The sequence below is a fragment of the Cellulosimicrobium sp. NPDC055967 genome, assembly GCF_042269845.1.
In the GTDB taxonomy this organism is placed as follows: domain Bacteria; phylum Actinomycetota; class Actinomycetes; order Actinomycetales; family Cellulomonadaceae; genus Cellulosimicrobium.
The window spans coordinates 45354-88025 of record NZ_JBHJYJ010000016.1; the positions used below are offsets into that span (position 1 = coordinate 45354).

41 protein-coding genes, 1 tRNA gene and 1 pseudogene are annotated in these 42672 nt (G+C 74.9%); 16 read left to right on the forward strand and 27 right to left on the reverse strand.

All coding sequences use genetic code 11. The features are described 5' to 3' along the window. Positions 1-133 precede the first annotated feature (133 nt). Positions 134-2311, reverse strand: a complete 2178-nt coding sequence (locus ACFC2L_RS17245) for a glycosyl hydrolase family 18 protein (RefSeq protein ID WP_375825602.1) — start codon at positions 2309-2311, stop codon at positions 134-136. On the opposite strand from ACFC2L_RS17245, the gene ACFC2L_RS17250 reads away from it, so the two are divergent. Continuing rightward, on the forward strand, positions 2310-2582 hold the full coding sequence (locus tag ACFC2L_RS17250) for a glycine zipper domain-containing protein (RefSeq protein ID WP_375825603.1): 273 nt from the start codon (positions 2310-2312) through the stop codon (positions 2580-2582). The two genes, ACFC2L_RS17245 and ACFC2L_RS17250, sit on opposite strands and share 2 nt — an antisense overlap. Here the strand turns inward: ACFC2L_RS17250 and ACFC2L_RS17255 are convergent. From ACFC2L_RS17255 to ACFC2L_RS17265, 3 genes and pseudogenes are all read right to left on the reverse strand, one after another. After that, positions 2534-2821 (reverse strand): annotated as a pseudogene (locus tag ACFC2L_RS17255) (carbohydrate-binding protein); the annotation flags it as partial. The gene ACFC2L_RS17250 and the pseudogene ACFC2L_RS17255 overlap by 49 nt on opposite strands. Positions 2822-3122: 301 nt before the next feature. Continuing rightward, positions 3123-5030 (reverse strand): glycosyl hydrolase family 18 protein, encoded by a 1908-nt coding sequence (locus ACFC2L_RS17260; RefSeq protein ID WP_375825565.1) that lies wholly within the window; start codon positions 5028-5030, stop codon positions 3123-3125. A 259-nt stretch (positions 5031-5289) separates the two neighbouring features. Continuing rightward, a complete protein-coding gene (locus ACFC2L_RS17265) occupies positions 5290-8364 on the reverse strand; it encodes a LuxR C-terminal-related transcriptional regulator (RefSeq protein WP_375825566.1) in 3075 nt (1024 codons plus the stop codon). Between the two features lie 494 nt (positions 8365-8858). Between ACFC2L_RS17265 and ACFC2L_RS17270 the strand changes: the two genes are divergently transcribed. Continuing rightward, a complete protein-coding gene (locus tag ACFC2L_RS17270; protein ID WP_375825567.1) occupies positions 8859-9059 on the forward strand; it encodes a hypothetical protein in 201 nt (66 codons plus the stop codon). After that, a complete protein-coding gene (locus ACFC2L_RS17275; protein ID WP_375825568.1) occupies positions 9059-10090 on the forward strand; it encodes a CorA family divalent cation transporter in 1032 nt (343 codons plus the stop codon). The genes ACFC2L_RS17270 and ACFC2L_RS17275 overlap by 1 nt, the downstream gene beginning before the upstream one ends. Before the next feature lie 153 nt (positions 10091-10243). Here the strand turns inward: ACFC2L_RS17275 and dtd are convergent, their stop codons facing one another. The 8 genes from dtd to ACFC2L_RS17315 form a co-directional block, all read right to left on the reverse strand. After that, entirely contained in the window at positions 10244-10684 is a 441-nt protein-coding gene (gene dtd, locus ACFC2L_RS17280) for a D-aminoacyl-tRNA deacylase (RefSeq protein ID WP_375825569.1), read from the reverse strand. Further along, entirely contained in the window at positions 10681-11697 is a 1017-nt protein-coding gene (locus ACFC2L_RS17285; RefSeq protein ID WP_375825570.1) for an asparaginase, read from the reverse strand. Before ACFC2L_RS17285 ends, dtd begins: the two co-directional genes overlap by 4 nt. A 7-nt stretch (positions 11698-11704) precedes the next feature. Beyond that, complete coding sequence (locus ACFC2L_RS17290; protein ID WP_318783088.1) at positions 11705-12037, reverse strand: DUF2516 family protein; 333 nt, start codon at positions 12035-12037, stop codon at positions 11705-11707. 10 nt (positions 12038-12047) lie between these two features. Continuing rightward, on the reverse strand, positions 12048-12485 hold the full coding sequence (locus ACFC2L_RS17295) for a type II toxin-antitoxin system VapC family toxin (protein WP_375825571.1): 438 nt from the start codon (positions 12483-12485) through the stop codon (positions 12048-12050). Positions 12486-12492: 7 nt separating this feature from the next. Beyond that, positions 12493-12813: a type II toxin-antitoxin system Phd/YefM family antitoxin gene (locus ACFC2L_RS17300; RefSeq protein ID WP_375825572.1), complete on the reverse strand. Its 321-nt coding sequence runs from the start codon at positions 12811-12813 to the stop codon at positions 12493-12495. Between the two features lie 79 nt (positions 12814-12892). After that, a complete protein-coding gene (locus tag ACFC2L_RS17305; RefSeq protein WP_375825573.1) occupies positions 12893-14053 on the reverse strand; it encodes an aromatic acid exporter family protein in 1161 nt (386 codons plus the stop codon). Next, positions 14050-15192, reverse strand: coding sequence for a YgfZ/GcvT domain-containing protein (locus ACFC2L_RS17310; RefSeq protein ID WP_375825574.1), 1143 nt, complete (start codon positions 15190-15192; stop codon positions 14050-14052). Before ACFC2L_RS17310 ends, ACFC2L_RS17305 begins: the two co-directional genes overlap by 4 nt. Before the next feature lie 62 nt (positions 15193-15254). After that, positions 15255-15851, reverse strand: a complete 597-nt coding sequence (locus ACFC2L_RS17315; RefSeq protein WP_375825575.1) for an FABP family protein — start codon at positions 15849-15851, stop codon at positions 15255-15257. A 260-nt stretch (positions 15852-16111) separates the two neighbouring features. Here ACFC2L_RS17315 and ACFC2L_RS17320 point away from each other — a divergent pair, with 260 nt between their 5' ends. Then, positions 16112-16507, forward strand: a complete 396-nt coding sequence (locus ACFC2L_RS17320; protein ID WP_375825577.1) for a DsrE family protein — start codon at positions 16112-16114, stop codon at positions 16505-16507. A 76-nt stretch (positions 16508-16583) separates the two neighbouring features. On the opposite strand, the gene ACFC2L_RS17325 is transcribed toward ACFC2L_RS17320, so the two are convergent. The 3 genes from ACFC2L_RS17325 to ACFC2L_RS17335 are packed head-to-tail and all read right to left on the reverse strand — an operon-like array spanning position 16584 to position 18315. Then, complete coding sequence (locus ACFC2L_RS17325) at positions 16584-17063, reverse strand: DUF4395 domain-containing protein (RefSeq protein WP_375825578.1); 480 nt, start codon at positions 17061-17063, stop codon at positions 16584-16586. Between the two features lie 38 nt (positions 17064-17101). Continuing rightward, positions 17102-17584, reverse strand: coding sequence for a thioredoxin family protein (locus tag ACFC2L_RS17330; RefSeq protein ID WP_375825580.1), 483 nt, complete (start codon positions 17582-17584; stop codon positions 17102-17104). Further along, a complete protein-coding gene (locus ACFC2L_RS17335; RefSeq protein WP_047232246.1) occupies positions 17581-18315 on the reverse strand; it encodes a hypothetical protein in 735 nt (244 codons plus the stop codon). Before ACFC2L_RS17335 ends, ACFC2L_RS17330 begins: the two co-directional genes overlap by 4 nt. A 281-nt stretch (positions 18316-18596) precedes the next feature. Here ACFC2L_RS17335 and ACFC2L_RS17340 point away from each other — a divergent pair, with 281 nt between their 5' ends. Beyond that, positions 18597-19367, forward strand: coding sequence for a winged-helix domain-containing protein (locus ACFC2L_RS17340; protein ID WP_375825581.1), 771 nt, complete (start codon positions 18597-18599; stop codon positions 19365-19367). Beyond that, the gene (locus ACFC2L_RS17345; RefSeq protein ID WP_375825582.1) at positions 19364-20296 is read left to right on the forward strand and encodes an alpha/beta fold hydrolase; all 933 of its coding nucleotides are present in this window, start codon (positions 19364-19366) and stop codon (positions 20294-20296) included. The genes ACFC2L_RS17340 and ACFC2L_RS17345 overlap by 4 nt, the downstream gene beginning before the upstream one ends. Positions 20297-20314: 18 nt before the next feature. Here ACFC2L_RS17345 and nth read toward each other — a convergent pair whose 3' ends face one another. Continuing rightward, on the reverse strand, positions 20315-21040 hold the full coding sequence (nth, locus tag ACFC2L_RS17350; RefSeq protein ID WP_375825583.1) for an endonuclease III: 726 nt from the start codon (positions 21038-21040) through the stop codon (positions 20315-20317). A gap of 97 nt (positions 21041-21137) precedes the next feature. On the opposite strand from nth, the gene ACFC2L_RS17355 reads away from it, so the two are divergent. Beyond that, positions 21138-21815 carry a Crp/Fnr family transcriptional regulator gene (locus tag ACFC2L_RS17355; RefSeq protein ID WP_047232250.1) on the forward strand — a complete coding sequence of 226 codons (678 nt, stop codon included), beginning with the start codon at positions 21138-21140 and terminating at the stop codon, positions 21813-21815. A gap of 84 nt (positions 21816-21899) precedes the next feature. Here the strand turns inward: ACFC2L_RS17355 and ACFC2L_RS17360 are convergent, their stop codons facing one another. Continuing rightward, positions 21900-22388: a RidA family protein gene (locus ACFC2L_RS17360; protein ID WP_375825584.1), complete on the reverse strand. Its 489-nt coding sequence runs from the start codon at positions 22386-22388 to the stop codon at positions 21900-21902. Next, a complete protein-coding gene (locus tag ACFC2L_RS17365) occupies positions 22388-22552 on the reverse strand; it encodes a hypothetical protein (protein ID WP_021481786.1) in 165 nt (54 codons plus the stop codon). Before ACFC2L_RS17365 ends, ACFC2L_RS17360 begins: the two co-directional genes overlap by 1 nt. A 128-nt stretch (positions 22553-22680) precedes the next feature. On the opposite strand from ACFC2L_RS17365, the gene ACFC2L_RS17370 reads away from it, so the two are divergent. The 3 genes from ACFC2L_RS17370 (at position 22681) to ACFC2L_RS17380 (ending at position 26233) form a co-directional block, all read left to right on the forward strand. After that, positions 22681-25038, forward strand: a complete 2358-nt coding sequence (locus tag ACFC2L_RS17370) for a transglycosylase domain-containing protein (protein WP_375825585.1) — start codon at positions 22681-22683, stop codon at positions 25036-25038. Further along, positions 25002-26000 (forward strand): metallophosphoesterase, encoded by a 999-nt coding sequence (locus ACFC2L_RS17375; RefSeq protein ID WP_375825586.1) that lies wholly within the window; start codon positions 25002-25004, stop codon positions 25998-26000. Before ACFC2L_RS17370 ends, ACFC2L_RS17375 begins: the two co-directional genes overlap by 37 nt. Positions 26001-26156: 156 nt before the next feature. Continuing rightward, a tRNA-Pro gene (locus tag ACFC2L_RS17380) sits at positions 26157-26233 on the forward strand. Between the two features lie 91 nt (positions 26234-26324). On the opposite strand, the gene ACFC2L_RS17385 is transcribed toward ACFC2L_RS17380, so the two are convergent. After that, a complete protein-coding gene (locus ACFC2L_RS17385; protein ID WP_375825587.1) occupies positions 26325-27170 on the reverse strand; it encodes a hypothetical protein in 846 nt (281 codons plus the stop codon). Between the two features lie 223 nt (positions 27171-27393). Here ACFC2L_RS17385 and ACFC2L_RS17390 point away from each other — a divergent pair, with 223 nt between their 5' ends. Continuing rightward, complete coding sequence (locus tag ACFC2L_RS17390; protein ID WP_375825588.1) at positions 27394-28629, forward strand: NAD(P)/FAD-dependent oxidoreductase; 1236 nt, start codon at positions 27394-27396, stop codon at positions 28627-28629. Between the two features lie 90 nt (positions 28630-28719). Here ACFC2L_RS17390 and ACFC2L_RS17395 read toward each other — a convergent pair whose 3' ends face one another. The 4 genes from ACFC2L_RS17395 to ACFC2L_RS17410 form a co-directional block, all read right to left on the reverse strand. Next, positions 28720-29853 (reverse strand): bifunctional 2-methylcitrate synthase/citrate synthase, encoded by a 1134-nt coding sequence (locus ACFC2L_RS17395; RefSeq protein ID WP_375825589.1) that lies wholly within the window; start codon positions 29851-29853, stop codon positions 28720-28722. Positions 29854-29933: 80 nt separating this feature from the next. After that, on the reverse strand, positions 29934-30851 hold the full coding sequence (prpB, locus tag ACFC2L_RS17400) for a methylisocitrate lyase (protein ID WP_375825591.1): 918 nt from the start codon (positions 30849-30851) through the stop codon (positions 29934-29936). Continuing rightward, positions 30851-32518 carry an MmgE/PrpD family protein gene (locus ACFC2L_RS17405; protein ID WP_375825592.1) on the reverse strand — a complete coding sequence of 556 codons (1668 nt, stop codon included), beginning with the start codon at positions 32516-32518 and terminating at the stop codon, positions 30851-30853. The genes prpB and ACFC2L_RS17405 overlap by 1 nt, the downstream gene beginning before the upstream one ends. 29 nt (positions 32519-32547) lie before the next feature. Further along, positions 32548-33276, reverse strand: coding sequence for a GntR family transcriptional regulator (locus ACFC2L_RS17410; protein WP_375825593.1), 729 nt, complete (start codon positions 33274-33276; stop codon positions 32548-32550). Between the two features lie 116 nt (positions 33277-33392). Between ACFC2L_RS17410 and ACFC2L_RS17415 the strand changes: the two genes are divergently transcribed. Next, on the forward strand, positions 33393-34148 hold the full coding sequence (locus ACFC2L_RS17415; protein WP_375825594.1) for an SDR family oxidoreductase: 756 nt from the start codon (positions 33393-33395) through the stop codon (positions 34146-34148). Further along, entirely contained in the window at positions 34145-35089 is a 945-nt protein-coding gene (gene sigJ, locus ACFC2L_RS17420; protein ID WP_375825595.1) for an RNA polymerase sigma factor SigJ, read from the forward strand. Before ACFC2L_RS17415 ends, sigJ begins: the two co-directional genes overlap by 4 nt. A 4-nt stretch (positions 35090-35093) precedes the next feature. Here the strand turns inward: sigJ and ACFC2L_RS17425 are convergent, their stop codons facing one another. After that, positions 35094-35834, reverse strand: coding sequence for a DUF2625 family protein (locus ACFC2L_RS17425; protein ID WP_375825596.1), 741 nt, complete (start codon positions 35832-35834; stop codon positions 35094-35096). Positions 35835-36059: 225 nt separating this feature from the next. On the opposite strand from ACFC2L_RS17425, the gene ACFC2L_RS17430 reads away from it, so the two are divergent. Beyond that, complete coding sequence (locus tag ACFC2L_RS17430) at positions 36060-37541, forward strand: DUF4232 domain-containing protein (RefSeq protein WP_375825597.1); 1482 nt, start codon at positions 36060-36062, stop codon at positions 37539-37541. A 43-nt stretch (positions 37542-37584) separates the two neighbouring features. On the opposite strand, the gene ACFC2L_RS17435 is transcribed toward ACFC2L_RS17430, so the two are convergent. After that, complete coding sequence (locus ACFC2L_RS17435) at positions 37585-38688, reverse strand: 3-deoxy-7-phosphoheptulonate synthase (RefSeq protein WP_375825605.1); 1104 nt, start codon at positions 38686-38688, stop codon at positions 37585-37587. A gap of 410 nt (positions 38689-39098) precedes the next feature. Here ACFC2L_RS17435 and ACFC2L_RS17440 point away from each other — a divergent pair, with 410 nt between their 5' ends. Beyond that, positions 39099-39596 carry an NUDIX domain-containing protein gene (locus tag ACFC2L_RS17440; RefSeq protein ID WP_375825598.1) on the forward strand — a complete coding sequence of 166 codons (498 nt, stop codon included), beginning with the start codon at positions 39099-39101 and terminating at the stop codon, positions 39594-39596. Here ACFC2L_RS17440 and ACFC2L_RS17445 read toward each other — a convergent pair. Together ACFC2L_RS17445 and ACFC2L_RS17450 are read right to left on the reverse strand one after the other, a co-directional pair. Further along, complete coding sequence (locus tag ACFC2L_RS17445; RefSeq protein WP_375825599.1) at positions 39570-41135, reverse strand: SpoIIE family protein phosphatase; 1566 nt, start codon at positions 41133-41135, stop codon at positions 39570-39572. The genes ACFC2L_RS17440 and ACFC2L_RS17445 overlap by 27 nt on opposite strands. After that, on the reverse strand, positions 41135-41935 hold the full coding sequence (locus ACFC2L_RS17450; RefSeq protein WP_375825600.1) for an alpha/beta fold hydrolase: 801 nt from the start codon (positions 41933-41935) through the stop codon (positions 41135-41137). The genes ACFC2L_RS17445 and ACFC2L_RS17450 overlap by 1 nt, the downstream gene beginning before the upstream one ends. Positions 41936-42049: 114 nt before the next feature. Between ACFC2L_RS17450 and ACFC2L_RS17455 the strand changes: the two genes are divergently transcribed. Continuing rightward, positions 42050-42508, forward strand: a complete 459-nt coding sequence (locus ACFC2L_RS17455) for an Rrf2 family transcriptional regulator (protein ID WP_047232267.1) — start codon at positions 42050-42052, stop codon at positions 42506-42508. Positions 42509-42672: the final 164 nt, after the last annotated feature.

Here is a 42672-nt window from a genome sequence, read left to right on the forward strand (position 1 = left end):
CTGTTTCCCCCCACCCCCCTCGCCCCCCGGGGCCCGGCGGCTCGCCCCCCCCCCGGGGGCCCCCGGTGCGCCGGCACCCCCCCACCCCCCCCCCCCGCCCGGGCGGGACGTCGTCAGGGACGCCGGCGGTGCGTCAGCACGCGCCGCCGTCGGCCCAGGGACCCCACGCCGAGGCGCCGGGGGTGTCGTTCTGGGTCCAGTAGCGCGCCGTCCACTCGTGGCCGCCGTGGCTCACGACCGCGCCGCCGCTGTACGCCGTGCCCGCGACCCAGACCGCCGCGGTGCACTCGCCCGTGCCCGTGCCCGTGCCGGGGCCGCCCGGGCCCTCGCCGCCCCCGGAGCCCGGGAGGTCGACGACGGTCACGCCGCGCGGGTGGTCGTACGTCGTGGCGTAGTCCACGCCGTCGACCGTGACGATCACGTTGGAGAACTGGGCGGCCGGCATCGACCACTTGAGCTGGTTCGTGATCGAGCCGCCCGCCGGGATGCCCCCGGTCGGGACCGTGAACTGCACGGTGTGGAAGTCGCCGTCGAGGCCGCCGACGTTGTCGCCGGTGTGCCCCTTCGCGGTGACCGTGGTCTTGAAGCCGCTCCAGTCGCTCATCTCGCCCGGGTCCGTCGTGCCGTACTGGAACGAGATCGTCGCGCCGGCCGGGATGTCCTTCGCACCGTTGTTGGTGAAGACGACCTTGGGCGAGATCGGGTAGTTGTTGTCGCCGAGCGCGAACTCCGTGTACCGGATGTCGACGTCGAGCGCCTGCGTCGGCATCGGCCGGTCGGCGTTCGCCTTCGACGCGCCGTACGGCGTCGTGGCCGAGAGCTTGCTGTGCATGAGGTCGACGAGCGTGGTGCCGATCTCGTACTGGCCCTTCGCCTGGTCGTAGCCGAAGTCGCCCGCGAGCTCCCAGATCATCAGCCCGCCGAGGCCGGTGTCCGCGACGTAGTCGGCCTTGGCCGCGATCGCCTCGGTCGAGTCTCCCGAGAGGAACGTCTTGGTCTGCGCGTTCCACCACCACTCGTTCTTGGTGACCGGGTCGAAGTGACGCTCGTACGTGCCCTGGATCGTGTCCGTGACGCCGTACGCGGAGACGTAGTCGCCCGTCACGCCCTTCTCGAGGTTCAGCACGTGCCACATCGGGTTGACGCCGGCCGGGACCGCGTTGCCCTGCGGGTCGCTGTCGTACCAGAGGTTGTCGATGCCCTCCGCGCCGTAGCCGCACTTGTTGTTGGTGCCCGCCGGGCAGAGGAACCCGGCCGGCGCCTTCGCGGTGCCGCCCATGCCGTACGTGCCGCCCTGGACGCCCTGGAAGCCGCGCGTGTAGAACGGCACGCCCAGGTTGATGCGCCCGGCCTGCATCGCGCCGCGGAAGTAGTGCGAGGCCCAGTCGCCGTTGAGGTAGCCGATGCCCTTGTACGCGCTGTACACGCCGCCGGCCGCGAGCTCGGGGTCCTTGCCGTCGTCGAACAGGGCGCCGTTGCCGCCCACGTACTCGTTCCAGGCGCCGTGCAGGTCGTACGTCATCATGTTCACGTAGTCGGTGTACTGCGTGACCTGGTAGACCTCCATGCCGCGCAGCAGCCACCCCGACGACGGCGTCGCGGTCGTGAGCATGTAGTACTCGCCGTCCTGCGCGCCCGCCGCGTCGAGCTTCTCGCGCAGGGTCTTCATGAGGTTCACGTAGCCCTGGAAGAGCTGCCCGCGGCGCTTGTCGGAGATCTGGAAGTCGTCCGGGTTGCCGGCCTGGTTGTTGGACGTCGGGTACTCGTAGTCGATGTCGATGCCGTCGAACCCGTACTGGCGGACGAAGTCGACGACCGAGTCCGCGAACGTGTCGATGCGCGCCTGCGACTCCGTCATCGTGTAGAAGCCGCCGGACGCGACGCGGTTGCCGCTCGCGTCGAAGTAGCCGCCCGTCTCTGCCCAGCCGCCCACGGCCGGGATGACCTTGACGCCCGGGTGGGCCTTCTTGTACTTCGCCAGCAGGTTGAAGTGGCCCGTGTAGTCGAGCGTCGGGTCCATCTCCGCGCCCGCGACGCCCGGCCACGTCATGTCCGTCGCCGCGTTGCCCGCCGCGCCGGCGTTCACCGAGACCTTGTCGTTCCCGTCGATGTGCGCGAACGCGTAGTTGATGTGGGAGAGCTTGTCCCACGGGATGTCGCTCGCGAGGTAGCGCGGCTGGCCGTTCGTGCCGGTCCGCCAGCTCGAGAAGTAGCCGATGACGCGGCGGTCGAGGCCGTTCGGCAGCTTCTCGCGGCCGCTCTCGTCGTACACGTCGCAGTAGGGCGTCCTGACGCCCGGCGTCTGCGCCATGCCGTCAGGACGGCACTTCTCGTCCGGGTTCGCGGCGGGGCCCGTCGTCGGGTCCGTCGTGGGGTCGGTCGTCGGGTCCGTCGTGGGGTCGGTCGTCGGGTCCGTCGTGGGGTCGGTCGTGGGGTCGGTCGTCGGATCCGTGGTGGGGTCCGTCGTCGGGTCCGTCGTCGGCTCCTCGGTCGGGGTGTCGCCGCACGCACCGAGCGACTCCCACGGGCCGTACTGCTCCGCGCCCGGGACGTCGTTCTGCGTCCACCACTTCGCCCGGTAGTTCTGGCCGTCGTGCGAGACGGTCGCGCCGCCCACGTAGGCCGGGGTCGCGGACCACGGGTCCGCGCACACCGTGGTCGTGGCGGCGGCGACGGGGGTCGTGGCCTGCGCGGCCGCGGCACCGGCGAGGCCGGTGGCCAGCACGGCGAGCGTCGTGACGGCCGCGACGACCGTGTGGACCTGCGCCGGGTGACCGGGAGCGCGTGGGGCGCGCGCCCGAGGGGTCAGGGACAACTGCATGGGGGTACCTCGATCTGCTGGGTTGCTGCGCACGACGCCGGACGGCGTCGCGTCGGGCACGGCCGCCTGGGGAGGGCGACCGCCGGGTGGTGTTGAGGGGGCCGGTCGGGGCCCGTCACGACGACGGTCGACGACGGGTGGTCGGTGACGCGACGAGGGGAGGGTGCACGGGGCGGGTGCACAGGACTCGTCACCGCGACCCGCCGTCGACCACGTCGTGGACGGGCCCCGGCCGGTGGCGCCGGTCGCTCGTGGCTACCGGCGCCGTCAGGGGCCGGCGAGGGCCGGCGAGGGCCGAGCGTCAGCAGGCGCCCAGCGACTCCCACGGGCCGTACTGCTCCGCGCCTGGGACGTTGTTCTGCGTCCACCACTTCGCGCGGTAGCTCTGGCCCTGGTAGGAGACCGTCGCGCCACCGGTGTAGACCGCGCTCGACGACCAGGCGGGCGCCGTGCACGTGCCCGGGTCGGTCGGGTCAGTGGGGTCCGTCGGGTCCGTGGGGTCCGTCGGGTCGGTCGGATCCGTCGCGCCGCACGTGCCGGTCGCCTCCCACGGGCCGCCCGCGCTCGGGCGGTCACCCTGGGTCCACCACTTCGCGCGGTAGTTCTTCCCCTCGAACGACACCGTCGCACCGCCCGTGTACACCGCGCTCGCCGACCAGGCGGCCAGGCAGTCCGTGGGGTCGGTCGGGTCGGTCGGGTCCGTGGGATCCGTGGGGTCGGTCGGGTCCGTGGGATCCGTCGGGTCGGTCGGACCGTCCGTGCCGTCGACGGGACCGGCCGGGAGCGAACGGACCTTGTCCGTGAAGCCGCCGAGCAGCGTGCCGTCGTGGTTGCCGGAGAGGTCCCACCACATGCCGCCACCGAGGTTCAGGCGGTCGATGTACTCCGCCTTGGCGGCGACGGACTGCGCGTTGTCGTAGCCCCACCACTGGTCGCCGTCGTAGCGCCAGGCCGAGACCGTCGCCGGGTCGTAGTAGTCCTGGCCCCGCGTGCGGAGCTTGTCGTAGTCCTCGTTGCCCGCCTCCCAGGTGCCGGGGGCCGCTCCCGTCGCCGCCGACCACGGGGCCGAGGACGTGACGCCCTTCCAGCCGCGGCCGTACATGGCCATGCCGAGGCCGAGCTGGCTCGGGTCGACGCCGCCGCGCAGGTACTCCTGCACCGCCTTGTCGGCGCTGAACTGACGGTTGGCCGCCCGCGGGTCGGCAGGGTCGTCGTACAGGTTGGCCTGAGGACCGGCGAGCGCGGGGTCCCACGCGCCGTGCAGGTCGTAGCCCTGGACGTTCCCGTAGTCGAGGTACTCGAAGATCGCCGGGTCGTTCCAGCCGCCCGCCGCGATGTCGTCCGGGTTGGCCGGGAGGAACGCCGAGAGCAGGTAGTGCTTGCCCGTCTGCGCGCCGTACGCGTCGAGCTGCTTGCGGAACTCGGCGAGCAGCAGCTTGAAGTTCGCGCGGTCGTTGACGGTGTCGACGTAGTTGCCCACCTCGCCGTTGTTCGAGCCGGGCCACTCCCAGTCGATGTCGATGCCGTCGAACACGCCGGCGGCTGCGCCGGCCCCGCCGCGCCCGTCGATCACGGGGAGGTTGCCCTTGATGTAGATGTCGATGCACGACGACACGAACTTCTCGCGCGACGCCTGCGTCGCAGCCGCCTTCGAGAAGTTCTTGGACCAGGTCCAGCCACCGATGGAGATGAGGGCGCGGAGCTGGGGGTTCTTCGCCTTGAGCTGCTTGAGCTGGTTGAACGAGCCGGCGAGCGGCTGGTCCCACGTGTCGGCGACGCCGGCCACGGAGTTCGCCGCGGTGTAGCCCATGCCGAAGTCGGCCCACGCGTCACCGGCGCCGTCGGAGCCGTTAGGACCCGTGCCCTGCGCCTTGTTCGCGATGAAGCACGTGAGGTTCTGGTAGTGGATGTTGCCGAACGAGTAGTTGATGTGCGTGAGGTCCTGGGCGGCGCCGGAGTCCTGGACCTTCTTGAGCTGGAAGTTGCGGCCGTACACGCCCCACTGCGTGAAGTAGCCGACGTTCCGGTAGCCGTTCACGTCGCTGTCGCCCGGGTGGGAGACGGCGGCGGGTGCGACCTCGGCGGCCTGGGCCGGCGCGACTCCCGCGAGGAGTCCGCCGACGAGCGCCGCAGCGGTCGCGAGCGCCGCGACGCGTGCGCCGCGACGGCGCCCCGGTCGGGGTGGTCTGGTGAAGAGGGACACGTCCATGGGTCCTGCCTCGCTGCTGGTGCGGTGGGCCACGTCGCCGTACTCCGGAGTCGTCGTCGCCCTCGGGTCCTCTCGACCGTAATGACGCGGGCACCGTGGCGTTATCCGCGCTTCCCACATTGTTCATGGTGCGAACTTACCCGTCACGTAAGAGTTACCCCGTAGGACAGAGGCACCCAGAACCGGACGGAACGGGGCGAAACGACGCTGCTCTGACGCCCGCGCTACGTAGCGTCCTGCCAGGGGTCGTGGATTCCCCTCAGCGCCCCACGCGGTGCGCGAGCACGGTGAGCTCGACGCGCGAGCGCACCCCGAGCTTGCGGAACACGCGACCGAGGTGCACCTCCACGGTGCGCACCGAGAGGTAGAGCTGGTCCGCGGCCTCCCGGTTGGACGCGCCCTGGACGACGAGCAGCGCGACGTCGAGCTCACGCTCGGTGAGCTCGTCCGACCACCGGCCCCGGAGCTCGGCGAGCGCCTCGTCCGAGACGTCGCTCTCGCGCACCGCGAGCCGGCACGCGTCCGGCGGCACGGGGCGGGGCGCGGGCGTCGGCTCGGCCCCCGGCCGCTGCCCGCCGAGCACCCCGGGCAGCGGCGCGTGCAGTCCGGCGGCGCGTGCCGCCGCCGCCCAGGTCCCGGCGGGCGCTCCGCCCACCACGGTCCCGCTCGCCGCGCCGACCGCCCCCGCGGGTACCGGCGCCCCGGGCCCGTCGTCCGTCACCGGTCCGCCGAGGAGCCGGACGACGTCGGCGTGCTCGTCGCGCGCGATCGTCGTCCAGGCGTCCGCCCCCGCGTCGTCGAACAGCTCGATGGCGGACAGGAAGAGGCCGTGCGCACGCTGCAGCTCCCCGGCCCGCACGAGGGCGCGCGCGGCGCAGAGGTCGGTCCGCGCGTGCTCGTAGGGCGAGGCCGTGGTCCGGTTCACCCGCGTCGCCCGCTCGAGCGGCACGGTGAGGTCCTCGGGCGCGGCGAGGGACACGTCGGCCCGCACGAGCGTCGCCGACCGCAGCGACGGCGGCAGCTCCTTCGCGTCCACCTTCCGCCGGGCCAGCGCACGCTGCGCCGCGTCGTGGCGTCCGGCGACGACCCAGGCCTCGACGTCGTCCAGCCCGGGCAGCGGGAGCATGCGTGCGCTGTCGGGGCGCTCCCGCTCCGCCGCGAGCTCCAGGAGCGTGGCGGCCTGGGTCACGTGGTGCGCGAACGCCGCGCCCATCGCCCGGTCCACGAGGAGCCCGAGCCGGACCGGGCGGGACGTCGGGCTCGCGCACGTCTCCTCGAGCGCCGTCGCCACCGGGCCCACGACGCCCCGCGTCATCATGTCGAGACGGCGCGCCGCCGCCACGCCGAGACCGGCGAACGGCAGCCCGAGCGGGAGCCGGAACGCCGCCTCGGCGAGCTCGTCCGCGGCCCGGGTCAGCGTGCCGCGCCACAGGTGCACGAGCGACTGCGCCAGCCGGACGTGCGCCTCCGCGAGCGGCGTGAGGGCGGCGTCCGGCCCGTCGAACCACCGGCCGCCGTCGCGGACCGGGGCGAGGGACGCGACGACGCTCGCGAGCGTCTGCGCCGCGTCGTCCAGCCGGTCGTCCGCCGCGAGCGCGAGCGCACGGCTGACCTGCAGCGACGCCTCGTGGTCGGGTCCGAGGTCGACGTCGGGGACCACCCCCCGCTCGCCCACGCCGAACACGGCCGCCCACGACCGTGCGAGCGCGAGCCCGGCGGCCGTCGCGTCGTCGTCGCACCACGATGCGAGATAGGTCGCCGTGTCGAGGAGCTGGGACGTGCTCACGCCGTCGCCCCGCTCGGCGTGCAGCCGCGCCGCGTTGAGCACGCCCGACACGACCCCCGCCACGTCGTCCGGCGCGAGGTCGTCGGGCTGACCGCCCCGCAGGTAGGGCGAGAGGACGTCGTCGGGCACCTGGCCCTCGGCGAGCGTCAGCGCGGCGACGAGCGGTCCGAGCGTCCGCGCCCGCAGCGCGTCGTCGCCGCTGCGGGACGCCTTGCGCAACCAGTCCGCCGCGTCCTGCACGTGGCCGGACCGCAGCGCGGCGACGCCTGCGATCGCGAACGCCTCGGCGCGGTGCTCGGTCGCGGCCTGGCTCGCGGCCTCGCGAGCCACCTCGTGCGCCCAGACGACGTCCCCGCGGTCCAGGTGCCGACGCGCGATCCGCAGCAGCCCCGGGACGAGCTCCGGGTCGCCGACGAGCGTCGCGAGCGCCGAGTGCCACACCGCGACGTCCTCCTCGCCCGCGCGGCGGTGCGCCTCGGCGAGCGCGACGTGCGCCGTCGTGCGCTCGGCGAGCCGCGCGTCCGCGTGGACCAGGGACCGCATGCGCGGGTCGACGAACGCGAAGCGCCCACCCACGAGCGCGAGGTGCTCGGCGAGCGGACCGTCGAGGACCTCGTCCATCGCGAGGCCGGTCGCCGACAGCAGCAGCTCGGTCCGGTCCACGACGGCCACGGCCGCGACGAGGAGCGCGTGCCGCTCCCCCTCGCTGAGGGCGGCGAGCCGGTCCGCGAAGAGCGAGCGCACGGCGGGGACGGCCGGGAGCGGGTCCGGGAGGATCGACCCCCCGGAGAGCTGTTCCGGCGTGAGCAGCGCCGCCGTCTGGGTGAGCGCCGCGGCGTTGCCGCCGAGGAGCGCCGCGAGGCGCGCCGCGACGTGCGGCGCGACGGCGAGCCGCCGCTCGACGAGCAGCAGGTGCAGGGCGTCGGCGGGCGCGAGCGGCGGGACGGCGCGGAGCTCGAACGGCCCGGAGGACGGGTCGAGCTCCCCGGCGGTCGCCGTCCCGAGGAGCACGACCGGCGCGTGGCGCTGCGCGACGAGGCTCGCGAGGACCGACCTGCTGAGGTCGTCCTGGAGGTGCAGGTCGTCGGCCACGAGCACGACGGTGGCGCCGTCGAACGACTCCACGAGGAGCTCGGCGAGCGCGACCGCCGCGACCTCGGGGAGGTACCCGAAGCCCGGGTCGACGGGCTCGAGGACGCGCGTGAGGCGCTCCGGCACGACGCCGCCCGCGAGCTGCGAGACCTGCGACACCAGCGACACGACCGCGGAGCCCGGCGCGGGGGCACCCGCGGGCGGGCGACACCGCAGGGTGAGCGTCGGGCGCGCGAAGGTGGACGTCGCGACGGCCTCGCACACGAGCTCGAGCGTCGCGCTCGCCCCCATGCCGCGCTCGGCCGTCCACACGAGGCCGCCCTTGCCCTCGCTCACCGCCGCGAGCGCGCGGTCGACCTCCTGCGCGCGGGAGGAGAGCCGCTCGAGCCGTCGTGCGGACCGCGTGTCCGCGCGACGGTGCGGCTCGGGAACCAGGTAGTCGTGCTGTTCTGACATGTCGGGACCCTCCGTCCGGGGGCTTCTTCGCCCGTCGACCGGATGAAATGTTAACAACCCTCCGTAAACAAGGGATCACCACATCGTTTCCCGGCCGTCACACGACCGCCACCTGGGCCGACGGCGCTTGCCGTGCGTGGGCGGGAGGGCTAGCCTGGCCTCGATCCCCGTCGTGGCCACGGTTCTCGTGCGCCCCGACCCGGGTGCGGCGCCCACGGCGCCGCCGCCACGAGAGCGAGGTGAGCCCCATGCCGGACGGCAGCAGTCATAGAACCGTGCACTGCGCGCTCACCCTCCGTGGCCCGCAGCCCGTCGCCTGAGTCGGCGTACCTCGAGGACTCCCGCGGCCGGCCGTCGTCCCGTGCGGGAGGTCGCCAGTGCGCACCGCGCGCGCCGTCGTGCGCGCCGCCGGACCACCCGCCGACCCACCAGCGCCCGCCACCCACCCCGTGGCGCTCGCCCGTGGTCGTCGGCCCGCCGAGAGGACGACCACCATGACCCAGCGCTCGCCTGCCACCGAGTCCCGGACCCGCCCCGCACGTCAGACCCTGCGGGACGCGCGCGCCGTTCTGCCCCGTCGACACCGCGCCCGCCGACCGAACCTGGAACGCCAGTCGATCTCCTTCACCGTCGGCCTGTACGTGTTCATCTGCGTCGCCCTGCTGCTCGCGCACGTCACCGCCGGAGGTGTCTGATGACGACGACGCTGCCCGAGCCCACGGGCCTCGCCCTCACGGCCGGCGCCGACCGCGCCCTTCCCGCGCCCGCACGCGGCGGGCTGGACCTGCACGCCCGTGCGCACGGCACCGGTGCCCCCCGGTTCGACCCCCGCGTCCTGCGCTCCCGCTGGGTCCAGGTCGGCGTGGGCGACCCCGACGCGACGGCCCGCGCCGCCGAGCACGGCGTCGACTTCGCCGCCGCGGGCGGTCGGGTCTGGGAGACGGACGCCCACGTCTACCTCCCGGTGACCGCCACGCGGCGCGACGGCGACCGCGTCGTCTACGAGCGGATCGTGCTCGCGCTCTCCCCCGACGTCGTCGTGACCGCCCAGCCGCAGCGCCACTACGGCGTGTTCGACAAGGCGATCGCGCGCATGCGGCGCACCCCGTGGCTCACCGGATCCTCCTACGGGGTCGCGTACGCGCTGCTCTACGCGCTCAACGAGGCGGCGGACCGCGTCGTGTCGTACGCGAGCGACCTGCTCGAGGACATGTCCGACGAGATCGACGAGGCGACGCGCGGCGTCGACTCCCGCGGTCGGGAGATCGGGGTGAGCGACATGCAGGACACCATCACCCGCATGAACCGTGCCGAGGAGATCGTCTCGCGCGCCCAGGAGTCCCAGCTCTCGCTCGCGCGCGCCGCGCGGCACCTGCGCAGCGAGATCGCCGACTCCGACCCCGTGCTCGCCGGGCTCGTGGAGACCCTGGTCGCCGACGTCGACGGGGTGAAGCAGCACGCGAGCTTCGAGCACGACAAGGTGCGCTACCTCCAGCAGGCGATCATGACCTCGCTCGACGTCAAGCAGGCCCAGATCGTCAAGGTCTTCACGATCATCACGGCCGTGTTCCTGCCGCCGACGCTCATCGCGTCGTTCTACGGCATGAACTTCACGCACATGCCCGAGCTCGACCGCCCCTACGGCTTCACGCTCACCGTCCTGCTCACCCTGGTGGCAGCCGTCATCCCGCTCGCCTACATCAAGCGCCGCGGCTGGCTCCGCTGACCCCACCAGCGCGCGCCCGCGTCTGGCCGGCGAGCCCGGCCCGCGGCGCGGGCTCGGGCCTCAAGCCTGCGGGGTCGGGCCCGCGGTGGGGGCGGCCTCGGTGCTCGGGGCTGCGGCGACAGGGGCGGGTCGCCGGGGCTCGCCCGGGGGTCATCAGGCCTCGAGGATCAGGGTGACCGGGCCGTCGTTGACGAGCTCCACGGCCATGTGCGCGCCGAACCGCCCGGTCGCGACGTCGATCCCGCGCTCGCGCAACCGCGACACGACCGCGTCGACCAGAGGCTCGGCGACCGGCCCGGGCGCAGCGCCGTTCCACGACGGTCGGCGGCCCTTCTTCGTGTCGGCGTAGAGCGTGAACTGGCTGACGACGAGCACGGGTGCGCCCTCGTCCTGCACCGACCGCTCGCCCGCGAGGATCCGGAGCTCCGCGATCTTGCGCGCGATGGTCTCGACCTGCGCGTCGCCGTCGTCGTGCGTCACGCCGACGAGCGCGAGCAGCCCCGGACGGTCGATCGCCCCGACGACCTCCGACGACCCGTCCTCGGCCACCACGCTCACGCTCGCGCGCGAGACGCGCTGCACGACGGCCCTCACGAGCGTCGCTCCGCGTCGAGCACGGGCCGCACCGTCCCCACCGGCCGGCCCGCGCCGAGCACGGGCACGTCGCCGAGCGCGGTCAGCGCCGCGTCGTCGGCCCCTGCCACCCCGGGCGCGCCGAGGCGGCGGAGCGCGGCGGCGAGGACCGCGGGCCGTGGGCGGGAGCCGCCGTCGAGCACCTTGAAGGCGAGGGCGCTGCCGTCGGGCAGGCCGGCGCCGTAGACGCCGTCCGCACCGTCCTTGGCGACCAGGCCGGGCACGGCGCGCATCGCGAGCGTCGCGTCCCGGCCCGTCCCGCCGACCATCTCCGGGAACGCCGCCATCGCGCGCGCGACCTGCGCCTCCGGGGAGCGCGGGTCGCGCTCCGGGGCGGCCGCGAGCCGCCCGAACGCGCGCGCGAGGCCGCGCACGGTCGTCGAGAAGAGCGGCGCGCCGCACCCGTCGACGGTCACGTGCTCGACCGGCACGCCGGTCGCCTGGGCGACGGTCTCGCGGACGGCGACCTGCAGCGGGTGGTCGACGTCCAGGTAGGTGGCGGTGTCCCAGCCGGCGGCGACGCACGTCGCGAGCATCGCCGCGTGCTTGCCGGAGCAGTTCTGCGTGATCGACGACGGCCCGTGGCCCTCGATCTGCCACGCGAACGCGGCGGGCGGGTGGAGCGGCATGTCGGGCGTGTTCTGCAGCGCCGACTCGTCGAGCCCGACGCCGTCGAGGATCTCCCGGACCCCGGCGAGGTGCTCCGGCTCCCCGTTGTGGCTTGCGGCGGCGAGCGCCAGGAGGCGCGGCGGGAGGACGAGCCCGTGCCGCAGCATCGCCACGGCCTGGAAGGGCTTGACGCTCGACCGCGGCCAGATCACGGCGTCGGCGTCGCCACGTTCCAGGACCGGCTCGCCGTCGGCGCCCAGCAGGACGAGGTGCCCGGCGTGGACCGACTCCGCGAGGTCCCCCCGGACGACCTCGGCGAGCGGGACGGCGGCGCGCTCGATCCCGCCCCGGGCCTGCGTGGTCACCGGCGCGTCACCAGCCGCCGGGGCGGCCGGACGACCCGTTGCCGCGGCCGTTGCCGTACGGCAGGAGCCGGGGACGCACGTCCACGAGGTAGACGATCGCCGCGACCACGCCGATGACCCCGAAGAAGCCCCCGACGCTCATCGGCGGCAGCGAGATGAATCCGAGGGCCGCCGCGACCCCGAGGATCGCGAGCCAGATCGGCTTGGTCAGCTTGCCCTCGGCCGTGAACGCGCTCGCGGGACGTCGGATCGCGTCGACGAGCGCGACGAGCTCGGTCACGAACACGACGAGCATGAGCACGAAGAAGACGATCCACTGCAGCGACCCGATGATTCCCACGGGCACGAGCCTACGGTCTGGCGAGCGGCCACGGCACCACCCGCAGCCCGACCGACCGCGCGGCGGTCACCACGTGCGGGTCCCAGGCCGCCACGATCGTGTCGTCGTGCGCGACGGCGAGGGCGCTCGCCACGTGCACCGCGTCGTTGCTGCGCAGCGCGCCGGCCGCGACGAGCGCCGACGCGCGGTCGGCGACCTCGCCGGAGACCTCGACCACGTGCAGCGCGGGGTACAGCGCGTCCCACGCGCCGAGGGCGCGCGCGTGGCCCGGGCCGTCGAGCACGCCGCCGCGGGCGCCCGCGGCGAGGGCCGCCCGCACCTCGACGTCGGCGAGGCGGCTCGTCACGACGACGTCCGCCCGGTTCCACAGGCGGCTCGCCAGCGCGGAGCCGGCCTCGGGGACGCAGAGCTTCACGAGGGCGCTCGCGTCGAAGTAGACCAGTGCCATCGGGGCCTCAGCGCCGGATCCGGCGCACGAGCGCGGCGACGCCGCCCCCGCGACCTCCGCGGGCGCCGTCGGCCGGTCGCGCCCCGTCCGCGCCCGCCGTCCGCGCGCCGGCGTCAGCGCCTGCGGGGACCGCGTGGACCGGGCGCTCCCCCGCCGGGGGGACCAGCACGCCGTCGCGCACGAGCTCCGTGACCAGGTCCGCCGTCGCGACGCCCGTCAGCCGGGCGACGGGGACGCCGCGCTCGGTGATGACGACCTCCTCGCCCTCCCTGGCCCGCTCGATCCACGACTTGAGCTCGGCACGCAGGGCGCTGACGGGGACCTCCATGCCCCGACCGTACCGGCCCGGGGCGCCGCTGTGCAGGGTGAAGATCGTCCCGTTCGCCCGGCAGGGCCGGATCGCCCGCTCAGAGCTCGGGGAGGGCGTCGCGCGCCTGCTGCGGCGTCGCCCCGGCCGCCTCCAGGAGGTCGACGATGGGCGATCGCACGAGCATCACGAGCGACTGCACCTGCCAGTCGCCGTCGCCGAGCGCGTGCGGGTCGGCGCTGTGCGCGACCTCGAGGAGGACCTCGCGCGCCACGGCCGGGTCGCGACCGGCGCCGACCGCCTCGGCGAGCACGTGCACCCCGGCGCCGAACCGGGCGACGAGGTCCGCGACCGCGTCGAGCTCCCGCTCGTCCGGCCCGCCCGCGACGGGCACGGCGCGCCGCGCCAGGACGCGCACGCTGCGCATCGCCCGGTCCACGAGGACGGCCTGGCGCTCGAGCCCGCCCAGCTCGTCCCGGTGCCGCAGCCCCGCCGCGGTGACGCGCGCGAGCTCGCGCGCCGACGACGCCGACGACTGCCAGTCCTCGAGCGCACCCTCGGAGGCGCGGCCCTTGACGAGCGCCGCCTCGAGGTCGGCGCGGTCGCGCCCGCGCAGCCCCCGCGCGAGGACGTCGAGGACGGCGGCGAGCTCCGTCGTCGCCTCGGCACCCAGCAGCCGGGGACGCCGGCGCGGGTCGCCCGGGGTGAGCGCCGCGACCGCGAGCGCGACGGCGCCGCCCACCAGCGCGTCCGTCCACCGTCCGAGCGGGCCGCCCGCCTGCGCGGCCGGGAGCCCGACGATGACGATCGCCTGCACCCCGGCCTGCGTCGTGAGCATCGCGCCGCGGTCGATGAAGCGCGCCGCGAGGGCCGAGACGGCGAGCACGACGGCGACCTGCCACCACCCCGACCCGATCGCGTGGACCACGAGGTCGCCGAGCCCGACGCCGATCGCGACCCCGACCGCGAGCTCGAGGACGCGGCGGAGCTGCCGGTCCTGGCTGAACCCGAGGCACACCCACGCGGAGACGGGGGCGAAGAAGGGGGCGACGTGGCCGAGCCCGTAGCGCGCGATGCCGAACGCGAGGCCCGCGGCGGCCGACGCCTGGAGGATGGGCCACAGCGCCACGCGGACGCGCGAGGCGCCCTGCCGGATCCGGGCACGCAGGAGGAGCCGGCGCCACGCGGTGCGGGCGACGTCGACCGCGCCGGGGCCGGCGGACGGGCCCGGCCCGCTCCCGGACGCCGGCCCCGCGGTCACAGCATGCTCGTCGGCGCGCCCTCGCCGCGGGGCGTGACTCCGCGGCCGACAGGGCCGCGCGGGGCGGGGCGGTCGACCGAGACCCCCTCGCCCGGCACCACGACCTCCTGCGCCGCGGAGACCGCGCCGCCGTCGCAGTCGACGAGGAGCTCCGCGTCCTCGGGGACGCTGCGCTTGAGGACGGCGAGCGCGATCGGGCCGAGCTCGTGGTGACGCGCGACCGACGTCACGGCGCCGACGGGCCGCCCGTCGAGCGTGACCTCGGCGCCGGGCGCCGGCAGCAGGTGCCCCGAGCCGTCGAGGTGCAGCATCACGACCCGGCGCGGCGGTCGCCCGAGGTTGTGCACGCGCGCGATCGTCTCCTGGCCCCGGTAGCAGCCCTTGTGCATGTGGACGGACGTGCGGAGCCAGTCGGTCTCGTGCGGGATCGACCGGTGGTCGACCTCGGTCGCGAGCCGCGGCCGCCACGCCTCGACCCGGGCCGCCTCGGTCGCCCACGTGCCGACGAGCCGCCACCCGGCCGCCTCGCGCGCGGCGACGGCGTCGGCCAGCTCGGCCCGCGGCACCAGCACGAGCCGCCACGGCCGCTCGCGGCCCGGGTGCTCGTCCTCGGGCGGGCCGTAGCGCGTGCCGCCGCCGGTGACGCGCGGCCACGGGTCGCGCCACGTGACCGGCTCGCCCTCCGCGCCCTCGGCGTCCACGGGCTCGCCGAGCGCCGCCCAGTCGTCGGTCGCGTCGGCGATCTCGACGCGGAGCATGAACTTCATGCGGTCGAGCCAGGCAGCGAGGTCCGTCGCGTGCGAGCGCTCGGTGACGAGCCAGGTCGTCTCGCCGTCGTCGACGACGGACGCCGCGTGCTCGACGTGCCCCTGCGGCGAGAGCACGAGCAGCTCCGTCGACGTGCGCGGGGCGAGGTCCGTCAGGTCCTGCGACGTGATCGAGTGCAGCCAGCTCAGCCGGTCGGGGCCCGTCACCGTCACGACGCCGAGGTGCGACTGGTCGACGACGGCGCCGCCCGTGCGCAGGGCGCGCTGCTCCCCGGTCGGGTCGCCGTAGTGCCACGCGACACCCTCGTCGGGGCCCGTCGCGGGCACCGCGCCGTGGCGGGACAGGAGCGGGCTGGTGTAGCCGGTGGTCACGGGTGGTCCTCCTTCGTCGGCGCGTCCGGGCCTGCGGGTGTGCTCGTCCGAGGCCCCGCCGGTCAGGTCGTCGGGCGCCGGGACAGCTTCGCGGACGCGTACGACTGCAACGGCTCACCGAAGGCAGCCAATTCCCACACCCACAGGAGCTGGCCCTCGACGAACCCGTACAGCCGCTTCGAGGCGGTGACCTCCGACGCCGTGGACGTGCGGGCGATCAGGTCGCTCGCCAGGTCCACGCGGCCGTTGCCGACCGCGCCGAGGTACACGGACACGCGGCCCGCCGGGTCGGCGAGCAGCACCTCGAGCGGGTGCCGGTCGTCCTCGAGCCCGTCGGGCCGGTCGGTGGACACGCGCCAGTAGCCCGTCTCGGTGGACCACACGGGCGCGTCCGACGCCGCCGCGTCCAGCGTCGCGGCGTCACGCTCGGGCCACGCGCTCTCGTCGGGGACGGTCTCCGGGACCTCGGTCTCGAGGAGGCGCAGCGTCGACTCGTAGCGCAGGTACGGGCCGCCGTCGTGGTCGAACACGACGTCGTGGACGAACGGCGTCTCCTCGATGCCCGGGTACTTGACGACCCCCTCGCCGCGCCAGCTCCCGACGAGCCAGGCGAGCGGGTAGACCTCGGGCGCGAGCCCCTCGGGGAACTCGAACGGCATCAGCGACCACCTCTCGGAGTCGGGCGGGGCGACGTGCGTGCGGCGGGGCGCGCCCCGCGCGGCAGCGTCAGCGCTGGCCCTTGTAGAGCTTGTAGACGACGTACCCCGCGAACCACGTGATGGTGACCGTCGCCGCGAGGAGGAGGCCGAGGAAGATCAGCTCGAGAGTGTGCGGGCTCATGCGGCCGATCCTACCGGCCGGGCGGGACGACCACGCCGCGGGCGGGGACCGGCTGCCCGGGAGGGCTACGCTCGGCCGCGTGACCGACACCGTGCCGCCCCCTGCGGCTCCCCGTCAGCGCTCGCTCGTCGTCAAGGCCACGTCGGGGCTCGACCGCCCCGAGGCCGCCAACCAGGCGTTCACCGTCGCCGCCGCGGCGGTCGCTGCGGGCGTCGAGGTGAGCGTGTGGCTCACGGGCGAGGCCGCGTGGCTCGGGCTGCCCGGGCGCGCCGCCGAGCTCGAGCTGGAGCACGCGGCCCCGTTGCCCGACCTGCTCGACGCCGTGCTCGCCGCCGGCACGCTCACCGTGTGCACGCAGTGCGCCGCGCGCCGCGGCATCACGGCCGACGACGTGCTCCCCGGCGTGCGGATCGCCGGCGCGGCGGTGTTCGTCGAGGAGGCGCTGCACGAGGGCGCACAGGCCCTCGTCTACTGACCCGCGGCCGACCGCACCGGTTCACCGGCGCGTCAGCCCGCGAGCGCGTCAGCGCGGGAGCGTCAGCGCGGGAGCGTCAGCGCGCGGGAGCCACCCGGCGCAGCAGCAGGTACAGCTCGCAGCCCAGGCACAGACCGAACGCGGCGTTGAGGACGGCCGCCACGAGCGCGAGCGCCGCCGCGGCCGGCACCGCGCCGTCGACGCCCAGCAGCCCCAGCACGACCCCCGCGCCGGTGATGACCAGGCCGACCGCCTGCGCGAACCGCGGCGGCCTCGGGTCCTCGCGCTCCGCCGTCGGGCCGATGCGCGGGAGCACGACCATCCGGTAGACCCAGGCCTGCCACGTGCCCTGCGCGCCCCGGACCGCGCCGAGCAGGAAGCTCGCCGCGACGACCGCGAGCAGCACGAGCGCGGCGGGCGACGTCCACAGGAGGATGACGACGGCGAGCAGCAGCGCCGTGATGCCGGCCCCCGCGCGCGGCCCGCGCGGGTCGATCCCGGCGGGCGCGGACCCGCGCTCGGTCGCGGCGTCGCCTCGGCCAGCCTGGTCGCTCATGCGGTCTCCTCCGGTGCGGCCGTCGGGGACGGCGTGGGTCAGGCGTCGTGCGCGGTCGCGGAGGCCGCTGCCGCGTCCGCGACGGCGAGCGCTGCGAGCGCCTGGGCGCGGTTCATCCCCCCGCTCGCGCGGGCGACCTCCCGACCCTCCGCGTCGAGCACGAGGACGGTCGGCGTGCGCAGTATGCCGAATGCTCGCACCAGGTCGAGGTGGTCGTCGACGTCCATCTCACGATGCGTCACGTCGTCGTGCGCCGCGCTGACCTCGCCGAGGACGCGCGCCGTCGCCCGGCACGGCGCGCACAGCTCCGCCGAGAACTGGACGAACGTGCCGCGGGCGCCCAGCACGACGCCGTGGGCGGGCCAGTCGACGGACGCGGCGCCGTCGTCGGCCGTGGACCCGGACGACGTCGCGCGCGGCGCCCGCACGACCCCCTGCCGCCGCTGCCACCACACGCCGAGCGCGAGCGTCGCGAGCAGGGTCGCGCCGAGGAGGACGACGGGGAGCGCCCCCGGCGTCATCCCACGATCACCCGGCCCACCACGAAGATCAGCGTCCCGCCGACCGCGACCGGGAGCGCCGTCGCGGAGAACGCGCCGAGGCGCCCCCGCAGCTCCGGGAGCTGGTCGAAGAGCGCGTGGAGCGACGCGACGAGCAGGCCCGCGACGACGCCGGACCAGACGCCGCTCAGCAGGTCGAGGTCGGGCATGACGTACCCGACGGCACCGCCCGCGGCGACCGCGAGGCCCAGGGTGAGCGCGGCGTTGGTCCAGCCGCCGAGCGGCAGCGCCGAGACCGCGGACGCGACGGCCAGCGCCACCGCGCACGTCACGACCAGGGACTCGCCCGCGTCGGTGCGGCCCGTCGCGATCCAGCCCGCGCACGACGTCGCGACGACGATCCCGCTCACGGTCCCGATGAGCGACTCGACCAGGCGCGGGCGCCCGTCGCGGCGCAGGAGCTCGGCGACGAACGCGAGCACCACGGCGAGCGCGAGCACCACGGGCAGGTGCCGCAGCGCGGGCTCGCCGTGCGTCGCGGCCGTCGCGCCCACGGCGCCGAGCCCGGCGATCGCGATGACGACGCGCGTCCCGCCGTGGACGGGGATGTCGAGCAGGCGCGGCCACCCGATCGCGACGATCAGGGCCAGGGCCCCCGACGCCGCGGCGAGCGGGAGCGGGCCGAAGAACGCGGCGACGGCGATGCCCGCGGCGAGGCACGCCGTGACGACGGCCCGGGTCGAGAGGTCCACGCGGTCAGCGCCCCGTTCGGGGGTCGCGGGAGGGCGTCGGGTCGTGCAGCACGCCTCAGAGTGTCGCAGAGTCTCCCGCCGGACCGCCTACCGGCCCGGCGCGCGCACGGCCGTGGGACGTTCGCCGTGTCCGCGCCCGGCACGCGATACGGTAACCATCCACGGACCGAGGACGTGGCCGATGACGTGGCGAGCCCCGCAGAGGTACGTCCCGGCCCGGTCGCCACGCGTCGACGCCCGGGGGCGCCGCCCGCGCCCCGCGACCCGGAAGGAGGTGCCGGATGGCGGACCTGCTCATCCTCACCCCCGCGACAGGCGGTTCCGTCGAGGTCCTGCCCGCGCTCGGCCTGCTCTCGCACCGCATCCGGGTCCTTCCCATGGAGCCGTCGGCGCTCGTCGACGCCCCGGACTCCGACGTCGTGCTGCTCGACGCGCGGCGCGACCTCGTCGCGGCCCGCACCACGTGCCGCCTCATGCACGCCACCGGGCTCACGGTCCCGCTCGTGCTCGTCCTCACCGAGGGCGGGCTGACCGTCGTCACGGCGGAGTGGGGCGCGGACGACCTCCTCCTGGAGGGCGCCGGCCCGGCGGAGGTCGAGGCCCGGCTGCGCCTCGTCATCGAGCGGTCCGCGCGCGGACCGGCCGAGGACGGCCCCCAGGAGATCGCCGCCGGCGAGCTCGCGATCGACGCGAGCGGCTACACCGCGCGGCTGCGCGGCCGCCCCATCGACCTCACGTACAAGGAGTTCGAGCTCCTCAAGTACCTCGTGCAGCACCCGGGCCGCGTGTTCACCCGCGCCCAGCTGCTCCAGGAGGTCTGGGGCTACGACTACTACGGCGGCACGCGGACCGTCGACGTCCACGTCCGGCGCCTGCGCGCCAAGCTCGGCCCCGAGCACGAGCAGCTCATCGGGACGGTGCGCAACGTCGGGTACCGGTTCGACCCGCCGAAGGACCGCCGCCCCGCCGAGGGCGTGGACGACGCGGGGGCAGGCACCGCCGGGTCGTCGGCCGACAGCGGGCCCGGGACCCCGGTAGGTTCGTCCGGGTGACGCCCGACCCCTCCGACTTCACGTCCGCGCTGCCCGACGGCCCCTGGCGCCATGAGCTCGTCCCGGCCAACGGCGCGCGCTTCCACGTCGCGCTCGCCGGTCCCGAGGACCGCGGGGTCCGGGACCCCGGGCCGCCGCTGGTCGTCCTGCTCCACTCCTTCCCGCAGTTCTGGTGGGCGTGGCGCCACCAGATCGAGCCGCTCGCCGCGGCGGGCTACCGCGTCGCCGCGATGGACGTGCGGGGCGTCGGCGCCTCCGACAAGCCGCCGATCGGCTACGACGCGCCGACCCGCACCCGCGACATCGCGGGGGTCGTCCGCTCGCTCGGTTCCGGGCGCGCCGTCGTCGTGGGTCACGGCACGGGCGGCAGCCTCGCCTGGGCGATGGCCGCGCTCCAGCCTGCCGTCACGGCCGGCGTCGCGGCCTTCTCCGCGCCGCACCCCGCGCGGCTGCACACGTCGGCCCGCCGCCTGCTCACGCCCGCCGCGCTGCGTCAGCTCGCGTTCTACCAGGTGCCCACGCTGCCCGAGCGGGCGCTCGTCCGTGGCGACCTCGTGGCCGAGGTGCTCGCGACCGGCGCGGCCACGCCCTTCGCGCCCGACGTCGTCGACACGTACCGCACCGTCATGCGCATCCCGTTCGCGGCGCACACGGCCATGGAGTCGCTGCGCTGGGCGGTGCGCTCGACGCCCCGCCCCGACGGCCGCCGCTTTCTGGCCGCGCTCCGCCGCCCGATCGACGTCCCCGCGCTGCAGGTCCACGCCGGGGAGGACGGCCTCGTGCGGCGCGACCTCGCCGACGCCGACGGCGCCGCGCTCGCCCGCGACTTCCGCTTCGAGGTCGTGGACGGCGCCGGCCACTACCTCCCCGAGGAGGCGCCCGACGCCGTGACGGACCTGCTGCTCGACTGGCTGCCGCGCGCGGTGTAGCCGCACAGGCCCGGGACCTCAGCTCGTCTTGACCAGCTTCGCCGCCTTGACCGGGTCGACCTCGCCGACGCCGAAGGACGGGCACCAGCGCGCGATCGTGCACGCGCCGCACGCGGGCTTGCGCGCGAAGCACACCCGACGGCCGTGGAAGATCAGCCGGTGCGAGAGCATCGTCCACTCCGACTTCTCGACCAGCCCGCCGACGACCTGCTCGACCTTGACCGGGTCCTCCTCGGTGGTCCAGCCGAGGCGGCGCACGAGCCGGCCGAAGTGGGTGTCGACCGTCAGCCCCGGCACGCCGAACGCGTTGCCCAGCACGACGTTCGCCGTCTTGCGGCCCACGCCCGGCAGGGTCACGAGGTCCTCCAGGCGTCCCGGCACCTCGCCGTCGTACCGCTCGACGAGCGCCTGGCCGATGCCGATGACCGACTGCGCCTTCGCCCGGAAGAACCCGGTGGGGCGCAGCAGCTCCTCGAGCTCCTCCCGGTCCGCACCCGCGTACGCGGCGGCGTCCGGGTAGCGCGCGAACAGTGCCGGGGTCGTGAGGTTCACGCGCTTGTCCGTCGTCTGCGCGGACAGGACGGTCGCGACGAGCAGCTCGAGCGGCGTCGTGAAGTCCAGCTCGCAGTGCGCGTCCGGATAGGTGACCGCGAGCTCGCGGTTGGTGCGGCGCGCGCGCCGGACGAGGGCGAGGTGCGACTCGGGCTTCGGCGCCCCCGTGCGGGCCGGCTCGGTGGTGGTCACGGACCCACCGTAGCCGCCGCCCCCGACACCCGAGTTGCAGCCGTAGGGCAGACTTGTCCTGGAACATTTCCGAGGACGAGACGATAGGACACCCCGCGTGGACGACGACGTTGTGCTCTCCGCCCCCCTGTTCGCGACGATGGACGCGGACGAGACGCGCACCCTCTTCGAGTCGATGCAGCAGATCGAGCTCTCCCGCGGCGACGTGCTGTTCCGCGAGGGCGAGCCGGGCGACCGCCTCTACGTGATCGCGAGCGGCAAGATCAAGCTGGGGCGCCGCTCCAACGACGGCCGCGAGAACCTCCTGTCGATCCTCGGCCCCGGCGAGATGTTCGGGGAGCTCTCCCTGTTCGACCCGGGCCCCCGCACCGCCACCGCGAGCTCCGTCGCCGACTCCGTCATCTACGAGCTCGGGCACGACCAGCTCGTCGAGTGGATCGAGAAGCACCCGAGCGTCGCCAAGCACCTGCTCAACGCCCTCGCGCGTCGCCTGCGCCGCACCAACGAGACGCTGGCCGACCTCGTGTTCTCCGACGTCCCGGGCCGCGTCGCCAAGGCGCTGCTCGACCTCTCGACCCGCTTCGGCGAGGAGACGGACGAGGGCGTCCGCGTCGCGCACGACCTCACGCAGGAGGAGCTCGCGCAGCTCGTCGGTGCGTCGCGCGAGACGGTGAACAAGGCGCTCGCCGACTTCGCGACGCGCGGCTGGGTGCGCCGCGAGGGCCGGGCCGTCGTCCTGCTCGACATGGACCGCCTGGAGCGCCGCGCGCGCTGACCGACCGCCACCGACGAGGACGGGGTCGGCGACCGGGTCCGTGAGGACCTGGCCGCCGGCCCCGTTCGCGTGCCGGCGGGGGCGCTACTCCGCGAGCTCCACGACGATCTCGACCTCGACCGGGGCGTCGAGCGGCAGGACCGCGACGCCGACGGCACTGCGGGCGTGGACGCCTGCCTCGCCGAAGACCTCCCCGAGCAGGGCGCTCGCCCCGTTGACGACGCCGGGCTGGCCCGTGAACGACGGGTCGCTCGCCACGAACCCGACGACCTTGACGACGCGGGCGACCTGGTCGAGGTTCCCGACGAGGTCGTGCACGGCGGCGAGCGCGTTGAGCGCGCACTGCCGGGCGAGGGCCGCGGCGTCGGCGGGCGGGACGAGCCCCTCGCCGTCGCCGACCTTGCCCGTCGCGGGCAGCGCGCCGTCCACGAACGGGAGCTGGCCCGACGTGTGGACGTACCGCCCCGAGCGCACCGCGGGCACGTAGGCGGCGACGGGCGCTGCCACCGGGGGCAGGGCGAGGCCGAGCTCCGTCAGGCGCGCGGCGATCGTCCCGGCGGGGAAGCCCGCCACTACTTCTCCCCGGTCGGGCGCTTCAGGTAGGCGACGAGGCCGTTGCCGTCGGGGCCGGTCACGACCTGGACGAGCTCCCAGCCGTCGGAGCCCCACTGGTCGAGGACGGCCTTGGTGTTGTGGATGATGAGGGGGATGGTCGCGTACTCCCACGTGGTTGCCATGGGGCGAGCGTAGTCGGCCCGCGCAGGCACCGCCGAGGAGGTCGCCGCGGGATGCTTACACAACCCGCACACCCGCGGGCCCCGGGATCCCGGGGCCCTCCCAGGGTCGCTCCCGTAGGGTTGTCACCATGGCTTCCCGTGTGCGTCCTCGCGGCCGGCAGATCAACGCGTACCAGCTCGTCGCCCTCTTCCTGGCGTTCGTGCTGGTCTCCGGCGTCGGCGGCGTCCTCGCCGCCGGGCTGCTCGTCCCGCTCGCCGCCGGGGCGAACACGGCGACCGACACCGCGGTCGAGGTCTTCGACGAGCTGCCGGCGGACCTCGAGCCCGGCCCGCTGTCCGAGCAGTCGCGCATCTACGCCAAGGACGGCACGACGCGCCTCGCGACGTTCTACACCGAGAACCGCATCGTGGTCCCGCTGGACCAGGTCTCGGACGCGATGAAGAACGCGGTCATCGCGATCGAGGACAAGCGCTTCTGGGACCACGGCGGCGTCGACGTCGAGGGTCTCCCCCGCGCGGTCGTCAACAACATCACGGGCGGCGACACCCAGGGGGCCTCGACGCTCACGCAGCAGTACGTGAAGAACGTGCTCATCGAGCAGGCGGTCCGCGACGACGACACCATGGCGCTCTACGAGGCCAACGAGAAGTCGCTCGGGCGCAAGGCGCGCGAGGCCAAGCTGGCCATCGCGCTCGAGAAGAAGATGACCAAGGAGGAGATCCTCCAGGGCTACCTCAATATCGCGCAGTTCGGCCGCTCGGTCTACGGCGTGGAGACGGCGGCGCGGCACTACTTCAACAAGAGCGCGATCGACCTCGACTACGTCGAGGCCGCGACGATCGCGGGGATCACCAAGGCGCCGTCGACGTACGACCCGACCACGGAGCCGGAGAACGCCCAGAAGCGACGCGACATCGTGCTCAACCAGATGTACCAGCAGGGGTTCATCACCCGCGAGGAGTACGACACGGGCCGCACCCGGCCGATCGCCGAGACGCTCTCGGTCCAGCCGCTCGAGGCGGGCTGCCAGGCATCCGGTGGTTCGGCGTTCTTCTGCGACTACGTCACGAAGATCATCATGTCCGACCCGGTGTTCGGCGAGACCAAGGAGGAGCGCCAGACGCTGCTCTACCGCGGCGGTCTCGACATCTACACGACGCTCGACCCCGCGATGCAAGCGGCGGCCGAGCAGCACGCGGCCGCGGCGGTCCCGGCGGACGACCCGAGCCAGATCGAGGACGCTATCGTCACCGTCGAGCCGGGGACCGGCAACATCCTCGCGATGGCGCAGAACCGCGCGTTCGACAACACCCAGGAGCCCGCGCCGAACACGACGGCCGTCAACTACAGCGTCGACCAGGCGCACGGCTCGTCGAACGGGTTCTCCCCCGGCTCGACGTGGAAGCCGTTCGTGCTCGCGGAGTGGCTCAACGAGGGCCACTCGCTCTACGAGAACGTCAGCGCCACCAAGCGGACGTGGACCCTCAGCCGGGACTTCCACGCGAGCTGTGTCCGGTTCGGCAACGAGCAATGGACGCCCGCGAACTCCGACGGCGACGGCCAGGGCTCGATGTCGGTCCTCAAGGCGACGTACAACTCGGTGAACACCGCCTACACGACGATGGCGAGCAAGCTCGATCTCTGCGGCGTCGCGAGCACGGCGACGGCGGCGGGCTTCCAGCCGTCCATGCTCGAGGACGGCGGAGAGGTGAAGGTTCGCCCGTCCATGATCCTCGGCACGCAGAACTCCTCCCCGCTCCAGATGGCGGCTGCGTACGCGACGTTCGCCAGCGGCGGCACCTACTGCTCGCCGGTCGCGATCACCAAGGTCCTCGACTCGAACGGTCAGGAGCTCCCCGTGCCCTCTGCGGACTGCCGGGAGAACGCGATCGACCCGGGCGTCGCGAACACCGTCACGTACGCGCTCCAGCAGGTGCTGACGCAGGGTTCCGGGCGCGGCAACGCGCTGGCCGACGGTCGTCCCGCGGCAGGCAAGACCGGCACGGCGAACAACAACACGCACACGTGGTTCATCGGGTACACGCCGCAGGCCGCGACCGCCGTCTGGATCGGCAACGCGGAGGGCGACGTCCCGATGAACCGGAACACCTACGGGAGAGCATTCACGATCAACGGGAAGTCGCTCCAGTTCTGGTACGGCTCGAGCCTGGCCGCACCGACCTGGCGCGACTACATGAACCAGATCCTCGCCGGCCAGCCCGCCCCGGGCTTCGCCGACCCGGACTGGAAGCGGGTCAACGCCCCCGCCCCGCCGCCCACGGCGCCGACGACGCCCGAGGGCGGCGACGGCGGCCAGGGTGGTGGTGACCAGGGCGGCGGCGACCAGGGCGGTGGCGACGAGCAGCCCGACGCCGACGCGGGCGGAGGCCGTGGCGACCGCGGTGACCGCGGGAACGGGGCCGGCCGCGACGACGTCGACCTCGGCGAGTGGTTCGGCAACCTCGGCGGCAGGGGGAACGGCTGAGCGCCGCCGGCCGACGCCGGGCCCTGCGCGGGCTCGGCGCGCTCGCCGTCGTCGGCCTGACCGGCGTGGCGTACGCGCACGTCGAGACCACGCTGTTCACGCTCCGCCGCGTGACCGTGCCCGTGCTGCCCGCCGGCACGCCCGCCCTGCGCGTGCTCCACGTCTCGGACCTCCACCTGGTCCCCAGCCAGCGGCGCAAGATCGAGTGGGTGCGCTCGCTCGCCGAGCTCGAGCCGGACCTCGTCGTCGACACGGGCGACAACCTGGCGCACGTCGACGCGCTCGACCCGCTGCTGCACGCGCTCGAGCCGCTGCTCTCGACGCCCGGCGCCTTCGTCATGGGGTCGAACGACTACTACGCGCCCGTCCCCAAGAACCCGGCGCGGTACCTCCTGCCGGACGCGCGCGTCCCGTTCGCCGGCGAGGCCCGGCTGCTCCCGGCGGGCGAGCTCGCCGCGGCGATGCGCGACGCGGGCTGGGCCGACCTCACGAACCGTCGCGACGTCCTGGAGGTCGGCGGCGTCCGCCTCGACCTCGTCGGCGTGGACGACCCCCACCTCGACCGGGACGTCTTCCCGGCACCCTCCGCTCCGGGCGGTCTCGGTGCCGGCTCCGAGGGGGCGTCGGACGACGGCCCGGTGCTCCGCGTCGGGGTCACGCACGCGCCGTACCGGCGTGTGCTGGACGCCATGCACGACGACGCGGCGGAGCTGGTCCTCGCGGGCCACACCCATGGCGGGCAGCTCTGCGTGCCCGGGTTCGGCGCGCTCGTGACGAACTGCGACATCGACCGCCGGCGGGCCAAGGGTCTGCACGGCTGGCCCGGCGCGCGGCCCGACGCACCCGGTGGCGAGGACTCGACGTGGCTCCACGTCTCCGCCGGAGCGGGCACCTCGCCCTACGCGCAGGTGCGCTTCGCGTGCCGCCCCGAGGCGACGCTGCTCACCCTGACGGCACGCTGAGCGGGTCGTGCGCACCCTCCCCGCGAGGGCGCGCACGGGGTGTCGGCGGGGTCACGGGAATCGAGTTTCGTCGCACGGCACTTCGTCGGCTATTCTGAGCAGGCTTCCCGCGCGGAAGACGAGGTCTCCTCGTCGATCATCGTGCGGACGAGCAACCGGGGTGTGGCGCAGCTTGGTAGCGCGCTTCGTTCGGGACGAAGAGGTCGCAGGTTCAAATCCTGTCACCCCGACCAGGCTGAAGGCCCGGAATCGCCACGATTCCGGGCCTTCGTCATGTCCGCCGACGGGGCGTCCGCTCGGACGTCCCCGCTCCCCGACCCGTCCTCAGGGCCGGTCCGCACCCGGGCCGGTCGCCGTCCCGGCGGCGTCGCACGGCGGGTCGATCGCCACCCCCGCCGCGTCCGCCTCCCCCACCAGGAGGACGAGGGCGCGCTCCATCGCCGTCGGCTGCAGCTTGCCGACCTGGTGCCCGTGCGGGTGGTCGAAGAACGCGAGCAGGCACAGCAGGAGCGTGATGACGAGCGTGACGCTGCCCATGAGCAGGCCCTGCGTCGCGGCACGCTCCGCGGAGTCGGCGAAGAAGAGCAGGAAGACGAAGACGGTCGCGGAGACGACGAAGAGGACGAGCCACAGGGGCAGCGGGATCAGGCCCTCCGCGCCGTGCACGCGGGACTGGCGGGCGTCCTCGCGGGCCGCGGTCTGGTCCATCCACCGGTCGTAGGCGGACTGCTGGGTGTCCGACGCGGGGACGACGTCGCGCACCGTCCGGTAGAGCGCGACCCCCCACGGGTTGACCGCCTCGCCGAGCGCGCCGTCCGCCATCTGCTCCCACTCGCTCGCGACCACGTACCGGGCGTAGCAGACGAGCTCCCCGGACAGCCGCGTCGCGTCGTCGGGGGCGAAGAACTGCGCGGTCTCCAGCTGCTGCACGACGATCCGCGCCTCGGCCTCGGCGCCGCTCCGCGCCTCGTCGTACGACTCGAAGGCGAGGAAGACGATGAACCCCAGGAGCACGGAGAAGCCCGTGGCGACCACCCCGAAGACCCCCGACGCCCGGTCGCCGTCGCTGAACCGGCTGCCGGCCGGTGCGCGCCGCCGGACGAGCAGCATCGTCGCGACCGCCACGGCGACGACGACGACGGTCACGATCGCGCCGACGACGATGCTCACGGCACCTCCTCCGCGCGGGTGCCGCCGCGCGGTGCACGGCGGGTGCTGTCGTGGACAAGCCTGCCCGGGGACGCCGTCCGGGGTCGTCACGCGAAACGTGTGAACGCCGCCGCGGCGGGGCGTCGGTGCGTGCCGTCGCCGCACCTCGCACGGTGTGCGAGAACGCGCCAGACTGGGGCCGTCCGCCCGAGTCCCGGGCACCCGAGTCACTGCGGAGGTCGTCATGAGCGCTGGACGTCACGTCGTCGTCGGAGGAGGGCTCGCCGCCGCGAAGGCCGTCGAGACGCTGCGCGACGAGGGCTACGACGGTGGCCTGACCGTCGTCGCGCGCGAGCCGCACCGACCGTACGAGCGGCCGCCGCTGTCCAAGGACTACCTGCGCGGCGAGGCGGAGCGCGAGTCGGTGTTCCCCCTCTCCGCGGACTGGTACGCCGAGCACGACGTGGAGCTCCTCACCGAGACCGAGGCGACCGCCGTCGACCTCGCCGGTCGGAGCGTCGCACTCTCGGGCGGCCGGACGCTGCCGTACGAGAAGCTGCTGCTCGCGACCGGCTCGGACCCGCGCCGGATCCCGCTGCCCGGCCTCGACCTGGACGGCGTCCACGAGCTGCGCACGCTCGACGACAGCGACGCGCTCGCCGCCGCGCTGCGCGCCGCCCACGACGGCGGCGCGGGGCGGCTCGCGATCGTCGGCGACGGCTGGATCGGGCTCGAGGTCGCGGCGTCTGCCCGCACGCTCGGTCTGGACGTCACGGTGATCGGGCTCGGCACGCACCCCCTCGAGCGGGTTCTCGGTCCGGAGATGGGTGAGCTGTACGGGCAGGTCCACACCGACCACGGCGTCCACCTGCACCGCCGTGCCCAGGTCACGGGCATCTCGGGCGCGGGCGGCCGCGCGACGGGCGTCGACATCGCCGACGGGACGCACGTCGACGCCGACCTCGTGCTCGTCGCCGTGGGCGCGGTCCCGCACGTCGCGCTCGCCCGCGAGGCAGGCCTGGCGCTCGACTCCGCGACGGGCGGCGTCGTCGCCTCCGCGACCCTCCAGACCACGGACCCCGACGTCTTCGTCGCCGGTGACGTCGCGAGCGTGCCGTCGGCGCGCTACGGGCGGTCGGTGCGCGTCGAGCACTGGGCGACCGCGCTCAACCAGGGCCCGCACGCGGCGCGCGCGATGCTCGGCGCGACCGACCCCTACCCCGAGCTGCCGTACTTCTTCTCCGACCAGTACGACGTCGGCATGGAGTACCTCGGCTTCGTCGCGGGCCCCGACGCCTACGACGAGGTCGTGGTCTCCGGCTCCGTCCTCGACCGCGAGCTCGTCGCGTTCTGGGTCAAGGACGGCCGCGTCGAGGCGGGCATGGCCGTCAACGTCTGGGACCGCATGGAGGACGTCAAGGCGCTCATCCATCGCGACGGTCCGGTGGACCGCACCGAGCTGGAGTCCTTCGTCGGCTGACCCCCCCCGCGTGCGGCGAACAGGCGGCTGCCGCCCGTCAGGTGCCCGGACCGGGCGGCAACCGCATGTTCGGCGGAGGGGGCTCCGGCGTCAGGGGAGGTCGCGCTGGGGCGGGCCGACGTACTCGCTGAGCGGGCGGATGAGGGCGTTGGCGGCGCGCTGCTCCATGACGTGCGCCGTCCAGCCCACCACGCGCGACGCGACGAACAGCGGGGTGAACATCGGGGTGTCGAAGCCCATGAGGTGGTACGCGGGGCCCGCCGGGTAGTCGAGGTTGGGGAGGATGTTCTTGCGCTCGGTCATCGCGGCCTCGAGCGCGACGTAGAGGTCGAGGAGGTCCTGGCGGCCGTAGTGCGCGACGAGGTCGTCGAGGGTCGCGCGCATGGTGGGGACGCGCGAGTCGCCGTGCTTGTAGACGCGGTGCCCGAAGCCCATGATCTTGCGCTTGTGCGCGAGCGCGTCGTCGAGCCAGGCCTCGGCGCGGTCGGCGGTCCCGATCTCGGCGAACGTCGCCATGACGGCCTCGTTCGCGCCGCCGTGGAGCGGTCCCTTGAGCGCCCCGACGGCGCCGGTCACCGCCGAGTGCAGGTCGGACAGCGTCGACGTGATGACGCGCGCGGTGAACGTCGAGGCGTTGAACGAGTGCTCGGCGTAGAGCACCATCGAGACCTCGAAGGCCCGCACGACGGCGGGCTCGGGCTCCTCGCCGAACGTCATCCACAGGAAGTTCTCGGCGTAGGTGAGGTCGTCGCGGGGCTCGACGATCTGCTGCCCGCGACGGCGGCGCTGGTCGAGCGCGACGGCGGCGGGCAGCACGGCCCACAGGCGGACGGCCTTGGCCTGCTCGGCCTCGGGCGAGGAGTCCTCGGCGTCGGGGTCGTGCGCGCCGAGCTGGGAGATCGCGGTGCGGACGACGTCCATGGGGTGGCACGTCGTCGGGAGCTCGAGGATCGCGTTGCGCACGTTGCCGGGCAGGGCGCGGTGCGTGCGCTCGACGGCGGTCTGCTCGGCGAGCTGCTCGGGCGTCGGGAGCTCGCCGTGCCACAGGAGGTAGGACACCTCCTCGAAGCTGCGCCGGGCGGCGAGGTCCTGCACCGGGTAGCCGCGGTAGAGCAGCGAGTTCGTGTCGGGGTTGACCTTCGAGATCGCCGTGACGTCGACGACGACGCCCGCGAGCCCCTTGCGGATCTCGGGCCCCTCGGTGGTGGTCGGGGAGGTGGTCATGCGGTCACTCCTTCGTGCTGCACGGGTCGCGGGGAGATGCCGGTGCCGCGGCCCCACGGGCGCGCGGCACCGGCGGGTCGTCAGGGCCGGTAGGTGAAGATGCCCTCGTCGAAGGTGTTGTAGGCGGCGTAGTCGAGCAGCTCGTAGAGGCGCGCGCGCGTCTGCATGACCTCGACCTGGCCCGCCTGGGTGCCGGTCGCGGCGATCTCGTCGAGCGCGCGCTCGGCGGCGCCCATCGCGACCCGCAGGAGCGTGACGGGGTAGATGATCAGCCGGACCCCGGCGTCGCCGAGCTGGCGGCGCGTGAAGAGCTCGGACTTGCCGAACTCGGTCATGTTGGCGAGCACGGGCACGTCCACGGCCGACGCGACGGCCTCGAACTCGGACAGGTCCTTCATCGCCTCGGGGAAGATCGCGTCGGCGCCCGCGTCGACGAGCGCCTTCGCGCGGTCGATCGCGGCGCGCAGCCCGGCGTCGCCGGGGATCGTGCCGCGGACGTCGGTGCGCGCCATGACCAGGAAGCCGGGATCGCGGCGCGCGTCGGCGGCCGCGCGGACGCGCTTGGCCGCCTCGTCGAGCCCGACGACCTCCTTGCCGTCGAGGTGGCCGCACCGCTTGGGGTTGACCTGGTCCTCGACGTGCGCGCCCGCGACGCCCGCGTCCTCGAGCGCCTGGACGGTCCGCGCGACGTTCATCGGCTCGCCGAAGCCGGTGTCGGCGTCGACGAGCGCGGGCAGGTCGGTGACGCGCGCGATCTGCTGCGAGCGCCCCGCGACCTCGGTGAGGGTCGTGAGGCCGATGTCGGGCAGGCCGAGGTCCGCCGACAGCACGGCCCCCGACACGTACACGCCCTCGAAGCCCTTGTCCTGGACCAGGCGTGCGGACAGCGGGTTGAACGCGCCCGGGAGCCGCAGGGGCTCCCCCGTGGTCGCCGCGGCGTCGAGCGCCGCGCGGAACGCGCGCCGCTTGTCCGACGGCGTCACCTGGCTGTACAGCATCAGCGGGCCTCTCCCTCGGTGGTCGTGGGGCCCGACGGCGCAGGGTCACCGTGTCCGCCGGGCTGCGCCGCGGTGTCGGGCGCCTCGTGCATGGTGAAGCCCTCGCCCTCGAACTCGGCGCGCGCCCCGCCGACCTCGTCGCGCCCGAGCTCGAAGAGACCGGTCGGGGTGGGGACCGCGTCGAGGAGGCCCGGGCGCCCGACGATCGTCAGCTCGCGCACCTCGGCGGGCGTGAGCGACGGGAGCCGCTGCGCGAGGTCGAGGAAGCGCTCGATCTCGGCGTCCTCGAGCACGCCCGCCGCGAGCGTGCGGAACTTCTTGACGTACTGCTCGCGCCCGAACGGCCGCGCACCGAGCGGGTGCGCGTCGGCGACGGCGATCTCGCGGACGAGGCGTCCGCCGTCGGCCAGCTCGATCTCGACGCGCCCGCCGAACGCCTTCTCGGCCGGGTCGGTCGAGTGGTAGCGGCGCGTCCACTCGGGGTCCTCGGCGGTGGTGACCTTGGCCCACAGGGCGACGGTGTCGGCGCGGCCCGCGCGCTCGGGGGTGTACGAGTCGACGTGGTGCCAGCCGCCGTCCTGCAGCGCGACCGCGAAGATGTACGGGATCGAGTGGTCGAGCGTCTCGCGCGACGCCGTCGGGTCGTACTTCTGCGGGTCGTTCGCGCCCGAGCCGATGACGTAGTGGGTGTGGTGGCTCGTGTGGATGACGACGCTCGTCACGTTGTCCGGGTCGGCGAGCCACGGGTGCTCGTCGTGCAGCGCCCGGGCGAGGTCGATGAGCGCCTGCGACTGGTACTCCGCGGAGTGCTCCTTGGTGTACGTGTCGAGGATCGCCGTCTTCGGCTCGCCGGGGGCCGGGAGCACGACGTCGTACGCCGCGTCCGGGCCGTCGAGCAGCCAGGCGACGACGCCGTCCTCGCCCTCGTAGATCGGCTCGGGCGACGTCTGGCCGCGCATCGCCCGGTCGACGGCCTCGACCGCGACCTTGCCCGCGAACGCGGGGGCGTGCGCCTTCCACGTGGAGATCTGGCCCTTGCGGGACTGGCGCGTGGCCGTCGTCGTGTGCAGGGCCTGGCCGATCGCCTGGAACACCGTCTCGGTGTCGAGGCCGAGCAGCGTCCCGATGCCCGCGGCGGCCGACGGCCCGAGGTGCGCGACGTGGTCGATCTTGTGCTGGTGGAGGCTGATCGCGCGGACGAGGTCGACCTGGATCTCGTAGCCGGTCGCGATCGCCCGCACGACCGCGGCGCCGTCGGACCCGGCGTGCTGCGCGACGGCGAGGATCGGCGGGATGTTGTCGCCCGGGTGCGAGTACTCCGCGGCGAGGAACGTGTCGTGGAAGTCGAGCTCGCGCACCGCGACGCCGTTCGCCCAGGCCGCCCACTCGGGGCTCGTGCGGGTGTCGAGGCCGCAGCCGAACACCGTCGCGCCCGGCGTGTACGGGTGCGCGAGCGCCTGCCCGCGCGCCGCGACCGCGGGGCCGCGCGTGAGGCTGGCCGCGGCGACGGCCGCGTTGTCGATGACGCGGTTGATCACCATGTCGACGACCTCGGGCGTGACCTCGACGGGGTCGGTCGCGAGCTCGGCGAGCTTCCACGCGAGCTGGTCGGTGCGGTCGAGCGGCTCCGCGCTGGGGTAGACGCGCAGGTGGTGGGTGTACGGCATCGGTGTCTCCGTCGTGCGGTGGGCGGTGGTCAGGGGAGGTCGTCGGTCGCCGACCCCGCGCCGCGCAGGGACTGCTCGGCGAGGGCGGCGCTGCGCTCGATGTGGGCTCGCATCGCGGCCTCGGCCGCGGCGGGGTCCCGGCTCGCGATCGCGTCGGCGACGGCGCGGTGCTCGTCGACGTGGTCGGTGGTACCGACGCGGCGACGCGCGGCGAGCGCGCGGTACCGGTCGACGTGGCCGCGGATCTGGCGCAGGAGCGCCGACCCCCAGCGGTTGTCGGCGAGGGTCTCGATCTCGCCGTGGAACTGCGCGCCGACGCGCAGCACCTCGTCCTCGTGGTCGCGCACGGCGTCCATGAGCGTCACGAGCCGGACGAGGCGGGCGACGTCGTCGGGCGTGGCGCGCTCGCACGCGTCCCGGGCGAGCAGGCCCTCGAGGCGGGCGCGCACGTCGTAGACGCGACGTGCGTCCGCGACGTCGAGCGGCGCGACGCGCACTCCCCCGGTGGGCAGCTCGACGACGAGCGCCTCCGCCTGGAGCAGGCGCAGCGCCTCGCGCACGGGGGTCCGGGAGACGCCGAGCTCGGCGGACAGCACGGGCTCGGTGAGGCGCGCGTCGGGCGCGAGCGTGCCGTCGATGATGCGGCCGCGCAGGAGGTCGTAGACCGCGCGGGCGCCGGACTGGCGGCGCGTAAGGCCCGCGTCGCCGGGCGTCGCGGACTGCCCGACGGCGGCGCGCAGGTCGGGCGTCGTCGTCACCCGGCCATCGTGCCACACGTCCTGCGCACTTGTATACAACTAGCGGATCGGCGCTCCCGTCCGGCGAGATGTCACAACCGGGGGCGCTGCGGCGTCGTACGGGTATGAGGATCGCAGTGACAGGTGGGATAGGGACGATCGGCCGGCACGTCGTCGCGGCGCTGACCGCGCGCGGGCACGAGGTGCGTGCGCTGAGCAGGCACGCGGAGCGGTACGCCGTCGACCTCCGGACGGGCGCCGGGCTCCCGGCCGCGCTCGCCGGGGTGGACGTCGTCGTGGACGCGAGCAACGCGTCGTCGTCCACGGCCGACGCGCGCGCCACGCTCGTCGACGGGACGCGGCGGCTCCTCGCGGCCGAGCGCGACGCCGGGGTGCGGCACCACGTGCTCGTCTCGATCGTGGGGTGCCACGATGTGCCGATGGCCTACTACGGCGTGAAGGTCGAGCAGGAGCGGGCGGTCGCCGCGGGCGTCGTCCCGTGGACCGTTGTCGCCGTGACGCAGTTCCACGAGTTCGTCGCCGGGACGCTCGCCGGTGCCGCGCGCCGAGGCGTCGTGCCGCTCCTGCGCGCCCCGGTCCAGCCCGTCGCCGCGAGCGACGCGGGCTCCGCGGTCGCCGACGCCGCCGAGCGCGAGCCGCTGCGCGGCACGACGACCGTCGCCGGGCCTGAGGTGCTCGACCTGCGGGACGCGGCGCGCGCCTGGCGCGCGGCGACCGGCTCGCGGGCGCTCCCGGTCCGCGTCCCGCTGCCCGGGAAGCTCGGGCGGGCGCTGCGCGCGGGCGGCCTCACCGACCCGCACCCCGACGCGCGCGGCACGACGACCTTCCGCGGCTGGCTCGCCGCCCAGCCCACCGCGGCGGTCGCGCGGTGAGCACCGACGACCTCGCGCACGCCTTCGAGGCGGAGCGTCCGCGCCTCCTGCGCCTCGCCTACGCGACCACCGGGTCCTGGTCGGACGCCGAGGACTGCGTCCAGGACGCGTGGCTGCGCCTGCGCACCCAGGACCCGGCGTCGATCCGCAACCTCGCGGCGTGGCTCACGACGACGGTCGGGCGCCTCGCGCTCGACGTGCTCGGCAGCGCGCGCGTGCGGCGCGAGCGCTACGTCGGGACGTGGCTGCCCGAGCCCGTCGTCACGGCGCCCGGCGCGAGGTCACCGGTCGCCGCGGCGGCCGCGACGTCGGCGGGGGCCGTCGACCCCGCCGAGCGGGTCACGCTGGACGAGGAGGTGAGCATGGCGCTGCTCGTCGTGCTCGAACGGCTCTCGCCCGCGCAGCGCGTCGCGTTCGTCCTGCACGACGTCTTCGGGCTGCCGTTCGAGGAGGTGGGCGACGTCGTCGGGCGCTCGCCCGCAGCGGTGCGCCAGCTCGCGTCGCGCGCCCGCAAGGACGTCGAGGCGGGACGGCCGCGCGGTCGGACGTCGCGCGCCGAGCAGGAGCGCGTCGTCGAGGCGTTCGTCGCGGCGTGCGCGGGCGACGACCTGCCGGCCCTGCTCGGTCTGCTCGACCCCGACGTGACGCTCCGGGGCGACGGCGGCGGCAAGGTCCGCGCGCTCCGCCACCCGGTCCAGGGCGCCGCGACCGTCGGGGAGGTCCTGCTCTCCTACCTCCGCAACCCGCCGCTCGGCGCGGGGGCCGTGGACGTCAACGGAAGTCCCGGGCTCGCGCTCGTCGACGGCTCGGGCGTGCTCACCGTCCTGGCGTTCACGCTCGTCGCCGGGCGCATCGCGGCCCTCGACATCGTGCGGAACCCGGACAAGCTCGCCACCGTCCCGCCGGGGCTGCTCGACGACGCGGCACCGTGGTGGCCCTGACCGGCTACGGCCGGTAGTCCCCGGCGGGCCAGGAGCCGTAGCCGTCGAGGTGCTCGTCGGCGTCGCGCACGTAGTCGTCGACGGGCGTCATGCGCTCGGCCATCTCGAAGTGCCAGTCCACGAGCTCGCCGAGCGGGACGGGCGTGCGCGACGACCGCGTGACGTCGCGCCCCTCCTCCGACCACAGCGGCGGGTAGAGGCTCAGCCCCTCGTCGAGCCGGACGGCCCCGATCTCGTCGTACCAGCCGGGCCAGCGGACCGACGCGTAGAACTCCGTGGTCCCGCCGCTCACCGCCCACTCGAGGAAGGCCGCCTGGCCGAACCCGAGGTCGACCCACGTGAGCGAGTCGGGCGCGAAGTAGTTGACGTTGCCGAGCTGGCCCGGGAGCCCGCCGCCGTTGATCGCGAACGTGCCCCCCAGCACGTCGTACGCGACGACCAGGACCGACGGCGCCACGCTGTGCTCCCCCGGCTCGCCGAGCCCGTTGACGGTCGCGAGGTCGGGCAGCCCCGCGCCGCCCCCGCCGATGATGCGCAGCCACCCGCCGTCGACGAGCACCCCGCCGGTGTGGAGCGCGAGCGCGCCCAGCGTCGAGCGGACGGTGACCTGCAGCCGGAAGAGGACCTCGAGCGACCACGCGGGAGGCGGCACGACCTCCACGCCGCCGCGCCCGAGCATGCGGGAGAGCGTCGGCCACGCGGGGTCCTCGACCGCCGCGAGCTCGGCGGCCGTCCTCACTGTCATGGCCGGATCATGCCAGATGTTGCCGGTATCCAGGAGTCCTGCTATGGAGCTGCGCCCGGCAGGTCCCCCGATGGGCTGAAAGACCGATTCGGCAGGGACCCTGCGCCCGTCCCGCCGCGGTTCGCCCCGCGGGCGCCGGGACGGGTGTGAAGACTCGGGGGCGAGCCCGGGCAGACCGCGTCGGCGCGGCCACGTCGGGGCACGCGCGTGGGTAGCGTCTCGGCCGTGGACGACGAGCGCATCGCACCGACGACGGACGGCACCGACGAGGCTGCGCCCGAGAGCGCGACCCGGGTCCCGCGGAGCACGGTCGCCGTCGTCGCGTCGGTCGCGGGCGTGGGCCTCGCGGTCGTCGCCGCGCTCCTCGCCCCCGCGGTCCTCGACGCCCCCGCCGTGGCGGACGGTCCGGCCGCGCTCCCGTCGTCACCACCGGACGGGTCGACGGCGACGTCGCCCGGGCCGGTCGACCCCGACCAGGGGACGGAGGACATGATCGCGCTCCTGCTCGCCCTGCCGGGCGTCGAGGACGTGCAGACGAACGGGCGGGTGGGCACGTCGGCCGAGATCACGCTGGTGACTCCGCTCCCCTCTCCCGAGGTCGCGCAGCGCACTACCCTGGACGCGAGCGCGATCGTCGCCGCGGTGCCCGGCGGCGGCGCGTGGTCGCTCCGGGTCGAGGGCACGGACGCGAGCGGCGGGACGCTCGCCGTCGAGCAGGGCCCGGGAGCGGCCTCCGTCCCCGGCGTCGACCCGACCACCGGGGAGCCGCGCCCCGACCTCCTCGGCGCCGACGCCGTCGCCGACGCGGTCCGCCTCGTCGCCCACGACTCCGTGCGGCGCGTGTACCTCGCCCCGGGCGCCGCCTCGGTCGACGTCCGCTCGGCCGACGACCTCGTCCCCGTCGCCGCGCTCGTGCGGGCCGAAGGTCGAGGGCTGACGAGTCTCGGCGTCCAGGGCTCCGGGGTCGGCACCTACGACGGCGACGGGCTGACCGTCCCCGACGACGCCCTGCTCACGCTCCTGGCCGACGTCGCCGCGGAGCCCGGCGTGACGCAGGTCGTGCACGACGCCGTTCGCGACACGTTCCCCCAGGACCCCCTGCTCACGGTGATCACCTCGGGCGACGCAGCCGTGGTCGCCCGCGTGCTCGACGGCGCAGCCTACGCCGGCCCGGTGCTCGCGTACCAGGTCCACGGCGCGACGGACGGCGGCGCCTCCGCGACCCGCTCCGGGTTCGTCGCGGGTGTAGCCCCGACGGCCGGGGACCGCCCCGGGGGCGCGTGCGCGACCGGCGACCTCACCCTCGGGGCCCTGGGGTTCGACGCCGCCGCGGGACGCCGGTTCCTCACCGTCACGGCCCGCAACGACGGCACCGCGGAGTGCGTGCTCGCCGGCGCGCCCGCGGTCCGCTTCGTCGCCGACGACGGCTCGGAGACGGACGTCCTCCTCGAGCCGGACGACGACGGTCTCGCCCCGCTCACGCTCGCGCCGGGCGCCACGGCCTGGGCCGCGCTCTCGTGGCGCGGCGGGTCGACGGCCGACGACCCGCCGCTCGTCACGACGCTGCTCGTGGCCCCGCACCCGGGCGACCCCGAGTCCGTCGTCGGGCTCGCGGGGATCCCCGGCGTCGGGGACGGCCTCGACCTGCTCGGCGGCGGGACCGCGATGATCGGGTCGTGGACGCCCGCGAGGGAGCTCGCGAGCTGACGCGTCACCCGAACGTCGCGGACGGGCGAGCCCCCGGACCGCCTCAGAGCGCGCGGCGGGTGCGCACCGCGGCGGCGAGCTCGCGCAGCAGGTCGGCCGTCGTGTCCCAGTCGATGCACGCGTCGGTGACCGACTGCCCGTACACGAGTCCGCTCGGCGCGGGCTTCTGCGCGCCCGCCACGAGGAAGCTCTCCATCATGAGCCCCGTGATCCCCTGCTCGCCCTCGGCCAGCCGCGCGGAGACCTCGCGCACGACCTCCGCCTGGCGCACGTGGCTCTTGCCCGAGTTGCCGTGCGACGCGTCCACGACGAGCCCGTGCTCCGTGACCCCGCCCTGCCCCGAGGTGCGCGCGACCGCGAGCGCCGCCGCGACGTCGTCGGCCCCGTAGTTGGGGCCCGAGCGCCCGCCGCGCAGGATGACGTGGCAGTCGGGGTTGCCCGCCGTCTCGACGGCCGCCGCGCGACCGAGCGAGTCCATGCCGAAGAACGTGTGCTCGCTCGCCGCGGTGATGCAGCCGTCGACCGCGATCTGCACGTCGCCGTCGGTCGCGTTCTTGAACCCGACGGGCATCGACAGGCCGGAGGCGAGCTGGCGGTGCACCTGCGACTCCGCGTTGCGCGCGCCGATCGCGCCCCAGGACACGGCGTCGGCGATGTACTGCGGGCTCGTCGGCTCGAGGAACTCGCACGCGGCGGGGACGCCGGCGTCGAGGACGCCGAGCAGCACCTCGCGCGCGAGGCGCAGGCCGTGGCGGACGTCGTGCGACCCGTCGAGGTGCGGGTCGTTGATGAGGCCCTTCCAGCCCACCGTGGTGCGCGGCTTCTCGAAGTACACGCGCATGACGACCATGAGGTCGTCGGCGAGCTCGTGCGCGACGGCGGCCAGGCGGCCCGCGTACTCGAGCGCGGCCTCGGGGTCGTGCACCGAGCACGGGCCGACGATGACGAGGAGGCGGTCGTCGTCGCCCGCGAGGACGTCGCGGACCTCGCGGCGCGACGTCGTCACGAGGTCGCTGCGCGTGGCGCCGAGCGGCAGGTCGGCGAGCATCGCGCGCGGGGCGGGGAGCGCGTCGAGCGCGCGGACCCGCAGGTCGCTCGTGCGGGCCTGGAGCTCGGGGCTGTCCACGGGGTCGACGGTACTCGTCACCTGGTCGGACGACGCGGTGGACGTCGGGCTGGACGACGCGGTCTCGGGCTGGGCGGTCGTGCTGGTCACGGGAGGCTCCTGGTCTGTGCGGCGGTGGTCGGGGGCCGCCGTGAGATCGGAGTGCTCAGCGGTGCCCAGCGGCGCTTCACCGGCCTGCTGCCGCCCGTGGTCCCGGAGCGGCCCGTCTCACGACGAAGGGCCCGGACGCGGTCCGCGTCCAAGGCCCTGTGCTGGCTCCGGGTGGTGATCTGTGGTCAGGCGAACGCCCGCACGGCCCCACCGGGAGCCTGCGTAAAGCGCCAATACCACTGAGAAGTCACGGAGCGACCGTAGCACAGGGCCTCCGCGGGTCGGACGGCCCGTCTCACGTGCCGGTCGTCCGGGTCGCCGGGCCCGCCTAGGCTCGGGACATGCCCATCCCCGAGTTCGTCGCCGCCCTGCGGTCCCACGTCGGGACCGACCTCCTGTGGATGCCGGGGGTGTCGGCCGTCGTGGTCGACGACGACGGCCGCCTGCTGCTCGGGCAGCGCGCCGACACCGGGCAGTGGGCCATGATCAGCGGGATCCTCGAGCCCGGCGAGGACCCCGCCGTCGGGCTCGCACGGGAGGTACGCGAGGAGACGGGGGTCGACGTCGTCGTGGACACGCTGGTCGCGGTGACCGTCACCGAACCGGTCGAGTACCCCAACGGCGACCGGTCGCAGTACCTCGACCTCGCGTTCCTGTGCCGACCCGTGTCCCCCGCCGCCGCGGCGGCGGCGCACGTCGCGGACGACGAGTCGCTCGCGGTCGCGTGGTTCGCCCCGGACGACCTGCCCGACGACCTCGCACGCTCCACGGTCGAGCGGCTCGGCCACGCGCTCGGCCGGCTCGCGGACCCCTCAGTCGGCCCCTTCTTCGTCCGCTGACGCGACGCGCGACGCCTCCGTCGCGGACTCGCCCGGCGCCCCCGGGCCGAGCCAGCGCACCGCGAGCAGGCACGCGTCGTCGTCCTCCGGCGCGCGCGCGACGACCGCCTCCAGCAGCTCCGTGCCGCTCAGCCCGGCGCCGAGCGCGTTCGTGACGATCTCCGCAAGCTCGTCGAGCGCGAGCGCGAGCGGCCGGTCACGGCGCTCCACGACACCGTCGGTGAAGAGGAGCAGCAGGTCGCCCGGGGCGAGCGTCACCGTGTCGGCGACGCGCGGCGTCGTGCCCCGGACGCCCAACGGTGTGGACCGCGCCTCCCACAGGTAGCCCGCCGACCCGTCCGCGCGCACGAGCAGCGGCGGCAGGTGTCCCGCGCACGTGTACCGCAGCGTCCCCTCCCGCAGCTCGAGCTCCCCGTACACGAGGCTCGTCATGAACCCCGTCCCGGTCCGGTCGACGAAGCGGTCGAGCCGCTCCACCACCTCCTCCGGCGGCAGGCCGGTGTCCGACGCCGCGCGGACCGCCGTCCGGAGCTGCCCCATCGCGGTCGCGGCCTTGAGCCCGCGCCCCACCACGTCCCCGACCGAGAGCGCGACGACGTCCGGGGCCACGCGGAAGGTGTCGTACCAGTCGCCGCCGACCTGCAGGTCGTGCACACCAGGGCGGTAGCAGGCCGCGACCTCCACGTGCGGGTCGGCGACGATCCCGTCCGACAGCATCGCGCCCTGCAGCTCGCTCGCGACCGACACGCTCTGCTCGTGGGTCGTCGCCCGGGCCAGCGCGAGCGCCGCGAGCTGCCCCGCCGCGGCCGCCGTGCCGAGGTCGACCGGTTCCGAGCCCGCCGCCCGGCGCGGCTCCAGCGCGAGGACGCCGAGCAGCGCCCCGGCCGTGCGCAGCGGGACGACGACGGTCCCGTCCGCGCGCACGCCCGCCTCCGTCAGCTCGTCGATCGTCGGGGCGGTCACCCCCGCGGCGCCGCCCCAGCGGCGGAGCGGGCCGCCCTCCTGCGGCGTCCACAGGGCCGCGTCGCCCGCCCCGAGCATCGTCACCGCCGCCCGGAGCAGGACCCACGCGACGCCGTCGAGACCGGCGACGCTCGCCAGGTCGGCGGCGATCCCGTGCAGCAGCCGCACGCGCCGCTCCGCCTCCTCCGCCGCGCGCCGGGCCCCCACCAGCTCGTGCTCGAAGCGCGACCGCTCGCGCGCCACCAGCATCGCGACCTCGACGAGGCGCTCTCCCCGGACCTCCCGCCCGATCGCCGTGAGCAGCACCGGCTCGCGACCCCGCGGCGTCCGCAGCTCCACCGCGACCTCGTCGACCCGCCCCTCGGTGTGCAGGCGCGGACCGAGGTGCGTCTCCCAGTAGATGCGGCCGCCCACCGTGAGCAGGTCCGCGAGCCGGCGCCCCGCGACCGCCTCCACGTCCGGCACGTCCAGCAGGCGCAGGAGCTCGTCGTTCGCGTCGAGCACCCGCCCCTCCGCGTCGAGGAGCAGGAGCGCGACGGGCGCGAGCACCCAGCGCTCGCCGCGCGACATCACCATCAGGAACCCCCGAGCCAGTCACGCATCGCCCCGACGAGGAGCGCCGGGTGCGACAGGTTCGGGCAGTGCCCGACCGAGTCGATGACGACCAGCTCGCTCCCCGGCAGGTGCTCGTGCACGTACCGTCCCACCGTCTGCGGGGCGATGACGTCCTCCCGGCTCTGCACGACGAGGGCCGGGGTCCGCACGCGCGCCAGGTCCGCCCTGTTGTCGCCGAGGAACGTCACGCGCGCGAACTGCCGCGCGATCGCCGGGTCGTTGCGCCGGAAGACCTCCGCGAGCTCGTCCCCCAGCGCCGGACGGTCCGGGTTCCCGACGATCACCGGCGCCATCGCCTGCGTCCAGCCCAGATAGTTCGCGTCCATCGTCTCGAGCAGCTCGTCGATCTCCTCGGCCGAGAACCCGCCGCGGTACCCCTCCTCGTCGATGTACCGGGGGCTCGGTCCGACGAGCACCAGGCGGTCGACGAGGTCCGGACGGTCCGCCGCCGCGAGGAGCGCGATCACCGCGCTCACCGAATGCCCCACGAGGATCACCGGCTCGTCCGCGACGTCCTCCACGACCTCGACCATGTCGGCGACGTAGCCCCCCAGCTCCGCGTGCCGCGCGGGGTCGTACGCGGCCGGGTGGGACGCGCCGCAGCCCGAGTGGTCGAAGAGCACGACCCGGTGGTCCGCCGCGAACGCGGGCGCGACGAAGCGCCACATCGACTGGTCGCCGCCGAAGCCGTGCGCGAAGACCATCGTCGGCCCCCCCGCGGGCCCCATGACCCGCACGTTGTTGCGTTCCCGCACGTCCACGGGTCACAGCGTAGGGGGAACCCGAACCGGATGAGCAGGGCCCACGCGGGTGAGATCGCTCCCGGAGACGCTGTGCACGACCGTCCGCGACCCTGCGCACGGCACAATGTCCCCATGCGTGTCTCGGCGAAGGCTGACTATGCGGTACGGGCGTGCGCCGAGCTCGCGGCGTCCCCCCACGGCGACCCCGTGCGGGCGGAGGACCTCGCGGCCGGCCAGGGACTGCCCGTCTCCTTCCTCGAACGGATCCTCGGCGACCTGCGCCGCGCCGGCATCGTCGCCAGCGTCCGCGGCCGCTCCGGCGGCCACCGCCTCGCGCGCCCCGCGTCCGAGGTCACCCTCGCCGACGTCTTCCGCGCCGTCGACGGACCGCTCGTCACCGTGCGCGACGAGCGCCCGCCCAGCCTCGAGTACGAGGGCTCCGCCGCCGCGCTCCTCGAGGTCTGGGTCGCCCTCCGCGCGAGCGTCCGCGACGTGCTCGACCGCGTGACGATCGACGACGTCGTCCGCCGCGACCTCCCCGACGACGTCCACGCCCTCGCGGCCCGCGCCGACGCCTGGGAGAACCCCTGACCCGCTGAGCGGCGGTCGGTCCGCTCGGCTCGGGTCTCCTGCCCGCGGGGTCGGGTCCGCGGTGGGGTCGGACCGTGTGCTGGGACTGGCGCACCGTCACCCTGGTCTTTCGGGCGGGGGTTCTCGGAGTGCGCCTCTGACGTCCTGCGCACACGGTCCGACCC

Bases quoted from the DNA above. Each gene is read 5' to 3' on its own strand.
- ACFC2L_RS17330 (WP_375825580.1), bottom strand. From the start codon at position 17,584: ATGACGCCGGGGGCGCTCCCCGTCGTCCTCCTCGGCGCGACCCTGCTC.
- ACFC2L_RS17315 (WP_375825575.1), bottom strand. From the start codon at position 15,851: ATGCCGTTCGAGTTCCCCGAGGGGCTCGCGCCCGAGGTCTACCCGCTC.
- ACFC2L_RS17445 (WP_375825599.1), bottom strand. From the start codon at position 41,135: ATGGTGATGTCGCGCGGCGAGCGCTGGGTGCTCGCGCCCGTCGCGCTC.
- ACFC2L_RS17455 (WP_047232267.1), top strand. From the start codon at position 42,050: ATGCGTGTCTCGGCGAAGGCTGACTATGCGGTACGGGCGTGCGCCGAG.
- ACFC2L_RS17295 (WP_375825571.1), bottom strand. From the start codon at position 12,485: ATGGCACTGGTCTACTTCGACGCGAGCGCCCTCGTGAAGCTCTGCGTC.
- ACFC2L_RS17405 (WP_375825592.1), bottom strand. From the start codon at position 32,518: ATGCCGTACACCCACCACCTGCGCGTCTACCCCAGCGCGGAGCCGCTC.
- ACFC2L_RS17270 (WP_375825567.1), top strand. From the start codon at position 8,859: ATGACCCAGCGCTCGCCTGCCACCGAGTCCCGGACCCGCCCCGCACGT.
- ACFC2L_RS17260 (WP_375825565.1), bottom strand. From the start codon at position 5,030: ATGGACGTGTCCCTCTTCACCAGACCACCCCGACCGGGGCGCCGTCGC.
- ACFC2L_RS17425 (WP_375825596.1), bottom strand. From the start codon at position 35,834: ATGACAGTGAGGACGGCCGCCGAGCTCGCGGCGGTCGAGGACCCCGCG.
- ACFC2L_RS17365 (WP_021481786.1), bottom strand. From the start codon at position 22,552: ATGGCAACCACGTGGGAGTACGCGACCATCCCCCTCATCATCCACAAC.
- ACFC2L_RS17300 (WP_375825572.1), bottom strand. From the start codon at position 12,813: ATGGAGGTCCCCGTCAGCGCCCTGCGTGCCGAGCTCAAGTCGTGGATC.
- prpB (WP_375825591.1), bottom strand. From the start codon at position 30,851: ATGCTGTACAGCCAGGTGACGCCGTCGGACAAGCGGCGCGCGTTCCGC.
- ACFC2L_RS17440 (WP_375825598.1), top strand. From the start codon at position 39,099: ATGCCCATCCCCGAGTTCGTCGCCGCCCTGCGGTCCCACGTCGGGACC.
- ACFC2L_RS17245 (WP_375825602.1), bottom strand. From the start codon at position 2,311: ATGGCGCAGACGCCGGGCGTCAGGACGCCCTACTGCGACGTGTACGAC.
- ACFC2L_RS17340 (WP_375825581.1), top strand. From the start codon at position 18,597: ATGGCGGACCTGCTCATCCTCACCCCCGCGACAGGCGGTTCCGTCGAG.
- ACFC2L_RS17265 (WP_375825566.1), bottom strand. From the start codon at position 8,364: ATGTCAGAACAGCACGACTACCTGGTTCCCGAGCCGCACCGTCGCGCG.
- ACFC2L_RS17275 (WP_375825568.1), top strand. From the start codon at position 9,059: ATGACGACGACGCTGCCCGAGCCCACGGGCCTCGCCCTCACGGCCGGC.
- ACFC2L_RS17370 (WP_375825585.1), top strand. From the start codon at position 22,681: ATGGCTTCCCGTGTGCGTCCTCGCGGCCGGCAGATCAACGCGTACCAG.
- ACFC2L_RS17395 (WP_375825589.1), bottom strand. From the start codon at position 29,853: ATGACCACCTCCCCGACCACCACCGAGGGGCCCGAGATCCGCAAGGGG.
- ACFC2L_RS17250 (WP_375825603.1), top strand. From the start codon at position 2,310: ATGCCGTCAGGACGGCACTTCTCGTCCGGGTTCGCGGCGGGGCCCGTC.
- ACFC2L_RS17390 (WP_375825588.1), top strand. From the start codon at position 27,394: ATGAGCGCTGGACGTCACGTCGTCGTCGGAGGAGGGCTCGCCGCCGCG.
- ACFC2L_RS17325 (WP_375825578.1), bottom strand. From the start codon at position 17,063: ATGAGCGACCAGGCTGGCCGAGGCGACGCCGCGACCGAGCGCGGGTCC.